Origin of the sequence: Desulfotomaculum sp. 1211_IL3151, from assembly GCF_036763075.1 — a bacterium.
GTDB lineage: Bacteria > Bacillota > Desulfotomaculia > Desulfotomaculales > Desulfotomaculaceae > Desulfotomaculum.
On the sequence record NZ_JBAIYV010000022.1, the window covers coordinates 1 to 56656 of the forward strand.

At 43.1% G+C, this 56656-nt stretch carries 66 protein-coding genes and 1 pseudogene (1 of these 67 cut by a window edge); 58 read left to right on the forward strand and 9 right to left on the reverse strand.

All coding sequences use genetic code 11. The features are described from left to right. Window positions 1-180 precede the first annotated feature (180 nt). Window positions 181-678, reverse strand: coding sequence for a DUF2935 domain-containing protein (locus V6C11_RS03700; protein WP_333529733.1), 498 nt, complete (start codon window positions 676-678; stop codon window positions 181-183). Window positions 679-810: 132 nt separating this feature from the next. On the opposite strand from V6C11_RS03700, the gene V6C11_RS03705 reads away from it, so the two are divergent. From V6C11_RS03705 to V6C11_RS03760, 12 genes and pseudogenes are all read left to right on the forward strand, one after another. Further along, entirely contained in the window at window positions 811-2964 is a 2154-nt protein-coding gene (locus V6C11_RS03705) for a Tex family protein (protein ID WP_333529734.1), read from the forward strand. 120 nt (window positions 2965-3084) lie between these two features. Beyond that, window positions 3085-3357 carry a hypothetical protein gene (locus V6C11_RS03710; RefSeq protein ID WP_333529735.1) on the forward strand — a complete coding sequence of 91 codons (273 nt, stop codon included), beginning with the start codon at window positions 3085-3087 and terminating at the stop codon, window positions 3355-3357. Between the two features lie 135 nt (window positions 3358-3492). Next, the gene (locus V6C11_RS03715; protein ID WP_333529736.1) at window positions 3493-3660 is read left to right on the forward strand and encodes a spore protein P; all 168 of its coding nucleotides are present in this window, start codon (window positions 3493-3495) and stop codon (window positions 3658-3660) included. A 255-nt stretch (window positions 3661-3915) separates the two neighbouring features. After that, window positions 3916-5259 carry a diaminopimelate decarboxylase gene (gene lysA, locus V6C11_RS03720; RefSeq protein WP_333529737.1) on the forward strand — a complete coding sequence of 448 codons (1344 nt, stop codon included), beginning with the start codon at window positions 3916-3918 and terminating at the stop codon, window positions 5257-5259. 257 nt (window positions 5260-5516) lie between these two features. Beyond that, on the forward strand, window positions 5517-8240 hold the full coding sequence (locus V6C11_RS03725; RefSeq protein ID WP_333529738.1) for a CBS domain-containing protein: 2724 nt from the start codon (window positions 5517-5519) through the stop codon (window positions 8238-8240). Then, entirely contained in the window at window positions 8233-8856 is a 624-nt protein-coding gene (locus tag V6C11_RS03730; protein WP_333529739.1) for a site-2 protease family protein, read from the forward strand. The genes V6C11_RS03725 and V6C11_RS03730 overlap by 8 nt, the downstream gene beginning before the upstream one ends. An 18-nt stretch (window positions 8857-8874) precedes the next feature. Continuing rightward, window positions 8875-9864: a tryptophan--tRNA ligase gene (gene trpS, locus V6C11_RS03735; RefSeq protein ID WP_333529740.1), complete on the forward strand. Its 990-nt coding sequence runs from the start codon at window positions 8875-8877 to the stop codon at window positions 9862-9864. 7 nt (window positions 9865-9871) lie between these two features. Further along, on the forward strand, window positions 9872-10636 hold the full coding sequence (locus V6C11_RS03740) for a segregation and condensation protein A (protein WP_333529741.1): 765 nt from the start codon (window positions 9872-9874) through the stop codon (window positions 10634-10636). A 1-nt stretch (window position 10637) separates the two neighbouring features. After that, window positions 10638-11192, forward strand: coding sequence for an SMC-Scp complex subunit ScpB (gene scpB, locus V6C11_RS03745; protein WP_333529743.1), 555 nt, complete (start codon window positions 10638-10640; stop codon window positions 11190-11192). Window positions 11193-11382: 190 nt separating this feature from the next. Continuing rightward, window positions 11383-12252, forward strand: coding sequence for a Gmad2 immunoglobulin-like domain-containing protein (locus V6C11_RS03750; RefSeq protein WP_333529744.1), 870 nt, complete (start codon window positions 11383-11385; stop codon window positions 12250-12252). A 209-nt stretch (window positions 12253-12461) separates the two neighbouring features. Continuing rightward, the gene (locus V6C11_RS03755) at window positions 12462-13097 is read left to right on the forward strand and encodes a DUF2953 domain-containing protein (RefSeq protein ID WP_333529745.1); all 636 of its coding nucleotides are present in this window, start codon (window positions 12462-12464) and stop codon (window positions 13095-13097) included. Then, window positions 13072-13185, forward strand: a pseudogene (locus V6C11_RS03760) (GerW family sporulation protein); the annotation flags it as partial. The gene V6C11_RS03755 and the pseudogene V6C11_RS03760, both read left to right, overlap by 26 nt. Window positions 13186-13289: 104 nt before the next feature. Here the strand turns inward: V6C11_RS03760 and V6C11_RS03765 are convergent. The 3 genes from V6C11_RS03765 to V6C11_RS03775 form a co-directional block, all read right to left on the reverse strand. Continuing rightward, complete coding sequence (locus V6C11_RS03765; protein WP_333529746.1) at window positions 13290-13703, reverse strand: hypothetical protein; 414 nt, start codon at window positions 13701-13703, stop codon at window positions 13290-13292. A gap of 160 nt (window positions 13704-13863) precedes the next feature. Further along, window positions 13864-14913, reverse strand: a complete 1050-nt coding sequence (locus V6C11_RS03770; protein ID WP_333529747.1) for a hypothetical protein — start codon at window positions 14911-14913, stop codon at window positions 13864-13866. Window positions 14914-15495: 582 nt separating this feature from the next. Further along, entirely contained in the window at window positions 15496-15675 is a 180-nt protein-coding gene (locus tag V6C11_RS03775; protein ID WP_333529748.1) for a hypothetical protein, read from the reverse strand. 372 nt (window positions 15676-16047) lie between these two features. Here V6C11_RS03775 and ytfJ point away from each other — a divergent pair, with 372 nt between their 5' ends. From ytfJ to V6C11_RS03815, 8 genes are all read left to right on the forward strand, one after another. Continuing rightward, the gene (ytfJ, locus tag V6C11_RS03780; protein WP_333529749.1) at window positions 16048-16485 is read left to right on the forward strand and encodes a GerW family sporulation protein; all 438 of its coding nucleotides are present in this window, start codon (window positions 16048-16050) and stop codon (window positions 16483-16485) included. A 127-nt stretch (window positions 16486-16612) separates the two neighbouring features. After that, window positions 16613-18349: an ATP-binding protein gene (locus V6C11_RS03785; RefSeq protein ID WP_333529750.1), complete on the forward strand. Its 1737-nt coding sequence runs from the start codon at window positions 16613-16615 to the stop codon at window positions 18347-18349. Between the two features lie 51 nt (window positions 18350-18400). Further along, entirely contained in the window at window positions 18401-18988 is a 588-nt protein-coding gene (locus tag V6C11_RS03790; RefSeq protein WP_333529751.1) for a nucleoside recognition domain-containing protein, read from the forward strand. A 5-nt stretch (window positions 18989-18993) separates the two neighbouring features. Further along, window positions 18994-19524: a spore maturation protein gene (locus tag V6C11_RS03795; protein WP_333529752.1), complete on the forward strand. Its 531-nt coding sequence runs from the start codon at window positions 18994-18996 to the stop codon at window positions 19522-19524. A gap of 64 nt (window positions 19525-19588) precedes the next feature. Beyond that, on the forward strand, window positions 19589-20584 hold the full coding sequence (locus V6C11_RS03800; protein WP_333529753.1) for a pseudouridine synthase: 996 nt from the start codon (window positions 19589-19591) through the stop codon (window positions 20582-20584). A 96-nt stretch (window positions 20585-20680) separates the two neighbouring features. After that, window positions 20681-20920 carry a hypothetical protein gene (locus tag V6C11_RS03805; protein WP_333529754.1) on the forward strand — a complete coding sequence of 80 codons (240 nt, stop codon included), beginning with the start codon at window positions 20681-20683 and terminating at the stop codon, window positions 20918-20920. Window positions 20921-20986: 66 nt separating this feature from the next. After that, window positions 20987-21442, forward strand: coding sequence for a hypothetical protein (locus tag V6C11_RS03810; protein ID WP_333529755.1), 456 nt, complete (start codon window positions 20987-20989; stop codon window positions 21440-21442). Window positions 21443-21710: 268 nt separating this feature from the next. Next, complete coding sequence (locus tag V6C11_RS03815; protein WP_333529756.1) at window positions 21711-22133, forward strand: HutP family protein; 423 nt, start codon at window positions 21711-21713, stop codon at window positions 22131-22133. A 677-nt stretch (window positions 22134-22810) separates the two neighbouring features. Here V6C11_RS03815 and V6C11_RS03820 read toward each other — a convergent pair. Beyond that, window positions 22811-24001, reverse strand: a complete 1191-nt coding sequence (locus V6C11_RS03820; RefSeq protein ID WP_333529757.1) for a pyridoxal phosphate-dependent aminotransferase — start codon at window positions 23999-24001, stop codon at window positions 22811-22813. Between the two features lie 151 nt (window positions 24002-24152). Here V6C11_RS03820 and aroF point away from each other — a divergent pair, with 151 nt between their 5' ends. The 12 genes from aroF to V6C11_RS03875 all read left to right on the forward strand — a co-directional run bounded on the left by aroF (window position 24153) and on the right by V6C11_RS03875 (window position 36819). Continuing rightward, window positions 24153-25169, forward strand: coding sequence for a 3-deoxy-7-phosphoheptulonate synthase (gene aroF, locus V6C11_RS03825; protein WP_333529758.1), 1017 nt, complete (start codon window positions 24153-24155; stop codon window positions 25167-25169). A gap of 158 nt (window positions 25170-25327) precedes the next feature. Then, complete coding sequence (gene cmk / locus V6C11_RS03830; RefSeq protein WP_333529759.1) at window positions 25328-25996, forward strand: (d)CMP kinase; 669 nt, start codon at window positions 25328-25330, stop codon at window positions 25994-25996. A gap of 2 nt (window positions 25997-25998) precedes the next feature. Continuing rightward, window positions 25999-26583 (forward strand): lysophospholipid acyltransferase family protein, encoded by a 585-nt coding sequence (locus V6C11_RS03835; RefSeq protein WP_333529760.1) that lies wholly within the window; start codon window positions 25999-26001, stop codon window positions 26581-26583. Window positions 26584-26599: 16 nt separating this feature from the next. After that, window positions 26600-28624 carry a bifunctional 4-hydroxy-3-methylbut-2-enyl diphosphate reductase/30S ribosomal protein S1 gene (locus tag V6C11_RS03840; RefSeq protein WP_333529761.1) on the forward strand — a complete coding sequence of 675 codons (2025 nt, stop codon included), beginning with the start codon at window positions 26600-26602 and terminating at the stop codon, window positions 28622-28624. Between the two features lie 278 nt (window positions 28625-28902). Continuing rightward, window positions 28903-29682 carry a DUF1614 domain-containing protein gene (locus tag V6C11_RS03845; protein ID WP_333529762.1) on the forward strand — a complete coding sequence of 260 codons (780 nt, stop codon included), beginning with the start codon at window positions 28903-28905 and terminating at the stop codon, window positions 29680-29682. Then, window positions 29672-30940, forward strand: coding sequence for a stage II sporulation protein P (spoIIP, locus tag V6C11_RS03850; RefSeq protein WP_333529763.1), 1269 nt, complete (start codon window positions 29672-29674; stop codon window positions 30938-30940). The genes V6C11_RS03845 and spoIIP overlap by 11 nt, the downstream gene beginning before the upstream one ends. 136 nt (window positions 30941-31076) lie before the next feature. Continuing rightward, the gene (locus V6C11_RS03855) at window positions 31077-31967 is read left to right on the forward strand and encodes a YIEGIA family protein (protein WP_333529764.1); all 891 of its coding nucleotides are present in this window, start codon (window positions 31077-31079) and stop codon (window positions 31965-31967) included. A 33-nt stretch (window positions 31968-32000) separates the two neighbouring features. After that, a complete protein-coding gene (locus V6C11_RS18640) occupies window positions 32001-32168 on the forward strand; it encodes a capping complex subunit for YIEGIA (RefSeq protein ID WP_442886028.1) in 168 nt (55 codons plus the stop codon). An 80-nt stretch (window positions 32169-32248) separates the two neighbouring features. Next, window positions 32249-33577, forward strand: a complete 1329-nt coding sequence (locus V6C11_RS03860; RefSeq protein ID WP_333529765.1) for a DUF512 domain-containing protein — start codon at window positions 32249-32251, stop codon at window positions 33575-33577. Window positions 33578-33812: 235 nt separating this feature from the next. After that, complete coding sequence (der, locus tag V6C11_RS03865; protein WP_333529766.1) at window positions 33813-35132, forward strand: ribosome biogenesis GTPase Der; 1320 nt, start codon at window positions 33813-33815, stop codon at window positions 35130-35132. Between the two features lie 39 nt (window positions 35133-35171). Further along, complete coding sequence (gene plsY, locus V6C11_RS03870) at window positions 35172-35774, forward strand: glycerol-3-phosphate 1-O-acyltransferase PlsY (protein ID WP_333529767.1); 603 nt, start codon at window positions 35172-35174, stop codon at window positions 35772-35774. 16 nt (window positions 35775-35790) lie between these two features. Next, complete coding sequence (locus V6C11_RS03875; RefSeq protein WP_333529768.1) at window positions 35791-36819, forward strand: NAD(P)H-dependent glycerol-3-phosphate dehydrogenase; 1029 nt, start codon at window positions 35791-35793, stop codon at window positions 36817-36819. A 64-nt stretch (window positions 36820-36883) separates the two neighbouring features. Here the strand turns inward: V6C11_RS03875 and V6C11_RS03880 are convergent, their stop codons facing one another. Next, window positions 36884-37060: a hypothetical protein gene (locus tag V6C11_RS03880; RefSeq protein WP_333529769.1), complete on the reverse strand. Its 177-nt coding sequence runs from the start codon at window positions 37058-37060 to the stop codon at window positions 36884-36886. A 372-nt stretch (window positions 37061-37432) separates the two neighbouring features. Here V6C11_RS03880 and spoIVA point away from each other — a divergent pair, with 372 nt between their 5' ends. Beyond that, the gene (gene spoIVA, locus V6C11_RS03885; RefSeq protein ID WP_333529770.1) at window positions 37433-38911 is read left to right on the forward strand and encodes a stage IV sporulation protein A; all 1479 of its coding nucleotides are present in this window, start codon (window positions 37433-37435) and stop codon (window positions 38909-38911) included. An 89-nt stretch (window positions 38912-39000) separates the two neighbouring features. On the opposite strand, the gene V6C11_RS03890 is transcribed toward spoIVA, so the two are convergent. After that, a complete protein-coding gene (locus V6C11_RS03890) occupies window positions 39001-40218 on the reverse strand; it encodes a tyrosine-type recombinase/integrase (RefSeq protein WP_333529771.1) in 1218 nt (405 codons plus the stop codon). A 197-nt stretch (window positions 40219-40415) separates the two neighbouring features. Here V6C11_RS03890 and recA point away from each other — a divergent pair, with 197 nt between their 5' ends. After that, on the forward strand, window positions 40416-41510 hold the full coding sequence (recA, locus tag V6C11_RS03895; RefSeq protein WP_333529772.1) for a recombinase RecA: 1095 nt from the start codon (window positions 40416-40418) through the stop codon (window positions 41508-41510). A 173-nt stretch (window positions 41511-41683) separates the two neighbouring features. Here the strand turns inward: recA and V6C11_RS03900 are convergent, their stop codons facing one another. Together V6C11_RS03900 and V6C11_RS03905 are read right to left on the reverse strand one after the other, a co-directional pair. Then, entirely contained in the window at window positions 41684-42934 is a 1251-nt protein-coding gene (locus V6C11_RS03900) for a type I restriction enzyme HsdR N-terminal domain-containing protein (protein WP_333529773.1), read from the reverse strand. A gap of 86 nt (window positions 42935-43020) precedes the next feature. Next, on the reverse strand, window positions 43021-43905 hold the full coding sequence (locus tag V6C11_RS03905) for a helix-turn-helix domain-containing protein (protein ID WP_333529774.1): 885 nt from the start codon (window positions 43903-43905) through the stop codon (window positions 43021-43023). Window positions 43906-44048: 143 nt separating this feature from the next. Between V6C11_RS03905 and V6C11_RS03910 the strand changes: the two genes are divergently transcribed. The 24 genes from V6C11_RS03910 to V6C11_RS04025 form a co-directional block, all read left to right on the forward strand. Continuing rightward, entirely contained in the window at window positions 44049-44330 is a 282-nt protein-coding gene (locus V6C11_RS03910; protein ID WP_333529775.1) for a hypothetical protein, read from the forward strand. A gap of 25 nt (window positions 44331-44355) precedes the next feature. Then, the gene (locus V6C11_RS03915) at window positions 44356-44583 is read left to right on the forward strand and encodes a helix-turn-helix domain-containing protein (protein ID WP_333529776.1); all 228 of its coding nucleotides are present in this window, start codon (window positions 44356-44358) and stop codon (window positions 44581-44583) included. A 17-nt stretch (window positions 44584-44600) separates the two neighbouring features. Beyond that, entirely contained in the window at window positions 44601-44771 is a 171-nt protein-coding gene (locus V6C11_RS03920; RefSeq protein WP_333529777.1) for a hypothetical protein, read from the forward strand. 14 nt (window positions 44772-44785) lie between these two features. Continuing rightward, complete coding sequence (locus V6C11_RS03925; protein WP_333529778.1) at window positions 44786-45088, forward strand: hypothetical protein; 303 nt, start codon at window positions 44786-44788, stop codon at window positions 45086-45088. After that, entirely contained in the window at window positions 45066-45233 is a 168-nt protein-coding gene (locus tag V6C11_RS03930; protein WP_333529779.1) for a hypothetical protein, read from the forward strand. The genes V6C11_RS03925 and V6C11_RS03930 overlap by 23 nt, the downstream gene beginning before the upstream one ends. A gap of 12 nt (window positions 45234-45245) precedes the next feature. Beyond that, window positions 45246-45560 (forward strand): hypothetical protein, encoded by a 315-nt coding sequence (locus V6C11_RS03935; RefSeq protein WP_333529780.1) that lies wholly within the window; start codon window positions 45246-45248, stop codon window positions 45558-45560. A 27-nt stretch (window positions 45561-45587) separates the two neighbouring features. Continuing rightward, window positions 45588-46124: a hypothetical protein gene (locus V6C11_RS03940; protein ID WP_333529781.1), complete on the forward strand. Its 537-nt coding sequence runs from the start codon at window positions 45588-45590 to the stop codon at window positions 46122-46124. A 34-nt stretch (window positions 46125-46158) separates the two neighbouring features. Next, window positions 46159-46407, forward strand: coding sequence for a hypothetical protein (locus V6C11_RS03945; RefSeq protein WP_333529782.1), 249 nt, complete (start codon window positions 46159-46161; stop codon window positions 46405-46407). Between the two features lie 162 nt (window positions 46408-46569). Continuing rightward, window positions 46570-47400: a hypothetical protein gene (locus V6C11_RS03950; protein WP_333529783.1), complete on the forward strand. Its 831-nt coding sequence runs from the start codon at window positions 46570-46572 to the stop codon at window positions 47398-47400. A gap of 119 nt (window positions 47401-47519) precedes the next feature. After that, complete coding sequence (locus V6C11_RS03955) at window positions 47520-48086, forward strand: host-nuclease inhibitor Gam family protein (RefSeq protein WP_333529784.1); 567 nt, start codon at window positions 47520-47522, stop codon at window positions 48084-48086. Beyond that, window positions 48086-49225, forward strand: coding sequence for an AAA family ATPase (locus tag V6C11_RS03960; protein ID WP_333529785.1), 1140 nt, complete (start codon window positions 48086-48088; stop codon window positions 49223-49225). Before V6C11_RS03955 ends, V6C11_RS03960 begins: the two co-directional genes overlap by 1 nt. A 160-nt stretch (window positions 49226-49385) precedes the next feature. Next, window positions 49386-49811: an HNH endonuclease signature motif containing protein gene (locus V6C11_RS03965; protein ID WP_333529786.1), complete on the forward strand. Its 426-nt coding sequence runs from the start codon at window positions 49386-49388 to the stop codon at window positions 49809-49811. Window positions 49812-49844: 33 nt separating this feature from the next. Beyond that, window positions 49845-50015 (forward strand): hypothetical protein, encoded by a 171-nt coding sequence (locus V6C11_RS03970; RefSeq protein WP_333529787.1) that lies wholly within the window; start codon window positions 49845-49847, stop codon window positions 50013-50015. Window positions 50016-50029: 14 nt separating this feature from the next. Beyond that, window positions 50030-50191: an aspartyl-phosphate phosphatase Spo0E family protein gene (locus tag V6C11_RS03975; RefSeq protein ID WP_333529788.1), complete on the forward strand. Its 162-nt coding sequence runs from the start codon at window positions 50030-50032 to the stop codon at window positions 50189-50191. Window positions 50192-50202: 11 nt separating this feature from the next. Further along, a complete protein-coding gene (locus V6C11_RS03980; protein ID WP_333529789.1) occupies window positions 50203-51048 on the forward strand; it encodes a hypothetical protein in 846 nt (281 codons plus the stop codon). Then, window positions 51045-51488 carry an ASCH domain-containing protein gene (locus V6C11_RS03985; RefSeq protein WP_333529790.1) on the forward strand — a complete coding sequence of 148 codons (444 nt, stop codon included), beginning with the start codon at window positions 51045-51047 and terminating at the stop codon, window positions 51486-51488. Before V6C11_RS03980 ends, V6C11_RS03985 begins: the two co-directional genes overlap by 4 nt. After that, complete coding sequence (locus tag V6C11_RS03990) at window positions 51488-52579, forward strand: DUF5131 family protein (RefSeq protein WP_333529791.1); 1092 nt, start codon at window positions 51488-51490, stop codon at window positions 52577-52579. Before V6C11_RS03985 ends, V6C11_RS03990 begins: the two co-directional genes overlap by 1 nt. After that, entirely contained in the window at window positions 52576-53058 is a 483-nt protein-coding gene (locus V6C11_RS03995) for a hypothetical protein (protein ID WP_333529792.1), read from the forward strand. Before V6C11_RS03990 ends, V6C11_RS03995 begins: the two co-directional genes overlap by 4 nt. A gap of 117 nt (window positions 53059-53175) precedes the next feature. Continuing rightward, complete coding sequence (locus tag V6C11_RS04000) at window positions 53176-53400, forward strand: hypothetical protein (RefSeq protein WP_333529793.1); 225 nt, start codon at window positions 53176-53178, stop codon at window positions 53398-53400. A 49-nt stretch (window positions 53401-53449) separates the two neighbouring features. Further along, complete coding sequence (locus V6C11_RS04005; RefSeq protein WP_333529794.1) at window positions 53450-53617, forward strand: hypothetical protein; 168 nt, start codon at window positions 53450-53452, stop codon at window positions 53615-53617. 181 nt (window positions 53618-53798) lie between these two features. Further along, entirely contained in the window at window positions 53799-54629 is an 831-nt protein-coding gene (locus V6C11_RS04010; protein ID WP_333529795.1) for a DNA adenine methylase, read from the forward strand. A gap of 12 nt (window positions 54630-54641) precedes the next feature. Beyond that, window positions 54642-55412, forward strand: a complete 771-nt coding sequence (locus V6C11_RS04015; RefSeq protein WP_333529796.1) for an HNH endonuclease — start codon at window positions 54642-54644, stop codon at window positions 55410-55412. A 17-nt stretch (window positions 55413-55429) separates the two neighbouring features. Next, on the forward strand, window positions 55430-56263 hold the full coding sequence (locus V6C11_RS04020) for a DnaD domain-containing protein (protein ID WP_333529797.1): 834 nt from the start codon (window positions 55430-55432) through the stop codon (window positions 56261-56263). Beyond that, window positions 56253-56656, forward strand: the 5' portion of a protein-coding gene (locus V6C11_RS04025; RefSeq protein WP_333529798.1) for a replicative helicase loader/inhibitor. It continues 136 nt past the right edge of the window; 404 of the gene's 540 nt are visible here — the first part of the coding sequence; it begins with the start codon at window positions 56253-56255; the stop codon falls past the right edge of the window. The genes V6C11_RS04020 and V6C11_RS04025 overlap by 11 nt, the downstream gene beginning before the upstream one ends.

The following is a 56656-nucleotide window of genomic DNA, read 5'->3' on the forward strand; positions in this document are numbered from 1 at the left end:
ATCCATCGGAATTACCAGTTGATATACATTCCCGGTTAATGTATAATCTGGTTGTAAAGTTTTGTTCACAACTATATTTTACAACAAAAGACGGCTTCTGGCATTTGCCAGTCGCCGTCTTTTGTTGTTTTCCAAGCTTGCCTGACTGCGACAGCCCCATTTCATTTTTTGCTTCCATCTTTATACATTTTCGTCCGGGGCAGGGGGAACGGAAAACATATTCGAATAGGGTGTGGGTCCCTGACAAAGCTGCTGCAGCAAGGTGGAAATTAACTGAAGCATGTAAACTTGCTCATTTTCAATATGATGTATTAAAGTCTGAAATACTGGCTGGTTCGTACCAAAATTTTTCACTTGCTGCAAGATACCAATAAACTCTTGGTCATATTGTAAAAATTGCTGCATTAAGTGGGCAGTCTGTTGAGCCAGGGTAAAGTTGTGCATTGTGTTATGCCGATGCTGGGGAGCAGAAGCCAAAAGCTGCCGTGCCTGCTGATTAATATTGGCAAAGCATTGTCTCATACGTTCCAGACCGGCAACGATAGTAGGGGGTAAGGTAATATTGAGGCATTGGGCTACGTTTGTTATAAAAATAGGGTGTTGGCAACTGATTTCAGACCACAAGATTAATTCCCTAAGACCGCATTCTACGTTGCTAAGATAAGTGTAACAAAACATAAAATACCTCCTTTTGTAATTTGTTACAGTTTATGGAATAAGAATGGTTTATGTGCATGTAATTGGAGGAAGCAGGGGGTTTGATATAGAAAGATATATTTTTTAGAATAAATAAGATAGGGGAATTAACGAATGCATAAGGAAGTAAACCTGTATCGGCTGATTGCTCAGGAAATAGCAGTCAGGGAAAGCCAAGTAGAACAGACTGCTAAATTATTGGATGATGGCAATACAGTTCCATTTATTGCCCGTTATCGTAAGGAAATGACCGGTGAATTGGATGAAGTTCAAATTAGAAAGATATTGGAACGTCTAACTTCACTGAGAAACTTAGAAAAACGCAAGGAAGAGGTTATTCATTCCATAGAGGAGCAAGGTAAGCTTACAGATGAACTTAGGAAAAAGATAACCACGGCCGAGTCATTAACAGCAGTGGAGGATTTATATCAACCATATCGGCCTAAACGAAAAACCCGGGCCAGTGTGGCCAGAGAAAAGGGGCTGGAACCTCTGGCCCTATGGTTAATGCAGGCCAAAAGTGGGGCCCAACCTCTGGAGGAGGCAGCAAACTACCTCAATCCGGAGGCTGGAGTGAACCATGCCGAGGAAGCCTTGCAGGGTGCTATGGATATCATTGCAGAAATTGTTTCGGATGATTCGGAGACCCGTGGTTGGTTACGGCAGTTTACCTCTCAACGCGGCGAATTGGTTACGGAAGTTAAGAAACAAGAGTTGGATGAACGTGGTGTTTACCGGATGTACTACGAGCATAGAGAACCAGTAAAGACCGCACCGCCCCATCGAATTCTGGCCATTAACCGGGGAGAAAAGGAAGATATTTTAAGGGTAAGAATCGATGTTGCCGAAGATGCTGTTTTGGAAAAGCTAAAAGGCCGTTGGCTGTTGCCTCAATCAGGAGCAGCAGAGGTCATGGAAGAGTCCATCAAGGACGGTTATAGAAGATTATTGGCACCGGCAGTGGAAAGAGATATCCGCAACCAACTTACGGAGGTGGCAGAGGAACAGGCCATTGCCGTATTCTCAAAAAATCTAAAGCAGCTTTTATTGCAACCCCCGGTCAAGGGTAAGGTTGTGTTAGGTTTAGACCCGGCCTATCGCACCGGCTGTAAATGGGCGGTGGTTGATAATACAGGCAAATTACTGGAAGTTGGGGTAATCTATCCTACGCCACCGCAAAAAAAGATCCAGGAGGCCAGGGCTGAAATAGACAGGCTGGTAGAGAAATATCAGGTGGATATTATTACCATAGGAAATGGAACGGCCTCGCGGGAAACGGAACAATTTGTGGCAGAACTGCTAAAGGAAAAAGGTTGGCAGAAGATACAATATATTATTGTCAATGAAGCAGGAGCCAGTGTTTATTCTGCCTCGGAGTTAGCCGCCAAGGAATTTCCCGGCCTGGATGTAGCCCAACGCAGTGCTGCCTCAATTGCCCGGAGACTGCAGGACCCTTTGGCTGAGCTGGTTAAAATTGAACCTCGGTCCATCGGGGTGGGCCAATACCAACATGATGTGGCTCCCAAGAGACTGGAAGAAAGTCTCAAGGGAGTAGTGGAATCAGCTGTCAACCTGGTGGGAATAGATTTAAACACAGCATCTACTTCCTTGCTTTCCTATGTATCGGGTATAAATTCAACGGTGGCCAAGAATATTGTCATTTACCGTGAAGAAAACGGTACGTTTATTGAAAGAACCCAGTTGAAAAAGGTACCCAGATTAGGACCCAAGGCCTTTGAACAATGTGTCGGCTTTCTTCGTATTCTTGATGGCAGCAATCCCCTTGATAAAACGGGTATTCACCCAGAATCATATGGCATAGTAAGGGGTTTGCTAAAGGAAATTGGTTGTTCGGAAAATGAAATTGGCAGTCCTGAAATAAAAGAAAAGTTAATCAACCAGGACCTAGAGAAGATGGCGGAAAAGCTGCAGACCGGAGTGCCTACCCTTAAGGACATCATTGATGGGTTGCTTCGCCCGGGGAGAGACCCCAGGGAGGATTTACCGGGCCCGCTTTTTCGGAGTGATATTTTAAAAATTGAAGACTTACAGGTCGGTATGGAGCTAAAGGGTACGGTGCGAAATGTTGTAGACTTTGGTGTTTTTGTAGACGTTGGATTAAAGAATGATGGATTGGTCCATCGCTCTGAATTGAGTGAGCGTCGTTTCCGCCATCCGCTTGATATTGTTTCGGTAGGGGATGTGGTAAATGTAAGAGTACTTTCGGTGGATTTGGAAAGGGGAAGGGTTTCCCTGTCGATGAAATAAATGCTTGGTTCATCCAATTTTTGTCTCTTAGGTCAAAAAGATATTTAAATATTAGCGAAAAAATTGTATAATATAATCATTAATATTACTATTCTTCAATAGAAGGGTAGGTTGTAAATAATGTTGGCTGACCGAAGAGAGTTATTATGGAGAATTGAGCGGGCCATGTTGTCCATGCGGGCCTTGGGTTATAATGCTGAACAAATCGAAAAAGTACTGTCCGATGCTTTTAATCATCAACCCCAGGGAAGCTATAAAGATGAAGAACTAATACCCTTGGTGGAAAAATTAGAGAAAAGGGTTCATCAGGCTAAAAGATGGATTCTTTATTTAAACAGCGGCAGTTGTGGTATTAGTCCAATTGACCAGTCTAAGTCTTCCTGCGATATTTAGAATTGCACGATAAAGTAAGGTATCGAATATTAACCAAGGTAAATAGGGCAATTGACTAATAATTACCAGTTGCCCGAACGATTTTTTTCTTATATAATTAATTGCCTAGCTAGTATATAGGGGAGGGGTGCTTTTATGTCTGATAACACCGTTCGTGATTACGTATTATCTTCCGAAGAACTTAGGGAAATTTGGGAGAAGTACGGGAAACCCGGTGAGGTTGCACCAGGTACCAAGGCTACCAAGAAGAGAAATACTAGAAGAAGCCAAAATAATGTGGAATCGGTGGATAAAACAAACTAGACTTTGAGGTTTCTTTCTGCTTATGCAGGAAGAAGCCTTTTCTTTTATTAAATAGCAAGTATACAGCATTATAAAGGTGTTTTCCTTGACGCTTATTTTTTGCCCATGATATAATTTTTGCAGTTAAAGAGGATGCTTGGACGGCCCTAAGATTATGGCCGTTTTTCTAACACTTTTAGGTTGCCAAAATAAGGAACAAACCTTTTTGTGGCAGTTTTGATCATAGATGGGTATTATATTTCAGGAGGGAAACAAATGAGATTGCAAGGAACTATGCGTATAAATAATAAGCAGCATTTGGAAATCGGTGGTTGTGATACATTGGATCTGGCAAAAGAATTTGGTACTCCTCTTTATGTTATTGATGAGGCAATGTTCAGGGAGAATTGCCGGGCCTACTACAAGGCATTTACGGAGGCTTACGGGGCCGCCGTTATTTACGCCAGTAAAACATTAAGCAACCTGGCCATTTGTACCATGGTTGAACAAGAAGGTTTGGGTTTAGATGTTGTATCCGGCGGGGAACTGTATACAGCTGCCAAAGCACGCTTTCCCATGGAAAGGGTATATTTCCATGGCAACAACAAATCCGCTGCTGAGCTTCGTATGGCATTGGAGTGTAAGGTGAACCGGATCATGGTTGACAATAAGCAGGAGTTGGCATTGCTAAATGACATAGCCGGTGAGATGGGTGTTAAAGCATCAATTATTCTTCGATTAAGTCCCGGGGTCGAGGCCCACACCCACGAATATATTAAAACCGGCCAAATTGACTCAAAGTTTGGTCTGGCCATTGAAAATGGTATGGCCATGTCCAGTGTAAAACAATGTCGGGATTTACCAAACATTCAGCTTAAGGGGTTCCATTGCCATATTGGTTCACAAATTTTTGAATTAGAATCCTATGCCCATGCCGCCGATGTGATGATGACCTTTGTCAAGGATGTCTATTTAGAAACAGGGTTTGTAACGGAGGAACTTAATCTTGGCGGTGGTTTAGGCATCTATTACTTTGCCGGGGATCAGCCCTGTTCCATCACAGAATATGCAGGTATTATGATTGGTGCAGTAAGGGAAAAAGCCGCCGAATTTGGCCTTCCCGTACCCAAGGTGATGGTAGAACCCGGTCGATCCATTGCCGGCCCCACTGGTACCACCCTTTACACCATTGGAACAATAAAAGATATTCCCCAGATTCGTAAATATGTATCAGTGGATGGCGGTATGGCCGATAATCCTCGCCCAGCTTTATATCAGGCAAAGTATGAGGCCTGTGCAGCCAACCGCATGAATGAAGAGGCAGTGGAGAAGGTTTCCATTGCCGGAAAATGCTGTGAATCAGGGGATATGCTGATATGGGATATTAAGCTGCCGGAACTTCGTGCGGGTGATATATTAGCCGTTGCTGGCACCGGTGCCTACAATTACGCCATGTCGATGAATTACAATAGACTCCCCCGCCCGGCGATGGTTTTAGTGCATGAAGGGAAGGCGGATTTGATTATCAAAAGAGAGGATTACGCGGATTTACTCCGTAATGATATGCTGCCGGAAAGACTTTGCAGTTCTGTAATTAAGTTGGCCTCTTCTTCCAGGTAAGTTTTTTATAAAGATTTGCAGGTGCTAGTTATCCCCCTGGGCTATCGGCGTCGAGTTTAGGAGCGAAGGGGGATGACGAAGCACTCTTTCGCTGATGCAATATGCCCCGCACAGACCTTTTATATTTTCACCCGTGGTTAGTTATGTAGAAAATTGACTGAAATACAGCACCCAAGTCGGGTGCTTTTTTCTTTTAGTGGGGTGTGGTATAATTTAATGTATTTACAAAAAAATACACTTTTCTAGGGGGTGTAAGGGTGGAGATCATTACAACACATGTTAATACCGATCTTGATGGTTTGGCGGCTATGGTGGCAGCGCAAAAAATATATCCTGGGGCCGAACTTATTTTCCCTGGAAAATTATCTCGTAACGTGGAAGAGTTTTTGGCACTACATAAAGATACCCTCAAGAATGTTCGAAATATCAAAGACATTAATATTAATAAAGTAAAGCGTCTGATTATGGTAGATACCAAAAGTCCCGGCCGGGTATCCAAACTTAAGGAATTGTTTAACCGACCCGGAGTGGAGGTGCACATTTATGACCACCATCCAAGGGCGGAGGGAGACGTTTGTGGTAAAGTCGAAGTGGTTGAAACCGTAGGGGCTGCCACAACGCTATTAATTGAAAAAATACGCAACAAGGGACTGGAAATTACACCCTTAGAGGCAACGATCATGGCCCTGGGGATTTATGAAGATACGGGCTGCTTGGTTTTTACGAGTACCACTCCCAGAGATATCCGAGCAGCCGCCTTTCTATTGGAACAGGGAGCAAACCTAGCTGTGGTAGCTGATTTTTTAGGCCGTCCCTTAACGGAGGAACAAAAAGCTTTGCTTAAAGAGCTTTTAGTTACAGCAGAACACCATCTGATCAACGGTACCAAAGTTCTTATTGCTAAGGGCAATGTGGATGAGTTTGTGGGAGGACTCGCTCTCCTTACTCATAAATTGTCGGAGATTGAGCGCACCGATGCTGTGTTTGCCGTGGTGGAGATGGAGGATCGAGTTCATCTGGTGGGTCGCTGTGCTCTTAAGGAAGTAAATTGCAGGGATATTATGCTTGAATTTGGCGGCGGCGGACACCCGGCTGCTGCTTCTGCTACGATAAAGGGTCAAACTGTTGATGAAGTAGCAGGGAAGTTATTGGAATTAATTAAAGGAAAGATCCAACCTCCCCTTACGGTCGAAGATATTATGTCCAGCCCGGTTAAAATGGTGTTTCCTGAAACGACCATTGAGGAAGCTGGTAAAATTATGCTGCGTTATGGTCATACCGGCTTACCGGTGATCAAGGATGATAAGCTAGTGGGAGTTATTTCCAGGCGAGATGTAGAAAAGTCTACCCACCATGGGCTGGGTCATGCGCCGGTAAAAGGTTTTATGACGGTTAATGTAGTAACTGTAACCAAAGAGATTAATATTCATGCTGTGCAAGATTTAATGATCGCAAAGGATATAGGCAGACTTCCGGTTGTAGAAGGGAACATGGTCATCGGCATAGTTTCCCGCACCGATGTACTACGAACCCTTCATGAGGGGTTTAAGGGGCGGTATTCGACAACCTATAATGATAAAAAATCCAGCTCAGGGGCCAATATTAGGCCAGATATGCAGCGGGCACTGCCTAGGCGCATTATGAATATCCTGACAAAGGCTGGCGAGGTAGCCCAAGAATTAGACTATCAGGTATACGCTGTGGGCGGCCTGGTAAGGGATGTATTACTGAAGGTAGAAAACCTGGATGTTGATCTGGTGGTGGAAGGTAACGGTATTGAAATGGCCAACCATTTGGCCCAGGTTATTGGTGGTAGGGTGCGGCCCCATGAGAAATTTGGCACGGCTGAAATTATTTTCCCCGATGGTTTCTGGGTGGATGTGGTCACCGCAAGGGTGGAGTATTATGAATATCCCGCTGCCCTGCCCCAGGTGGAGCAGTCCTCTCTTAAGCATGATCTCTACCGCAGGGATTTTACCATTAACGCCATGGCAGTGGCCCTAAATCCAGGACGTTTTGGGGAGTTAGTAGATTATTTTAACGGCAGGGATGACTTGCAAATCGGCGCCATCCGGGTTCTCCATAATATTAGTTTTATTGAAGATCCCACCCGTATTCTGAGGGCCATCCGTTTTGAACAGCGTTATGATATGATTATCGAGCCCCAGACCCTGCGATTAATAGAGGAAGCTGTGCGGGAAAAGGTTATTTCCCGTCTATCCACCGAACGAATGTGGGGAGAATTGCGCCATATCTTAGAGGAAGCGGACCCCGAGCATATGTTGGATCGGATGTCTGAATTAGGAGTTTGGGATTATCTTTTCCCGGAGATTACCTTTTGGGAAATTCAATATGTGATTAGTGAAATTCCCCAGGCCTTGATGATTTTACGCAACTGGGGCTGGTCTGAGCCTGCGGAAAAATGGCTGCCGTATTTTCTGGCTATTTTACACTTAACCACCCAGGAAAAGGCCTATAATATATGTGAACGCTACAATTTGGGTCGCAGACAAACGGATAAAGTGCTGGATACCATTGCCTATGGCAGAGTAGCCCTAAGAAAACTATCGACCACGGAGGATGTACCGCTTTCTGATTTGACCAAAATTGTGCAAACCTTACCTAGGGAAGCATACCCATTGTTCCTGGCCCTGTTGGAAGACAAAAACGCCATTCGCCGCTTCCGCCTGGTTATGGAATCGGTGCATAAAAACAAACCGATGGTCAATGGCAAGGATATTCGGGAAATGGGCTATCAACCAGGTCCCATGTACCGACGGGCCCTGGATGCTGTTTGGCGTGCCAGGCTGGACGGTTTAATTGAAACAAGGGAAGATGAGCTGGCCTACGTAAAGTCCTATTTGGAGCAAAACAATGCACCCAAAATACAGCCTAAGCAGCCCAGGCCAGCCGTTCCGGCGGCTGGGCCAAACCAGGGGAATAAAGGAAAGAAAAAGAAGGGAACGAGGCCAATTGTTTAATTTTCCAACGATACAGGAATTATTATTAATGGCACCTCCCATTTTATTTGCCTTGACCTTGCATGAGTATGCCCACGCTTTCACTGCCTATCGTTTGGGTGATAAAACCGCTTACTACGAAGGCAGGTTAACGGCAAATCCCCTCAAGCACCTGGACCCATTGGGTACGCTGCTTTTGTTTTTAGCCGGTTTCGGTTGGGCCAAACCGGTACCAGTTAATCCCTTTCACTTTGATGACAGAAAAAAGGGCATGATGCTGGTGTCACTGGCTGGACCAATGACGAATCTATTGTTGGCTTTTTTGGGTGCCATCGTACTTGGCTTGCTAAAGCCCACAGGTGGTTTAAGCTTTATGCTGGGTTATTTTATTTATATAAACGTCTTGCTGGCTGTATTTAATTTGTTGCCGATACCGCCATTGGATGGTTCCAAAATATTAGCCGGCTTATTGCCGGGACCACAGCAGTGGCTCTATCAGTTGGAACGCTACGGCACTGCCATTTTATTGGTGCTGATATTCTTCGGATTCCTTAGCCCCATCCTGAGATTCTTTATTTACCCGATTGTGAACTTATTAAGCACACTGGCAAATTTAATTGCTGGATTACCACTATAAACTAAAGGAGAATGCATAATGGCTAGCAAAGGAGTAATTTTAAGTGAAATGAGACCTACAGGCCGGCTGCATCTAGGGCACCAGAGTGTGCTCAATAATTGGGTTCGCCTGCAGGAAGAATACAATTGCTATTTTGGTGTAGCGGATTGGCATGCCCTGACCACAGGCTGGGAGGAAGCCAAAGACATACGTGCCAATACCATTGAAATGGTAGCAGACTGGTTAGCAAATGGTTTAGATCCAGAAAAATGTGCTCTTTTCAGGCAGTCCGCTGTTCAGGAACATGCAGAACTGCATTTGCTTTTATCCATGGTTACCCCGCTTTCCTGGTTGGAGAGGGTACCAACCTACAAAGATCAAATTCAAAAATTAGGTGAGTTGGGTAAGGATATTAATAGCTATGGCTTTTTGGGCTATCCTTTACTAATGGCTGCAGATATTTTGGTTTATAAAGCCAATGCAGTGCCGGTGGGTGAGGACCAAACACCCCATGTCGAGCTAACCAGAGAGGTGGCCAGACGTTTCAATCACCTGTTTAAGCCGGTCTTTCCCGAACCCCAGGCCATTATCAATAAAGATGTGGCAGTTTTGCCTGGTGTTGATGGTGCCAAAATGAGCAAAAGCTATCATAATTACATTTCCATGGGTGCCGGCACCGAGGAGATTAAAAAGCATGTCAACTTAATGGTCACAGATCCAGCCCGTATTCGTAAAACCGATCCGGGTAATCCGGATGTCTGTGTGGTTCACAAGTTCCATCGTATCTACAACTCCAGTATTCTGGAAGGGATCGAAACCGAGTGCCGGGCCGGCCAAATCGGTTGTGTGGCCTGTAAAAAACAACTAACCGGAGCCTTGGAAGAGAATTTAGGACCAATCCGGGAGCGACGGGAGCAAGTACTTGCGAAAAAAGGATATGTTGAAGAAATTTTACAAGCCGGCGAAGCAAAAGCCCGGCAGGCCACGGTAAAGACATTGGAAGAGGTTCGGGCAGCCATTTTTGGTTAGGATGTGAGTGATTTTTTTGTCCTATGCAGTTAAATTATCCGCCTTTGAGGGGCCCTTGGATTTATTGTTACACTTAATTGATAAGGATCAAATTAATATCTACGATATTCCCATTGCTCAAATTACCTCCCAGTACCTTGCCTATATCAAACAAATGCAGGCCATGGACATGGATGTGGCCAGTGAATTTTTGCTGATGTCTGCCACCTTAGTCTCGATCAAGGCAAGAATGCTCTTGCCCCGAACAAAAGCAGGACAGGAAACAGAGGAAGAAGCAGGGCCTGACCCACGGGAGGAATTGGTACAGAGACTGCTGGAATACAAAAAATTTAAAGAAGTGGCTTCTTTTTTAAAGGACCAGGAACGACAGGCTGGGAAGACATATACCAGGACCAATCATATTGATATGTACCAGCACCTATTTAGACCCCAGGACCCCTTAAGTGGAGTAACAATGGAAAAACTCCTAATCTCATTGCAGAAGGTTTTACAACGGGCCGGCGCAAAACTTTCGATACCCCTGGAGATTACCCGGGAAGAGATTCAGGTTCCTGAAAAAATGCGTCAATTGTTGGCAAAACTTATCCTCTACCCGGAAGGGGTAGACTTTACCAGGCTTTTTGACGATGATGCAACTCGTATGGAAATTGTAGTAACCTTTATGGCCCTATTAGAGTTATTAAAATTAGGTCAAATCTCCGTGGTTCAGAATGAAACCTTTGGTGAGATAACCATCTTGCGTCGAGTTCAGAAATTATCTGAGGAGGCCTAGGATGGCAGTATTATTTAAAGATCAAACAAAGGCAGCTTTGGAAGCACTCTTATTTGTGGCCAGTGACCCCCTTACGGTGCAAGCACTGGCACGAATTACTGAAATTGATGTGGCAGATGCAGTGGAATTGCTGCAAGAAATGGCCCAGGAATATGAGGCCAGACCAGGAGGCCTTAAAATTGTTGAAGTGGCCGATACCTGGCAGATGTGTACAAGACCCGAATGTGCTCCCTATGTAGAGAGATTATACCGTAAAAGTGGCACGGGTTTATCCCGGGCAGCCATCGAAACCCTGGCCATTATCGCTTACCGACAGCCCATAACAAGATCGGAAGTAGAACTGATTCGGGGTGTCAAGGTGGATTCTCCCATTAATACCTTGCTGGAAAGAGCCTTAATAGAGGAGAAAGGTAGAAGGGAAGGCCCCGGGCGGCCCGTACTTTACGGTACCACCAATGAATTTTTAAGACATTTTGACCTAAAAAAAATATCGGATCTCCCACCTTTAGAAGAATTTTTGGTGGAGGGAGAAATGCTTGATATGGAAGAGGCATAAATGCGACAGGGGAATGATTCCCACTGTCGCTTTTGTTTTGCCCTGGCCCAAGGACTTTGCTTGAAAGAGCGGTAAATGGTTGCTTATTTTTTGGCTAGTTTTAAGCCGTTTTCGTATAAAAATAGCTTAAATACGCATAAATAACCAAAAAGTGCTAAAAATATTAATAAAAACCACTGGAGGGGTCTTTATGAAAAACACTTTAAGGGCTTTATGCTTTATTTTATTAATGTTGGTGCCCTTTGGCTGCACAGCTGCTAAAAAGCCGGAGCCTCAGCCACAGCCGAAAACCATTGTTGTACCGGATGTATCCAGAGTATCCTTTGAAACAATTGATTTTGATCAATCTCCGGAAATTGTGCAAGCATTGGCAAAAAACCATCAAGAAAAGCATTTTGCTACTTGGACCAGTGTAAATGGTAAAAATTATGTTTTAGTAAGCCGCCAGAATTTACCCGTGGGTAAAGACATTGAAATAACAGAAATTGAGCGCAGAATTCCCGCCAATGATTTTGATTGGGTAAATGTTAAATTAAATTACCGTAATTCATTATTAGAAGATAAGGATCGTAAAGACAATGAAGATAGGAAACCCATCGTTGCTTCCTTTACCCTGGACAGGCCTGTGAAAGCCCTTGGATTTGAGATGACAAGAGAAAAAGAAGGACAGGGTCCTGTACCTGTTGCTCCCGCTCCCCAGACCACTCCGCAGCCAGCACCCAATAAATCCATAGAAAAGGGCTTAAAATTAGATAGTCCTAAGCCTGGTGAACAGGTTAAAGGGTCGATAAGTGTTTCTGGAACGGCTGTTGGCATGGAGGGTAACGTTAGAGTCAGAATTAAAGATTCTAGCGGGCTGACCTTAGCTGAAAAACCGATGCCAATTAACGGCAATAAATTTAGTGGTACCCTAAGTTATAGTCCCCCAGCCAATCCTGAAAAAGGCACGGTGGAAGCTTTTATTAGTGGTGAAGGCGGCGTAGAAAAAGATACGGTCTCAATTCCCGTTACCATCCTGCCAACCACCACCAATGAACCTGAACCCATTGGCGCACCCTAGGCACATATTCAACACAGGGGCCGTACGGCCAGGAGCCATGAGCTGAAGACCCTTGAGCATAACAGGCACAGAAAGCTTAATGGCCATGGCTCATGGCCATTTACTGACTAAATGCTGAAGGCTGCCGGTTAATTCGTCTTCAAAGTAACAATGAAAGGAGTGACCAAAGTCTGTTAGCATTGTATATTTTTATTGGCTTGGGACTACTAATGGCTTTGGTTCTCCTTTCTGACATGAAGGTACACCTTAAGTATTTTCGCGTCGGGGAAGATGACACCATCAGTCTTGAGTTTTTTCTTTTGGGTTTCATTAACTATAGGCTGGAGGTACCTGTGGTTATTTTCCGGCAAAAACTATCTGGGATATCCCTCACCACCAGGACAGAATTGGAGACTGGCGGGGAAAATCCCAAGGAATTAATGGGAAGACATGGGGAACACACCATTTCAAGTGTAGAGGAAGCAATGGCGCTTTATCACCGGTGGTGGCCCTACCTCAAGGACATAAAAAAAGATATTGAGCACCTGTTGGGGCATTTGAATCTGGAACGTTTTATTTGGAAGCTAAAAATAGGGACAGGTGATGCCGCTGCCACCGGTATTATAACGGGCTTGGCGTGGAGTATCATGGGCGGGTTTACGGCAGCATTTTATAAAAAAATTGCCTTGGGTAGACCAAAACCAGAGCTTCATGTGGAACCAAACTTTAAAAAAGAAGTTTTTTCGACATCACTAGATTGCATATTTAAAATTCGTGTTGGAAATATTATGATCACTGGTATTAAAATTATTTATAAAAAGGTAAAAAGACGGGGGGTGAATGATGTTGTCAGAACATCCCATTGAAGGTTTGATGAAAACGGCTATGGAAAGTATTAAGGAAATGGTTGATGTAAACACGGTGGTGGGCGACCCTGTGGAGACTCCTGACGGGTTAGATGTTCGTAAATAACACCAAAGTAAAGCTATGTTAGATATAATTTACTCTGGTTATATTGTTATATAAATTAAGATGAGGATATTTATAAAATATACTTTTTATTTAACATTTCGGATTAGATAATCAGAAATACTGACTGCCTCCTTCCTATTAATGCATGGCCCTGATATTAACCAGTTACTCGAACTGTATACACCATTCCCCTTATTCATATGTACATCAATTGTTATTTTCTTAAACATATCATTTATATAAATCATTCCATAGTGTTCATTTGCTTCTTCGATAGATGTCATTTTGTATTCATTAAATTTCATTGGAGTATTTGAATAATTGAAGACCTTATCACCAACTTTTATAGTACCTAAAAACTCATCTGTTTTACCAAATAAACTCCTATAATATTTTCCATCAACTTTAATATCAGTGTATTCTACAAGTTCTTTCTTCTCCGTGTGATACTTTATTCCTTTGTATTGATAATGTATTTCTTTAGCACCAGTATATGCCATATAAAATCTAGTCGCTAAAAGAAGTATAAACATTGCAATGCACAAAAATATTAAGTAATAAGAAAAAATTTTAAAATCACTAATTCCCCCCACCCCCAAGATTTATTTGATTCTGAAACCCCCATTAAGGAGGTTTCAGATATATTAAGAAATTTTGGTGCTAATTAATAGATGTGAATCTAGTATAATCATTAGGCGTCCAGTAGTCAAAACTCTCATCGTAGGGAATTGAATCATTCATATAAGCATAAGCCTTCTTATCTAAAGAATTATAATTTGGTGAATAGTAAGGTTTGGAAGGATCCTGTTTATAGCTAGGTGAAGACATTAGTGCCTTGTAATATACATAATGATTAAAATTAACATTGGCTCTTGAACCAATAGCCTTAACAGAGTATACATACCTACCCATGTCATAAACCTCAATGGAAGTATATTTCTTGTACTTATCCTCAATCAAACTAGCCTGCCAAAAGTCAGCTGTATTCGCAGGATAGGAACTGAAATCGCTTATATTAGGAAAGAACAATTTTGCTACTACATATTCTGTGCCATATATTCTTGCAATTGTCCCATTTAAAATGTATTGTCCTATATTTTTAATAGTACCAGTAATATAGGTTTTAGTACTTGTTCCTGATTTAACCGACTGGAAAGGAGTTCTGTTTTCAGCATAGAATATTTCATCCAAATATTTATAGTTATTGTATCCAACATAATAATATGACGACGATTTAGACCAACTAGCTGTAGCCTCCACACCAGAGTTTTCATCTATAGGTTTTTTAGGAGTATAAATTTTTAATTCTTTAGGACTTTCACTATCGGGTTCTTGAGCTTTTTCAGACATAGCCTTTATATCTGAAGCCATACATTGATTTATATCATATTGTGCGATCGTATCCTCTACTTCTGTCGAATCTAATAGGTTAACCCTAACTTCCTTTACTCTTAAAAAAGTATCTTCATTGACTCTTAATAGCTTATTATACTCTTTATCGTTTTGTAATGAATCTTTATCAGTTATTTCAAAAATATCTTCACCCTTATGTTTCTTAATCTTTAGAGCCTTTTCACCTTCGGAGCTTAATTTATATTCCCCATGCCCCTTCTCTTGAACAACCACTTCATCAGAACTTGCAAATGCAAAAGAACTAAACATGAAAAGCAGAGTTAGACTAAGTATTAGAGTTTTGAACGTTTTTCTCATAGCTTGTTTCCTCCTTAATTTATTCTTATTATAAAGATTTAATTTAACACCGAAACCTATGGTCACCCCCTCTCTAAATAAAAGATAACAGAGGGTGGGGTTTGGTTTCATAAAAAATACCCAAATAATCGACACATAACAACAAATTATACCATAACAGGGATTATTTGTTGCTTGTCAAATTCTTGATATGAATTCAACTTTCCGGGGGTAAATATGTTTAAGTTCCTTAAGAAAAAAAGTTGATCCAGAATATAGTAAGCTAATTTTTACACTATATTATAAGTCTGCCTATAATGGCTGAATATTTCGGCGTAAAAGAGCTACTTTATCGGAAAAAGAGAGCCACCTTCACGGAGTAGAGAGCCATACTGCCCCCTGATGACTCTTTGGGTTTGTCGACAATTTGTTTTGAACTGATCACTTTTTCTGGTATCACCTCCAATGGTGGTGGATACTGTGGGTATTGTGGATAACCTTTTGTTGTAAAGATGTTGGTATGAAGATATTTTAGAAGGTTAGTTTTCCAGCAGATCATGCCGTAGCAATAGCATGACCTGCTGGGTAGCCTAAATTAATTTCCTAGAAATCCGCATATTTGGTTGGTATTTCAATACCGTACTTTTTCAGAATGCCCATGAGAATTTCGTTTTCTGCTCGTAGTTCACCCAGGCTTTTAAGAACTTGTCTATGATCAGACAATAGCTCTTGAAAAATATTGTATAACTCTTCATAGCGTTCTTTGTAATTTTTCCTGATCATTCGTTTGCACCTCCGGACTTATTGGCGTTTAAGCCGTGGCGCTCACGCATGGATATTCTGTAATTTATCACCGTCATTGGCGTGAAATGGTTACTGCCAAAGCGTGGTTCACTACACTTATGGGGTTAAATTTTATACATTAATCAAATTCCTTTTTACACCTAATATTTCGGAATATTTAAAGCTAATTTTAGAAATGATAGAAATACCAACGTGCATGAGTAGTTCTTCAAAATACACGAAAATAAGTAGCAGTTTTAAAGTCAGAGTAAAGCATTTTTAGTATTTCCCCGGTGTATAATTAATTTGTTCTTGGGAATATTATGCTAAAAGAAGTCAATTTATTGAACGTTAAGGAAGAGGTGGTCGATTTTGTCAGAGCATCCAATAGAAGGATTAATGAAGACTGCCATGGAGAGCATCAAGGAAATGGTTGATGTAAACACGGTGGTGGGCGACCCTGTGGAGACTCCTGACGGCAGTGTAATAATTCCTGTCTCTAGGGTGGCATGTGGTTTTGCTGCTGGCGGTGGGGAATATTCAACAGGGATCAATAGTAAGGCAAACGGTAATGGGGACTCAATAGGCTCACCCTTTGGTGGTGGTAGTGGTGCAGGTGTATCCGTACAGCCAATGGGTTTCCTGGTAGTTGGGAATGGTCAAATTCGTCTGTTACCAGTAGATGATAGCCATGCATTGTTTGATCGCCTAATTGATGCAGCACCTCAAATGTTAAACCAAATACAGAGTATGTTTAACAAAGGTGGCAAAAATACTGCAGAAAGCTGCAATACACAACCTGTTGTATAGAAAAGTGGGGGCTTCCCCACTTTTTTGCTTTTTAAAATGGGACATATGTCCCAACGATTTTTCGCAGGAACCAAGGTCTAGTCTGTCGAAAATAGGTAAAACTCCAAATGAAATGGAGGTTGCTTGGGTGATTGACCGCTTGATTTCTGTACCACACCTTAATCAGTCAGCGATGTATTCAATTTGGGAAAGGTTTATTGCAGGAGAAAATGTTGATGCAACCGATATTTTCCCAAAGACTTATGATGCTTGGTTGCGGTGTGTAGCGTATAATATTAACCCTCATCAAATAAACATAAAAAAATTGACGGATGAAGAACTATATTATAGAAGATCCCACCTAAAAAGTGTACTAGATCTACTTGAGCCCCACATTCAAACCATCAAAACTACCCTTAGCACGCAAAACCAAACCTTCCTAATTCTCATAGCTGATTCCGAAGGAATTATCCTAAAGTCATTTACAGGCAAAGATACCACAAGTAATTTTATAAATATTCCCTATGAGTCCGGTGTCAGTTTTGCCGAGCCAGTGATGGGAAACAATGGGGTTGGCTCTGTTTTGGCTAATGGCATACCACTGGCAGTTATTGGAGCGGAGCATTATGTAAAGGATTTTCACCGGTGGTCCTTTGTGGGTTCACCCATTATCGGTGAAGAAGGGGATACCATAGCGGTTTTGTCCGTTGCCATGCCTTGTGGCTTGGAAAGTCCTTACACCTTAAGTTTAACCGTAGCGGCAACAAAGGCAGTTGAAGCGGCCATAAAACAAAACCAAATGGAAAAAAAGCTATTCGATGCAGGGAAGGCCCTGCGTGTCTTGATGCAGCAAAGTGATATCATTTTTAATGCGATGTCCCAGGGGGTAATTATTCTAAACAGGGAAGGAATTGTCACCTTTTTTAACAGGGCGGCCGAAAAGATCTGGCATAAAGAAGCAAACGAAATAATCGGGAAACCTTTCGAGAGTTTTCATTTCTGTCAACGGGGTTACCATCTTTTAATTCAGACCATTGAGGAGGCAAGATCCTTTACCAATATTGAATGCAAATGTTGCAACCTACAAACGGAAAAATTCCTTTTGGTCAACACCAGCTTATTACGGGATGAAAAAAACTCTGTTTCCGGAGCCATCGGGATTTATACAGATGTTACAGATTTACGCCGTCAAGAGGCACGCATTAAAGAGCAGCAAAAGCTTGCGGTGGTTGGCCAAATGGCCGCAGGTATGGCCCATGAAATCAGAAATCCTTTAACTTCTGTCAGGGGCTTTGCCCAACTGATGAGCGAAAAAATGGCAGGACAAAATAGTGTTTTTAAAGAATTTATGGAAATTATGATTCAAGAAATTGATCAGGCAGATACCTTTATTAATAATTTTCTTCAGCTGGCTAAACCAAAACAACCGGAAAGACAACCCTGTTCATTAAATCAATTAATTACTGATTTCATAAAGATATTTGAAACCCAGGCCTTCCTCCAGGGAGTAAAAATAATTACCGATTTAACGGAATTACCGAAAGTTATTGTTGATCAGGACCAAATCAAACAAGTACTGCTAAATCTTTGTCAAAATTCCCTTCAGGCTATGAATATGCAAGGAACCATTATAATCGCCACGGATTATCATCCGACAGAAAATGAGGTTAGTCTTTCGGTGCAGGATAATGGACCTGGAATTAATCCGGATGACCTGGAAAAACTGGGAACCCCCTTTTTTACCACCAAGGACAAAGGAACAGGACTGGGGTTATCCATTTCCTATACCATTGTTGACAAACATCGGGGTCGTATTGAGGTAGTCAGCCAACTGGGTGAAGGGACTTGCTTTACCGTTTACTTACCATTGGACGAACAGTTCTAATTGGCCAACCCCCCTCATAAATATCTCCTAGGAGGACAAGGGGGGAGATGTATGGTAAATTATGTATGGCTGTTTATGGTTGTTTTTGGTATTCTGGTAGCAGGTGCCCAGGGACAGATAGAAGTGGTTACCAAGGCAGCTTTAGATGGAGCACAGGTGGCAGTAAAAACGTCCATTAGTTTAATTGCCATCATAACCTTTTGGCTAGGCATTATGAAGCTCGCTGAAGCAGCAGGTCTCGTTCAGGGACTAGCTAAGTTAGTACGGCCTGTAACTGGCTTTTTATTTCCCAGTGTGCCAAAGGACCACCCTGCCATGGGTGCCATCGTGATGAATCTTAGTGCCAATATTTTGGGACTGGGAAATGCAGCAACCCCCATGGGTTTGATCGCTATGCAGGAATTGCAAAAGCTAAACAAAAAATCGGATACCGCATCCGAAGCCATGTGCACATTTCTAGCCATCAATACTGGTTGTATAACGATTATTCCCACCACCATCATTGGCATTCGAGTGTTGTATGGCAGTCAAGATCCTACGGAAATAGTAGGGACGACGATATTTGCAACCCTATGTGGCATGACGGTAGCCATCCTGGCAGATAGAATGCTCCGAAGTATCTACAGGAACAGGTGGTGAAGCTGATGTATGAGGTTATCAATCAGATTTCACGCTGGGCCATACCACTCATCCTCTTAATTATTCCTCTGTTGGCCTTTATAAAAAAAGTTCCTGTCTTTGAAACCTTTGTGGAAGGTGCTGAGTCTGGTTTTTCTACTGCCATCAAAACGATCCCCTTTCTCACCGCTATGCTGGTGGCAGTAAGTATATTTAGGGCTTCCGGGGCCATGGAACTTCTGGCCTCTTGGTTGGCGCCAATTTTAGGAGTACTGGGAGTGCCTGCCGACATTTTACCCCACGCTGTCATGCGCCCCTTATCAGGGGGAGCAGCCCTGGGCATTGCCACAGAGGTAATCAAGACCCATGGGCCGGATAGTTTTGTAGGAAGACTGATATCGACCATGCAGGGCAGCAGCGATACAACCTTCTATGTGCTTACCCTTTACTTTGGTTCCGTAGGAATTCGTAAATATCGTTACGCGGTGGCATCTGGCTTAGCAGCGGATGTTACCACGCTGATTGCTTCCATTATGATTTGTAATATGATGTTTTAGCAATAATCAGCCTGGGTATGATACAATTATCAGTACTTTACTTTTTAAGGAGATTTAGCACCAGATGATGGAAAGGTTACAAAAAATACTGGCTCAGGCAGGAGTGGCTTCCCGCCGCCACTCGGAAGAGTTAATTATTAATGGTCAGGTAAAGGTTAATGGGACAGTCGTTACAGAGCTAGGTACCAGGGTAGACCCCATGCGGGATAAAATTGAAGTCAAGGGACGTCCCATACCTCCCCCGGAAAAAAAGGTTTATTTACTGATGAACAAGCCCAGAGGGTATGTAACTACCCTTCGTGATGATCGGGGCCGTAAGACAATTGCTGATTTACTGGAGGGGGTCAGCCAAAGGGTCTACCCAGTTGGACGTCTGGACTATGATTCGGAAGGACTCCTATTGTTAACCAATGATGGGGAACTTACCCAAGCCATTAGCCACCCTAAGCATAAAGTAAAAAAAACTTATCTGGTTAAGGTGGCTGGAGTTCCAGAAACTGAACAACTTAAAGAAATGGCCCAAGGGCTGGTTCTGGAGGATGGGCCAACTGCACCGGCAGGTGTAAGGCTAGCTGGTGTCGGTGATAACCGGGCTTTACTGGAAATCATCATTCATGAGGGCCGCAACAGACAGGTGCGGCGAATGTGTGAACATATTGGCTACAAGGTTCTCCGATTAAGAAGAACCGGTATTGGGAATCTGGAACTGGGTAATTTAAAATCAGGGGAAGTTAGGGAGTTAACGAAAAAGGAATTAAGGGAATTAGCCCTGTTGGTAGGGGTTAAAATTAATTATTCCGATACACTAAAAACAGATGGAGTTAAGAAAAAAGGGCCAATCCATAAAGGTAAGTTTAACGCCACCAGGGACAAGGTCACTGGGGAAGGAAGTACGATAGCCAGAAAATCAAAACCCGGCGGAAAATTTAATTCCATCAAGGCCAAGGGTTCGGATGAAAGAACGACTAAGCCTAGAAGGGCTGGTACCAGCGGCTATCAGGAAAAGGGAACCCCAAGGGGAAATAGAAAAAATCATGGCAGAAAAATAGGTGGCAAATAACGGTGTGACACGGCAAAGGCCGTGTCTTCCCTATTTAGGCATAAATCCGTCCTGGAGTTGGGAAGAATAGGACTGACAGCTAATGGGGGGTTAAACATGCCTTATTGCAGAAGATGCGGTAATTGCGAAAGCCTTGCCAGTTCCCGTTTTTTACCTGGTTCACCAACAGCAGCGGCACCACCCTATGGGTTGGTGGGGAACTTTAGTCAAGCAGGTAATCTAAAAACAATGGAATGCCAGGGTGCTAGTTTGGACGATGCCCAGGAGGCCTTTGAGCAGCCGGAAATTTATTTTGATACCTGCCCAAATTGTGGCAGCCAGGACATCCAATGGTAAAACCTAGCAGGATTTTTCCCGCCTAAATCGAATTTTTTTAAGGAGGTTTGGCGAGGAGGTATTTTTTTGAACCTACAAAAGGATGATATTGCTCAGCGGCCCTTGAGGGTTAGAGTTCGCTTAGATTTTAAAGGTATTGGAAAACCTGGACGTTTTTTATTTGGTGGCAAACCGGGTGATAAGGCTGCAGAGGATTTAAGGGAACAACAGGTGGCAGTTTTTCGAAACGTGCCCATTCAAGGCATACAGGTTGAAGAAATTGATATGGGCACTGAAGTCTATATCGTACAGGATGAGATCACCAATAATGAAGTAGCCTATGCACCTGTGATCATTCAATTACGGGCAGAAACCTTAGAAGATGTTGTAAGGTTCATTGCCAGGGATGACTTTAGAAAAATTGAAATCATCGATCCACCCAACTTGTCACTTTCAAGGTATGATGTAGAGAGATTATTATTCAGGGTAGCCGAGGAGATGAGACTTTATCGCTCCATACTGGAACGAAAATATAACCGCTAGGTATTAGCTGTTAGCCGGTTAGCTGCTAACTGTCAGTTAGTCTCAAGATTCTTTGTTGTTGTTCTGGATAACATTAAATTTTTATTCTTTGATGGTGCAGTTAAAGGCATGGGGGTCTGCTGCCTTTGGTCTATAAATAACGGCTAAAAGCTAAAAACGAAAGGCGATGGGAAGTTGCAATTAAGTAACAGCTATAATATAATCTAGGCAGTTAACAGGTAAAAAAAGGAATAGTACCGAGGAGCTTTAATTTTTTGGAGGTGTTTGCTTGAGTCTCCATGGTAGTAGAAAAGTGGCCAAGGCTGCCATAGAAATGTCCATGACTGAATCAAGGGATCAGGAAAAAGAATACAAACAAAGGTTTTTACAGGATGGTATTCGAACTGTTGCGGTAGATTTTGGTGGTGATTTTATCTCTTCGGTAAGTCGTATTATCGAAAGGGCTGTGGTTGCTGCTAAACGGGAAGGAGTTATCAAGGAAATCCATGCAGATGAAGGAGCGGTGGCTGGTGCAACCCGTGAAGCTCTTTCGATTGTTATGCCTAAGGCAATCGGATTAAACGTAGGTGGTAAAATAGGGATCGCCAAGCAGGCAGATCATATTAGCGTGGCGGTATTTTTAGGTGTAGGGCTTTTACACCTCGATGAGGTGGCCCTAGGTTTAGGCCATCGGGCTGTATCAAGCCCCTAGCTTAGAAGGAGGCAGCATGGTCTGGATTAGGGGAATAAAAGGAGCTATTACAAGTCGAACAGAATGATAAAGAAAAAGTATTAAAGGCAACCAGTGAAATGCTAAAGGTAATTATGCAGCAAAATGACATTAAACACGTGTATCTTCGAAGGCCATCAGTTTAAGGCCAGACCTTGTGAAATAAAAATAGGCCGGAGCAGCTCCGGCCTATTTTTGTAGTTTTACATATTATTTTTCCACACCGTAGCTGCCATAACCAAAACCGCCAAAGAATAGTAAAATTAAAACCAAGAAAATGATAAAGGAACTATTATTGTAACCACCCATTTTAACACCCTCCTATAATAATATTTTTATGGTGAACCACTGTTCACTTAATTAGTTCTCTACCTCATAGGTTCCGTAACCGGGACCACCTAGAAGTAAAAGAATAAGGATGAGGAACACGATAAAACTGGAATTTCCGTAACCGTAACCGCCCATATAAACGCCCCCCCTAAAATTTAATGATTAGGTAACCCATGCTACATAATAAGTAAAAGGTGCGAAAAGTGTTACACCCCACAAGAAAAAATCCTAAGTTGGAAATGCATTCGAAAGTTTGGCTCGATTTCTGATCAAGTAAAAAAGGAACCAGTCAATAAAATGACTTGGTTCCTTTAATAATAAAACACCTATTATTTTTTCATACCTAGATCCTCAGCTAACTTTGTCCAGGCTGGTAGGGATCTCTTGATGATATCCATGTCTATACAGTAGGATAAACGAAAATAACCTGGGGTACCAAAGCCGCCGCCGGGAACCAGCAAAATATTGTACGCAGAGGCTTTTTGATTAAATTCGAGATCATCAGCCAAGGGTGTCTTAGGAAATAGGTAAAAGGCCCCTTGGGGTTTCTTTATCTCAAAGCCCAGTGAAGTCAGATGGTTATATAGAATATCGCGCTTTTCTTGGTACTCTTGAATGTTTACAGATTCACGCTGTAAATCTGTAACTAGATGTTGCATCAGGGCAGGTGCATTGACAAAGCCCAGGGTGCGGTTGCAAAAAACAAGGCCTTCTATCAACCGATCACTATCATTGAGATTAGGGTTAACGGCGATATAACCAATACGCTCGCCGGGCAACGCCAGATCCTTACTATAGGAGGTAACCATAATTGCATTTTTGATTTGCGCAAAGACAGAAGGAACAGTTACACCGTCGTATACGATTTTAGCATAGGGTTCATCTGAGAGAATAAAAATGGGGCGGCCAAATTGTTGAGATTTTTCTTCTATTAACTCACCCAGGGAAGCTAAGGTTTCGGCAGAATAGACGACACCGGTTGGATTGTTGGGGGAGTTAATAATGATTGCCCGAGTACGATTATTGATAGCAGCATCAATGGCCTTTAAATCGGGGAGGAAGTCTTCGTTGGTAGGAACAACCTTTAAAACCCCGCCGTGATTATCAACATAAAAACCATACTCTACAAAATAAGGGGATAGGGCGATAACCTCATCTCCGGCATTAAGTATGGTTTTAAGCACAACATTAAGACCACCGCCTGCTCCTACGGTCATGACAATATCCTTGGCTGCAAAGGGTAAACCAGATTGTTCTTTGAGAACCTCAGCCACTGCTGTCCGGGTTTCCGGATAACCTGCATTGCTCATGTAACGATGCATACCTGGTATGGGATTGAGTGCCAATTCTTTTAACTTTTCCTTAAATTTAGCCGGTGGTTCTACCGAAGGGTTGCCGAGCGTAAAATCATAGACATTTTCTGGGCCATGAATTTTTCTTAAACGATCACCTTCTTCAAACATTTTACGAATGAATGAGCCCTTACTCAAGGAGGATGCAATTTTATCAGAAATAACCATATAATAACTCCTTTCAGAAAATAATTACCAATATTTTATCATTAGTATCGTGTTTTTCCAAAAAATATTTTACTAAATTGATATAATTGTTTTATGGTTATATTAAGGAAAGGTAGCAGTCCGGAAGTTTTACGACGGAAGGAGAAGTACGGTGATTGTCGTAATGAATCAAAAAGCGAATCATAAACATATAAATGCTGTTTCCCAAAGACTGCAAAGGGCCGGCTTGCAAGTTCATCTTTCCCAGGGAGTGGAGCGAACCATCATTGGTGCCATTGGAGATAAGACAAGAAAAGGTGATTTTGCCTTAGAAGCGATGCCTGGGGTCGATCATGTAGTAACTATTCTCAAGCCCTATACACTGGTTAGCAGAGCCTTTAAGGAAGAAGACACGGTAATTAAGGTGGGGGATCTTGAGATTGGTGGACAAAAGATTCACACAATGGCTGGGCCCTGTGCCGTGGAAAGCAGGGAACAGCTTTTTGAGGCTGCAGAATTAGTGAAAAAAGCTGGAGCAACGATATTAAGGGGAGGTGCCTATAAACCCCGCACCTCTCCCTATGCCTTTCAGGGTTTAGAAGAAGAAGGACTACAATACTTGGCAGAAGCCAGGGCAAGAACCGGCCTGAAAATTGTTACGGAGGTAATGGATGCCAGTACCTTGCCCATGGTAGCTGAATATGCCGATATTTTACAAATAGGTGCCAGAAACATGCAAAATTACTTTCTTTTGCGGGCAGTGGCAAAGGTAAACAAGCCTGTTTTATTAAAGAGGGGTGTATCTGCCACCATCGAGGAGTGGTTAATGTCCGCAGAATACATTATGGCTGGTGGTAATTATAATGTGATTCTCTGTGAACGGGGGATCAGAACCTATGAAAACGCCACCCGAAACACGTTAGATTTATCTGCGGTACCGGTAATAAAAAGTTTATCTCACCTGCCTATTATCGTAGATCCCAGTCATGCCCTTGGCCAATGGAAGTATGTATCCCCAATGGCCAAAGCCGCAGTGGCGGCAGGGGCTGACGGATTATTAATCGAGGTTCATCCCAACCCCGCCGAAGCACTCTGTGACGGTCAACAGTCCTTGACCCCGGAGAACTTCCGTTCTTTAATGGAGGAGATACAGAGGGTGGCTGTCGCAGTCGGTAGGTCGATTATTTAGAGCAGCCATGCATTAAAACAACTCATGGTAGAATAATAGTGCTGGAAGAATTTATCCTCTTCTGGCATTTTTCTTAAAAAAAAGGAGTTTTTTGCTAAACGTCGAAATTTCTAAGTGTATATGCAGGTTTTTTTGTATAGTTATTGGGGGTCTATCACTTGACTGAACATGTGTGCATTGCCATTGATGGTCCTGCTGGCGCAGGGAAGAGTACGGTAGCCAAACAAGTGGCACAAAGGCTAAATTTACTTTATATTGATACAGGTGCTATGTATAGGGCCATTACCTTAAAAGCATTAAAAAAAGGGATGGATCTAAATAATAATAGAGATATGGAACAACTTGCCAGGAATACGACCATCACTTTATTAGCCGGTCCTAAGCAATCGGTTCTGCTGGACGATTTGGATGTAACAGATGAGATTCGCTCCCCTGAAGTAACCCAGCATGTTTCAACCATTGCCAAAATACCGGGTGTCAGGCAAGTACTTGTCGAACGTCAGCAGGAAATTGCCAGGGAAACCGGAGTAGTTATGGATGGCAGGGATATTGGCACAGTGGTTTTACCCAAGGCAAAAGCAAAGTTTTTTTTGACAGCCTCGGCTGAGGAGAGAGCAAAACGTCGGGCCAAAGAGATGGTTGACCGTGGCTATAGGATAGATCTCGACGAATTAATAAAAGAAATTGAAAAAAGAGATTCGATCGATAGTACGCGTGCCATTTCGCCGCTGATTCCCGCAAAAGATGCAGTTTTGATTGATAATTCCGGGATGACCATCGATGAGGTTGTGGATTCCATTATCACCTGGGTTGAGAAAGGAAATTAGTTATGTTTTATTGGACGCTCAGGTTTATAATTCGCAATATCCTTTTATTATGGAGAAGATGGGAAATTGTTGGTTTGGAAAACCTTCCCGTTAATGGGGGACTTTTGATTGTTTCGAACCATGCAAGTAATTTAGACCCGCTGGTAGTAGGCTGTGCTATAACCAGGAAAGTCCACTTTATGGCTAAGGTTGAATTATTTAAGGTTCCTCTTTTAAAGACGATTATTACTTTACTGGGTGCCTTTCCGATTAATCGCGAAAAGTCTGACCGTAATGCCATTCGCAAAGCCTTAGAAATATTGAGAAGCGGCCAGGTGGTGGGAATATTTCCTGAGGGAACGAGGAGTAAAACCGGAGCATTGCAGAAAGCTCATATTGGTGCAGCCATGCTGGCAGTAAAGGGTGATGTACCCATTTTACCCATTGCTCTAATTGGCACCAGGGGTTTCTTTAATAAAATTACTGTTAAGATAGGGAAGCCTGTGTACCTGCCGGAAATCTGGGCAGGTCGTCCGGGTAAGGCAGAGTTGGAGGCATTGAGTGACACAGTAATGGGGAAAATCGAGCAGTTAATCATAGATAAGTAGGCATTGGGGTGATTTTTTGCAGATCAAAATGGCCAAAAAGGCGGGTTTTTGTTATGGAGTAAAAAGAGCCATCGATTTGGCCTTAACCAAGGCGAAGGAAAAAGAAAATGGGAAGAATATTTATACCCTTGGCCCCTTAATTCATAACCCCCAGGTGGTGCAAAATTTAGCTCGGCAAGGTATTCAGGAAGCAACCGGCCTAGACCAGATAGAGGAGGGAACAGTAATTATTCGCTCCCATGGGGTAGGGCCGGAAATAATAAAAAATGCCCAGGAAAAGGGTTTGGAAGTATTCGATGCTACCTGTCCCTTTGTGGCAAAGGCCCAGAAATATGCGCAGGAGATGGCAGCACAGGGACTTCCTGTATATATTCTAGGTGACCGAGGGCATCCTGAGGTTCAGGGTATTTTAGGCTGGACGGATGGCAAAGGGGTCGTTATAGAAAATCCAGATGAAATTAGTCGGGTTGAACACCCTAAGGTTGGTATTGTGGCACAAACAACACAACCATTAAAAAATTTTCAGGCCTTGGTTGAAAAGCTTCAACAACAAGGAGTGGCTGTGGATGCGCGTAATACCATCTGCCATGCCACTGGGGAGCGCCAAAGGTCCGCCGTGGAATTAGCCGGGGAAGTGGATGTGATGGTTGTGGTAGGTGGCAAGAATAGTGCCAATACAAAAAAACTGGCCAGACTATGTCAAGAAACTGGGACACCAACTTATCATGTAGAGTCCCCAGAGGAACTACGTGAGGAATGGTTCGGAGGTTATGATACATTTGGTCTGACCGCGGGCGCTTCAACACCTGACGCAAGTATAGAGGAGGTTAAAAAGAGGATGAATGAACTGAATCAGATGCCCAATGAGGAAGAAGGTATGAGTGAAGCCATGGAGGTAAAATCTCCACAAACAGGTGAACTGGTCAAGGGTATTGTTGTACAAGTGGGTATGGACGAGGTATTGGTTGATATTGGAGCAAAATCCGAAGGAGTCATACCTCGCAAGGAAATGTCCTTTTATGGTGTAAACAGTCTCCAGGAACTGGTTAAAGTTGGAGATGAAATAGAATGTGTTGTAATAAAAGCGGAGGACAATGAAGGTAAAATTATTTTATCCAAAGAACGTGCTGCAGCAGAAAAGGCCTGGGATGGCTTAGCAGAGGCAATGGAACAGGGCAGCATCATTAAAGGCGTTATTCGCGAAGTTGTCAAAGGCGGCATGCTGGTTGATGTTGGGGTTCGTGCTTTCTTGCCCGCTTCCCTGGTAGAACGGGGTTATGTGGAAGACCTTTCTAACTACCTAAACCAAGAAATTGAAGTACGTGTTATTGAAATGAACAAAGCCCGTAAAAAGGTAGTTGTATCAAGAAAAGCTGTCCTGGAAGAACAAGCAACCCGTATGCGGGAAGAACTTTTAACTTCCTTACAAGAGGGACAAGTAGTTAAAGGAACAGTCCGTCGTCTCACCAACTTTGGTGCCTTTGTTGATCTTGGCGGGTTAGATGGGCTATTGCATATCTCTGAGATGAGCTGGCATCGTATTAATCATCCCGAGGAAGTTGTCAAGGTTGGGGATGAATTGGAGGTTATGGTTCTAAAAATTGATCGGGATAATGAAAAAATTTCCTTGGGGCTTAAACAAGTTTTACCTAATCCCTGGGATAATATTGAAGAGAAATATCCGGTGGCTGGCGTATTTAATGCCAAGGTGGTGCGCTTGGCTCCCTTTGGTGCATTTATAAAGTTAGAGCCTGGCATCGAAGGCCTTGTTCATATTTCTCATTTAGCAGATCATCATGTTGAAAAGCCTGGTGATGTTGTTAAGGAAGGGGAAGAGGTTCAAGTAAAAGTACTTAGTATAGACCCCACTGAAAAACGTATCCGTCTTTCCATCCGAGAAGTGAACAGCGAAGGACGCCCCCCTCGGGAAGCACGCCCCCGGAGGCAGGAGGATACTTTGGAGCAGCCTGTCATTCAGGAAGCCCCCGAAGAGAAAATAACCCTGGGTGATGTATTTGGTGATATGTTTAAGGAAAAATAAAAGATAAATAAAACGGAGTGTCGCAAAACTACTTTTGTAGTAGGCGACACTTTTTTTATTGGCTCTGTTAAAGGTTAATGCCAGCAACCTACCCAGGTAGGGAACGGTCTGGACCATTCCCTACAGCTATGTCGGAATAAGATGTTATGGTAATAGGATGTCAACAATCAATAACAAACATTACCAGAGACGCTGTACCGGTTTAATGAGTTGCATAATTTCACCTCCAAAGGGAAATCTATTTTTCAGATGCAATAAAATATAAAGGAGGAAAGGTTATGACTCGTTTTCCCCTGGGACTTATTGTGCTTATTGTAGTATCCCTGCTAATCTTTTTTGGTATGGCCCAACGGGCCCTTGACCGTATGAGGTTGACTGACAAAGGTGCCTTAGCGGTTATTGTAGCCCTGATTGTGGGTAGTTTTATTAACATTCCCATACCTGGTATGAGGGTACCCTTAGAGATTAATGTTGGGGGTGCTCTGATTCCTGTGGCCTTGGCAGTTTATCTGTTAGCTAAAGCTGGTACAGGCAAAGAGGTAACAAGGGCGTTAATTTCGGCGGCTTTAACAGGTGTGGTCATTTATTTTATCAGTACCCGTATGATGAGTGGTCTTGGGGAACCATCCGGAGGTGCCTTAGGCTTTATTGATCCTCTTTATGTTTTTCCAATTATAGCAGCAGTCATTGCCTATGTGGCCGGACGTTCTCGCCGCAGTGCCTTTATTGGCGCAACATTGGGAATTATTTTATGGGATGCAGCAAATTACTTCTACATGTTGCAAAATAATGCTACCAATGCCTTGAAAAGCATTGGTGGTGCAGGGGCCTTTGATGTTATTGTAATTTCAGGTATCTTGGCGGTATTAATAGCAGATTTAATTGGGGAAACCAGGGAAAGGTTACAAGGGGGACCCAGCTCCGAAGGAAAGCCGGATGCCTTATTGGCAGGTTTACGCAAACCGGAATTTGATAAAAAGGATAGGAAAAAATCCTTGGCAGATAAGGAAAGACCGGATGGTTTAGATCAAGAGGAGGTAGATCGTCTTGAAAACTAAGCAATTCCACATTATTGTAGGCCTTTGTTGTATTCTAATGGGTCTAGGTATCATTGGCAGGCTAAGCTTTGCGGAGAGGACGCTACCTGCCTGGAATCCGGCCTCCATCCTAGCCGGAGAAGAAGTGGATCACTCTGTAGGTAAATGTATAAACATTGTTGATGAAACTGGAAACATGATTAGTCAGGCCTGCCGCGGTGTTGCCACTGGGGATGAGATAATTAATGCAGAGGGAAAACACTATCGTGTGGTTAAGGTTGACAAGGATAAGGCCATTGTGAAATCCCTAGGTGTGGATAAACGACTGCTTGCCTGGAATGAATTTTATACAGATGAAAGACTGGCTATGGCTGCAGCAGCACCTAAGAAAGGTGCCGTAGGGGTTTATCATACCCATAGCGCGGAAGCCTATGTTCCCACGGATGGGACGGAGAGTATCCCCTTTAAGGGCGGTATTTACGATGTAGGACAAGCCTTTGTTGAGCGGCTTAAGGAAAAGAGCGGGGGTGAAATCATTTATGATAAAACACCCCATGACCCCCATGATAATGCTGCCTACCAGCGTTCCAGAAGAACAGCAACCAAAATTATGCAGCAAAACCCCATTGCCATGATCGATGTACACCGGGATGGTATTCCTGACCCCAATTACTATTCAGCAAAAGTGGCTGATATGGATGTTAGTATGCTCAGACTAGTGGTGGGACGGCAAAATCCTCATATGCAGGCCAACCTTGATTTTGCCAGAAGGATGATGTCTTACTCCAATAAGGTTCACCCTAAAATTGTTAAAGAAATTTTTATGGCCAAGGGCAATTACAACCAGGATTTAATGCCAACCGCTCTGCTTATAGAAGCGGGTACCCATACCAATACCAAACAGCAAGCAGAAAATGGCGTAGCTTTATTTGCCGATGCAGTACCCGTAGTATTAGGTATTGAGGGTGGACCGGCGACACAAGCTCCTGGTCAGGGTACGGGTGGCGGTGCAACAGGCGATGGCGGCTCCGGAGGTTGGAAGGCGGTGGGATGGATACTTGGCCTAACCCTGCTCCTTGGCGGAGGATACATATTAATCAGCACGGGTAGTTTAAAGGGGCTTTCTGATTTAGGTAAGGAATTTACAAACTATCTTGGTCCCTTGAAAAAAATCGGCACGAAGAAGAGTGCAACCAAAACCAAGGATCAACCCGAAAAGACCGCCGGCAATGCAGATAGGGCGGTAATTGATCAGCGGGACGATGTAACAGAGGATTAAACACAGAGGCTGCCGACTTCCCAGGGAGGCGGCAGCCCTATTTAGCCATTCGTCGTTAGCCCTCAGCTTTTTGTGCATCATGGGTTATAGCCATTTAGCGGATGGCTGACGGCTGATGACGAATAGGGGGGATGATATGGAAAAATATTTATTGGTTATTGTTATCGGGATTGCTGCCGGTGCTTTGTCCCGGTTGGCTCTCCTAAGGGTGGATTATCGGCAGTATCCAGGTTATCCCCATGGGTTTGTTACACATATTTCCTTGGGTTTTATTGCTGCGGCACTGGGGGCCATTGCGGTGCCTGCATTGATCGAACCAGATTATGCAGCCTTTACTTTTTTAGCACTGGCAGCCCAGCAATTTAGGGAGATTCGGAGTATGGAAAGACAAACTTTGGAGAGCCTGGAAGAAAGTGAGCTTATCCAGCGTGGGAAGGATTATATTGAGGGGATAGCTCGGACCTTTGAGGCTCGCAATTATTTAGTTATGGCAACGGCCTTTTTAACCTCCTTGATTGTACAGTTTTTGGGAACGATTCCTGGTATAGCTGCGGGTTTTGTTTTGGTATTAATCAGCCTGCTGTTTAAATCCGGGGAGACCATTGGCAATATCTGTGAAGTGGTACCTGCCAAATTGTATTTTAAAGATACGATTCTATATGTAGATCATATTAATATCATGTCTGTGGGGCTAAAGGGCCGCCGGGAGCAGATCCTGAGAGATGGGCTGGCCGTATTAATAAAGCCTAAAAATGATGATGCCAGGGCTACCATTCATGATATTGGCCAAAGGCTGGCCATCGCTCATACTGCCGGAACGATTTTGGGAACGAAGAAGGATGTCGATTTACCGGAATATACACCGATGTTAAGGAAGGATCCTGATACCGGGCGAATAGGATTTTATATTGTTCCTAACGAACCGGATATGAAGGCACTAATTGAGGCAGTTAAACAGACGCCGGTACTGGAAAGTGCAGCTTCCAGACCCCTTAAATCGAAGGCTGGCAGGTATGCTGCAGATTAACTTTGGGGAGGAATAAATCTGTCTAAGGGAAGTATTGTAGCAGCCGTTACCATTGCGCCAGATACCATTCAGGGTGATGTCCCAATTTTAGTAGCTAGGGATGAGGCTGAAAGAGAAAAACTAGCCATTCACGTTTCCAATGTTTTACAAAGCACAGTACATGACTTGGGAAATGGAACCTACCTAATCGTGCAACACTAAACTTGACTAACACTGGAAGATGGTGGATAATTGATGAAGTACGTCATCCATTGGGGAGCTTTGTATTGGGGAGTTTTGTAATGAAGAATAACGGATTGCTTATAACAGATATTGATAAAGATAGTATTGCTGAGGAAATAGGTATTCAACCAGGTGACCGGCTTATTGCTATTAACGATAGGCCCCTGCAAGATATATTGGATTATCGATTCCTTTGTGCCAATGAAGAACTGATAGCAAAGATCATCACAGTCAATAACGAAGAATGGGAAATAGAAATTGAGAAGGACTATGATGAAGACTTGGGGTTGGACTTTGGCGAGAACTCCTTTGGTCCAACCAGGAGATGTCATAACCGTTGCCTGTTTTGCTTTGTTGACCAAATGGCTCCCAGTATGCGAGAAACACTGTATATTAAAGACGATGATTATCGTCTTTCTTTTTGGCAGGGCAACTTTGTTTCTTTAACCAATGTAAAAGATGATGAACTGCATCGTATTGTTGAACAAAGATTAGGACCCTTATACATATCCGTTCATACAACAAACCCTGAACTAAGGTCCCGCATGTTAAACAATCGACATGCAGGTAAAATAATGGAGCAACTAAAGCGACTGGCAGAGGGTGGCATTGAAATGCACACCCAGATCGTGCTCTGCCCAGAAATCAATGATGGAAAGGAATTAGACAGATCCATACAGGATCTGGCTAAACTATGGCCACAGCTTCACTCACTGGCGGTGGTTCCCGTTGGTCTGACCAAATATAGGGAAAGCCTTCATAATTTGAGGACCTTTAATCAGGCAGAGGCACAGCGGGTAATTGATAGCATTGAGGAATATCAGAAAGAGTTTTTAGGCAACAGGGATTACCCCTTTGTCTATGCCTCGGATGAATTTTACGTTATGGCAGGAAAACCGATTCCACCTAGGGAAAATTATGCTGATTTTCCACAAACAGAAAATGGGGTTGGCCTGGCCAGATTGTTTTTAGATGAGTGGCAAGAAGTAGAGGAAACCTTACCTGATAAAATCCCAGGTAGACTTTCAGCAACTCTCGTTACGGGTATCTCCGGTGAAACGTTTTTACAACCGGTGGCAGATCGGTTAAACCTGATTCATGGTTTAAGTGTACAGCTAGAGGTAGTTTCAAATCATTTCTTTGGTGAAAGCGTTACCGTGGCCGGTCTCTTGACAGCCGGAGATATCATCAAGGCCTTAAAGGGCAAAGATATTGGGGATCGGTTAGTCGTACCTACCGTTATGCTTAGGGACGGAGAAGAAGTTTTTTTGGATGACCTGACAGTAACCGATGTATCGGAACAACTGGGTGTACCTGTTCGTGTAGTGGAGGGACCACAGGACCTGGTTGAACTAGCCTTGGAGATTAAAGCGGTAATGAATTGGTAAGAATGGAAAGAAAAATAATTTAATCATTGAATATAATGGTATGCGGGTTGTTAACACTTTTGAAATGGGCCATGAACCATGGGCCATGAGTAAAATAACCCGAAATAAAGACATGCCAATAAAGCTCGCGGCCATGACCAGCGAAAAAGGTAACCAATCGGTTTTATCTGAAAGGTTATGAACGATTATCTGCGCTGCATGGTTATATTAAATTTTGAGAAAAGGGGGAAAACCCTTGCCCAAACCCATAGTAGCCATTGTTGGGCGACCCAATGTAGGGAAATCGACTCTCTTTAACCGTATTGTTGGTGAACGTATTGCGATTGTAGAGGATATGCCTGGGGTAACCAGGGATCGATTATATCAAGATGCCGAATGGCAGGGTCGAGAATTTACCCTGGTTGATACAGGCGGCTTGGACTTTGCAGAGGATGTTATAACCGCCCAAATTAGAAAACAGGCTGAATTGGCAATCAATGAAGCAGATGTTATCCTGTTCGCGGTGGATGCCAGAGAAGGGCTCACAGCCATCGATGAGGAAGTGGCACGGACTCTCAGGAGGGCAGATAAACCAGTTATTTTGGTGGCCAATAAAGTTGAACATTTTGATAAAATACCCTACTATGATTTTTACCAACTGGGACTCGGTGAACCGATACCTGTATCCGCCGCTGAAGGTTTAAATACAGGTGATATGTTAGATGAATTGGTAAGTAAACTACCAGACCAAGAGGAGGATGCCTATCCGCCGGATACCATTCGTATTGCGGTTATCGGCAGGCCAAATGTTGGTAAATCTTCCTTAGTAAATGCTATTCTAGGGGAAGAACGGGTTATCGTAAGTGACATTCCTGGAACCACAAGGGATGCCATCGACTCGACCTTTGAACGAAACGGCAAAAACTATGTCCTGGTGGATACGGCGGGCATGAGACGCCGCAGAAAAATAGACCTACCCGCTGAAAGATACAGTGTGCTTCGTGCCCTGAGAGCAGTTGATCGTTGTGATGTGGCTTTAATGATTTTTGATGCCACGGAAGAAATAGCGGAACAGGATAAAAGAATCGTTGGCTATGCCCATGATAAGGGTAAAGCCATTATCTTAGTATATAACAAGTGGGATTTAATAGAAAAAGATGACAAGACCATGAATAAATTTGAAAAGAAAATGCGAGGGGAATTGACCTTCCTCAGCTATGCCCCCACTTTGTATATTTCAGCCTTAACCAAACAACGTTTGCCTAAAGTGATAGAAACAGTGGATTTTGTAGCTGAAGAAGCAAGTAAGCGCGTAGCCACCTCTGATCTAAATAATTTGATCCGCGAAGCGACCCAACATAATCCGCCCCCTGCGGATAAACATCGTAGACTTAAAATTTTCTATGCCACCCAGGGTGGTGTAAAACCACCGACATTTATTTTATTTGTTAATGAACCGGAAATCATGCATTTTTCATATCAACGTTATTTAGAGAATAAAATAAGAGATACCTACGGTTTTGAGGGAACCCCCATTCGAATTTTCCTCAGGAAAAGAGAAGGAAATGATATTTAACCCGGTTTATTAGTTTTAACAGATTCGGAGGAATAAACATTGGTTACTGCAACCACACTGATGATCACTGCTGGGGCATACTTGATCGGATCCATTCCCTTCGGATTTTTGTTGGCACGATTTTGGAAGGGGATTGATATCCGTCAGCATGGGAGCGGTAACATTGGTACAACCAATGTATGGCGCACGTTAGGTAAGGTTCCCGGCATAATTGTGCTAATTTTTGATATGTTGAAGGGTATCTCAGCGGTGTTGCTTGCTAAACAGCTAGAAAATACGGATATTCATGTAATGGCTGCTGCCCTTGCAGTTATGGCAGGCCATAGTTGGCCGTTATGGCTTAAATTTAAGGGGGGCAAGATTATTGCTACCGGAGCGGGTGCAATCTTAGCGCTAGCACCGATCCCCTTACTACTAGCGTTTTTAGTTTGGTTGACTACGGTAGCTATTAGTCGGTATGTTTCACTTGGCTCCATACTGGGGGCAATTTCACTGCCCATTTGGGTGGCCTTATTTAACCAAAATAAAAACTATTTAATTTTTTCTATAGTCGTTGCATGCTTTGCTGTTTGGAAACATTCAGCGAATATAGGTCGCATTCTAAAGGGTACGGAGTTTAAAATCGAACGCAAAAAAATATAGGATTGGGGGACCGGGAATGACCAAGGTAGCCATGATTGGGGCTGGCAGTTGGGCAACAGCTCTGGCCCAAGTGCTAGCCCAAAACAACAATTATGTGGTACTTTGGGCCAGAAGGCCCGAACTGGCTCAGCAAATAAACCAGGGGGAAAACAAAAGATACCTGCCGGGGATTAAACTAAATCCTTCCATTGCGGCGGGTACTGACCTGGAAGAAGTTCTTCATCAGGCTGAAGCAGTGGTTTTTGGGGTACCATCCCATGGTTTTCGGGACTTATTGAAGGTATCCTTTCCCTATATGAGAAAGGATGCAGTAATTATTAATGTCGCTAAGGGATTGGAAGAAAGTACCCTTTCGAGATTATCGGAGGTATGTGTCAGTGAGTTGGGGCAAGAAGTATTAAACCGCTATGTCGTTCTTTCGGGACCAAGCCACGCGGAAGAAGTGGGGCTAAATATTCCAACTGCCGTGGTCGCAGCAGCCCAGGAAATAAAAATGGCAGAATATGTCCAAGACCTTTTTATGTCTCAGGATTTTCGGGTTTATACGAACCCGGATCTCATAGGTGTTGAATTAGGCGGGGCTTTAAAAAATATTATTGCCTTGGGTACCGGTATTGCTGACGGGTTGGGCTTTGGTGATAACACGAAAGCAGCCATGATGACCAGGGGGCTGGCAGAAATAACGAGGCTGGGTTACAGCATGGGAGCAAATTTGATTACCTTTGCTGGATTAGCCGGGGTAGGAGATTTAATCGTTACCTGTACCAGTATGCACAGCAGAAACCGCAGGTGCGGCATTGCCATCGGTCAAGGCAAAAGCATCCAGGGAGCTGTGGGTAGTGTAAATATGGTAGTGGAAGGTATACGTACCACTGGGGTAGCCCATCAGTTGGCCCAAAAGCAGGGAGTGGAAATGCCCATCACGGACCAGACCTATAAGGTATTATTTGAAGGACTATCCCCCAGGGATGCGGTGCTTAATTTAATGGGTAGAGGTAAAAAGAATGAAGTTGAGGAAATTCTTCTAACCAATAAAGCCGAATAAATAAAAAGAAAGCTGGCGAGCCTAGCTTTCTTTTTTTATGCATCAATCGTATAAAATTAGTTATTTACCTGTGCCACTTGTTGCCAAAAAGTTTGCTAAGATCAAAGGGAAACTGAGGTGCAACCGGTTTTTTCGGTTGTTGAGTAATCGGTTTTTTCTGAGTTGGTGGTTTTACCATAGGTTGATCATGAATCGGTTTCTTGCCAGGTTTATTCATCCCCGGGCCTAATCCATATCCCATTTAGATAACCTCCTTTTATAGTCAATATATGGTATTAATATAAATTGGTTACAATTTGTTGTTAGCAAAAATTTTATAATCCGATTTGTTAACAGTCATAAAGGTAAAGTTATGAAATATCTTTTAAACAATGGAAGTTTAATGGCAAGTAAAGTAAAGAGGGCATAAATTTATGTCATAAACTACCTCGCGGTACATATATATATAATGTTAATGTATGCCAATGGAAAATAATTCAGGAAGAGGGGACTACCTTTATCCTCCAAGAGAAGCTTTTCCGGTCTCTACGGTCCATTTCGCGGAGGAGGGATGCAGTATTTCAATATAAATTTCCCTATAATTTTTTGAATTTTTAAGGAGGGATAGACTTATATGGAAAAGATGGATATCTTCCGCGATATAGCGGAGAGGACCGGGGGAGATATCTACCTCGGTGTAGTCGGCGGGGTGCGGACCGGTAAATCCACTTTTATTAAAAGGTTTATGGAATTAGTGGTAATTCCCAATATTAAAAATGTCTATGATAAAGAACGGGCTAAGGATGAGCTTCCTCAAAGCGGAGCAGGAAGAACAATCATGACCACGGAGCCTAAGTTTGTCCCCAATGAGGCAATTGAAATTACCGTTAATCCTAGCCTCAAGGTAAACATGAGGTTAGTGGATTGTGTTGGTTATCGTGTTCTGGGTGCCCTTGGCTATGAGGAAGAGGAAGGCCCCCGCATGGTAACAACACCCTGGTATGAGGAACCGATTCCCTTTCAGGAAGCGGCCGAAATCGGTACGAGGAAAGTTATTTCCGAACATTCTACCATTGGTGTTGTGGTTACCACCGATGGAACAATAACGGATATTCCAAGGGAAAATTATATTGATGCCGAAGAGAGAGTTGTCGAAGAACTAAGGGATATCAATAAACCCTTTGTCATCGTGCTCAACACCATCAAACCCCAGGCCAGTGAAACCCAGCAAATAGTAGCTGAGCTGGAAGAAAAATATGATGTTCCTGTGCTGCCCATAGACTGTGCCGAGTTAACGCAGCAAGATGTTATGCAAATATTACAACAAGTTCTCTTTGAATTCCCCGTTAATGAAGTTAATATCAGTTTGCCCCTGTGGATTGAGGAACTGGATAGCAAGCATTGGCTCAGACAGAGTTTTGAAGATGCCGTCCGGGATACGGTACGTCATGTACGTCGATTGAGGGATATTGAGACTGCTGTAAGCAACCTGGATGGTTATGATTTTGTTAATCAGGTGAACTTGAAGCAGATGAATATGGGTACAGGGTCAGCTTCCATTGAGATGGTAGCCAAATCAGACCTTTACTATAGGGTATTAACGGAGGAAACTGGTTTTGAAATTGAAGGGGAACATCATCTGTTTAGGCTGATGAAGGAATTGTCTGTGGCCAAGCGGGAGTATGATAAGGTATCCACTGCCCTATCCGAAGTCCGTGATACCGGCTATGGGGTTGTTACACCGAGACTGGATGAAATGAATTTGGAAGAACCAGAATTAATTCGACAAGGGAATCGCTTTGGGGTAAAATTAAAAGCCAGTGCCCCTTCCTTGCATGTTATTCGGGCTGATATTACTACGGAAATTACTCCGATTATTGGTACCGAAAAGCAGTGTGAAGAACTGGTGCAATACATGTTGGCTGGTTTTGATGAGAACCCGCAAAAAATCTGGGAATCTGAAATCTTTGGTAAAACCCTGCATGATCTAGTACGGGAAGGGATTCAAAATAAACTGCACAGAATGCCAGAGAATGCCCAGGTTAAGCTTCAAGAGACCCTGCAAAGAATTGTTAACGAAGGTAGTGGCGGACTAATCTGTATAATTATATAACTTTAGGCTGAAAGCCCATGAATACTGGGGTTTTTCTTGATGATAATGCCCAGAAGGTAACGAAAAGGTAACATTGGGTACTAAAAAAATCAGAGGCCATTCATAAGTTCGCTGAACTTTTGGGAGGTCTCTTTTTTCACTGCCTTGGTAACGTGCAAATAGATATTCCTCGTGGTGGCGTTATCTTTATGCCCTAATCGTTCCATAATTGCATCCAGACTTGCACCAGCTTCCGCCAATAATGAGGTGTGAGTGTGCCGGAGGGAATGCGGTGTTAATTTTTGATTTAGTTTTGCCAGTTTAAGCAAGCGCGTCATTCTTTTTTCAAAAATCTTTAATATCCTGGGATAACCATAGTTTCTTTCCATATTTACAAAAACAAAACCCTCATTATGGTAACTGTCGGCATGTTTAATCCTAAATTCAGATTGCTTGGCTTTGAGTCTTTTTAAGTCTTCCATGACAGATTTGTCCATGTCAATTGTGCGGATCGATGTTTTTGTTTTCGGGGTCAATAACTTGTAGTCCAACATATTGTTGGTTGGATTAAAATAGGTTTTTGTTATCCTAATTGTGTTATCCTCAAAGTTGAGGTCAGACCATTTTAAGACACAGAGTTCGCCAAGTCTCATGCCACTAAACGCAAGCAACCTAAAGACTTCGTAATCTTGTGGCAATCCCTTTTCTTTAGCTGCCTTTAGAAGTAAGGCTAATTCTTCTTTTTCAAGATATTTTGGTAGTTCAACTCCCTTTTCAATATCTTGAACAGTAACTGCTGTCTTTGGAAGTATCGCTAATTCCGTCGGGTTTTCAAAAACAACCCTGCTTTTCTTGGCCTTTTTGAAAATCATGACCCCAACAGAGTGTATTCCAGATATAGTATTGTCGCTGTATTCTTTAGCTTTTAAATCATTGAGCATATCCTGGTATTCAAGCCCAGAAATGTCCCTCATTTTTAGATGTTCAAAGTACGGCATTAAATTTTTTAGTTGATACTCTCTTGTTATGATTGTACTTACTTTTTTGTTTTTAGTGCTTTTGTAAGTGTCTAGCCAAATCTTTGAGAAATCCTTAAATGTAATATTAGACTCCTGGACATAGGATTTCCCTTTCGCCATGCCTACAACAATCTTCGCGACTTCCTGTTCCGCTTCCTTTTTAGTTTTAAAGCCACCTTTCTTTTTTTGCTTGCGTCTGCCATTTTTGGGGTTAATACCAACATCTACTATATAGGACCACGTGGCTCCACAGGTACATTTTTTTGCATCTTTTGGACATTTGCAATTTGGTTTGTAATAATGGGCCATTAATTTTCCCCCTTTTTAGCATTATCTACGCACTGGCACTTGTTGGACGACTCGCGTTTTAAACGCACCTTAAATTTAAATTTATAGGAACGTGTGTTTTGTTTATTAGAAAAATTCTAGCACAACCCATTGACCAGAACAAGTGTTTGCATTTATAATTTAACAAATATTAAAACAAATGTTTGGGGGCGGGGTAAATGGCTATACAAAAACTCAAAAAGAATGATGAGGCTATGGGTAGAGATGAATCTCTGCAGAATTGTCTGAATGATCTGCATAAAAGGTTTGGCGCGGGATCTATTATGAAGCTTGGCGAGTCAACAAAGTTTGCTGTTGAAGCTATTTCGACGGGTATACTCACTCTCGATGTTGCAACAGGAGTAGGCGGTCTTCCAAGGGGACGGGTTGTTGAAATCTACGGACCGGAGTCGTCAGGGAAAACTACCGTTGCACTACATACTATTGCCGAAGCACAAAAGCAAGGCGGGATGGCCGCCTTTATCGATGCGGAGCATGCTCTGGATCCTTCTTACGCAAAGAAATTAGGGGTTAATTTGGTGGATTTATTAGTCTCACAGCCAGACTACGGGGAACAGGCCCTAGAGATATGCGAATATTTGGTAAAAAGTAGTGCTATAGATGTAATAGTGGTTGACTCCGTGGCGGCTCTGGTGCCACGGGCTGAAATCGAAGGGGATATGGGTGCTCTTAATGTCGGACTACAGGCCCGGTTGATGTCCCAAGCCCTACGTAAATTAACGGCCTTAGTTGCCAAGAGCAGAACTATTGTTATATTTATCAACCAACTTAGGGAGAAGATTGGTAATAATTACGGCAACCCCGAAGTCACTACAGGTGGCCGGGCGTTGAAATTCTATTCTTCGATGCAATTGGATGTAAGGAAAAGAGATGATCTAAAGAACGGGGATGAACGGATAGGATATCGATCTAAGATCAAGGTAGTTAAAAACAAGGTTGCACCTCCCTTCAGAGAAGCAGAGTGCGAGTGTTATTACAATGAAGGCTTCTCCAGGGAAATTGCTATTTTGAATCTAGCAGAAGCTTACAAAATTATTAATAAGTCGGGATCATGGTACAGTTATGGAGAGGAGCGACTTGGCCAAGGGCGGGACAATGTAAGGCTTTTTCTTAGGGATACTCCAAATATTGCCAGTGAAATTGAAGGAAAGATAAAAGAGGCTGTAAATAAAAATGAACCAAAACTGAAAGTCATAGAGGGTGGAGAGGGAAACGTAGATGAAGGTCAGGGGGATAATTCTAATTCTGATTAATATGACCAATAAGGAGTATGGTGTTATTGCCCTCAACTACGATGTTCTTGCTAAAACAGACCAGCACCACTGCCGATCTATTTTAGCAAGAACCTAACTGCTACTCATTCAGATACCGCGAAACTATAAGGATGTTCGATAAAAAAAGAAAAGGACCCAGAGGTACTAGCCGATCAAATACCCGTGTTGATGGCCTGTAACACCTTAACTCTTTGAATAATTAATCTGGCCAATTTATATATATCCTGCACATTATCAATGTGTATTTTTGTGGAGTTAGGATTTGAAGCTTGTTCGTATCGCAAGAGATTCCCAATTCGTTTAGCTATATCGTCAATAGGAAGTGGGATAACTATATAACTGGGCGACTCTGCAAAGTAGAGTTTCAAAATTGAAGCGGCAACATTGTTATAATATATATTAAAGCAATCTGATGTAGCATGGAATCCTAATTCAGCGGTATCAAATTTTTCTAATGACAGGATATTTTTAACGCACTGGTAAATCTCCATATCTGTTTCACTTGGTTCAATGCTAGATTGTTCAATGGTTTGTTCTTCAACTGTTACTGCGACTTCATTAATCGCCGATTCTGTAGGCTTGACTGTTTTTATACAATCTGGTGAAATAATTTCTTCATCAGTAATCTGGGCAACCGTAGGTTTCTTGTTTCGGTTTCTAGTTAATGAAGCAGGCGTTTTTGGATCGCTGATCTGTTTTGACGCTTCTTCATTTTTTTCATGGTAAATCATTTCTATGGAATCTAAGATTGATTTTTTTACCATAGGTCTAAATTTGTCAATAACTGTCGCTGTAATACGAGTAGGAAAAACATCCTTTATAACAAAGCGGATAAAATCATTGTTTGGGTCTTTTAGAAGCCGATAAATAGCAGCATCCAAATCTTTCTTGTAAACTAATTCTTCGGCTAGAGCAGATATTAGTTTAGTATTGAAGTTTTGTTTCCGTATTTGCTCTAAAATTTTTAAGCACTCATCTGTTATAGAGAGAATATTGAACCGGAGAAAAGGGCTTTCATCCATTACGTTTGTAACATTTAAATCGGTAAAAAAGTAATACTCTACTCCGTTCGTTAAGATCGCAAGTTTTAGCTGATGAGTGGCATTAAAGTAATAAGCTAATTGTGAATTATACTTTTCTAGGCTTTCATTTACTGTTTTAGCTTCGATAAAGATCGAAGCATCATTTTCATTAAAAATCGCATAATCAACACGAGCACCTTTCTTTTTGGCAAAATCCGCAGAATATTCAGGTCGAACTTCTAATGGATTAAAAATGTCATATCCAAGAAGTTGTATGAAAGGTATAATCAAAGACTGTTTAGTCATTTCTTCATTTACTATGTGACTTTTCCGTTCAGCGACTTGTTGCGATAGTTGTTCTAATTGTTCTTTAAAATTCATCCTTGCACCTTCTTTAAGTTATTATCCACCTTCCTTAAAACAAAGAGATGACACCATTACGGTCATCCCTTGATGTCAAATTCCAATTAGTTGCCCTTCATTATCTGATGCATTGTCTCAATCATACTCATTACCTGCTCTGGCTTAATCCCCAATTGGCTAGCCCTCTCAAATACTGGGTCCCACTTTTCCTCATTGATATCCCTTGCCGCCAGGTAACTATTGTATACCCGGTAAGCAGGAGAGCCTTTACGAAGGATGCCTACTAGGACGCCTCCTATGTACCAATCTTCGTCCATGACAATATCTTCATAGTTTGGATTAGCAGCCCTTAGAACCCGTCTATCTTTTTCTTTGAAGTAGAACTTCAATGTAGCATCGCTGGTTTCAGAGGAAGTTCTTTGGAGTCCAACCACGATGTTCCCAGAGTGGGCAGTCTGTGCCTCTCTACAGATGGCATAATCACCATCAAGCAGTCCAACACCTAGCATGGAGTCTCCATGGGTCTCCAGGGCGAAGTCCGCCCGGATGTCAGAGGGAATTTCTAGCTTTCTGTCCCACCCTTGGGCTAGAATTGGTATGCCCATTCTCACTTCTCCAATTAGAGGGATGGCTTGTGATTTCAGAGCAGAAGGATTGTCCAGAACTTGAAAGAGGTTTAGGCGTTGGCTTTGGGAGATTGGTTGACCAGCCACTAGTAACTTGTTTTTTCCTTCTAACACATCCAATAGATCTATTTCGTCGGCTTCACCTTCTATTAAATAACCAGCAGCCGCCATTAAGGTTTCCAGTGAAACCCTGAGATGAGGGGCGAGTTTTTTTAGTGTTTCTGGATTTGGTTTTTGAATATTATTTTCTATTCTAGAAAGAGTTGCAACACTTACACCTGAAACTTTGTAAAGTTGACCCATGCTATCAAAGCCAGCTTTTTCACGTAATTCTGTTAGCAACTGTCCAATTTGGTTTGCCATTATTTATCACCTAGTCCCATTATAAACAATAAATTACGTTGACGTAATTATTACGAGGCCGTAAATTTTTCTTAAAAATCTATTGCGCCGACGTAACGAACGTGCTATTATATGATTACGAGGACGTAAGGAGGGCAGGAGTGATGGCTGTAATCAAATTAAAGGTGACGGAGTTTAACAAAGTTGCTAAATCTAAATATAAAAACGATTTGGAACTTGCAGCGGCAATGGGAATTTCTACAACTCAGCTATGGAGGGCCAGGCTTCCTGATAATGATCCACGCCACAATGATCCAGGCAAAGAGTTTGTTGCTGGTACATTAAAGGCATTGCCATGTATGAAGTTTGAGGACTTATTTTTTTTAGCCGATCCGTTACGAGGACGTAACGGAGAAGTCATAAAAGTACCAACCGGCACCGGCTAACCCCACAGAAAGGCAGGTGAAGGAGATGAAAAAACAATACACCGTAGAAACGCTGCCGGATGTTTTGACAGCCCAACATATAGCGGACTTCCTTATAATCTCCCGTCGCCGGGTGTATGAGCTGTTTGACATTAAGCCGGAAGCTGGCGGCATTCCAAACTTTGAAATAGGGCAGTCAAGAAGGGTAGAAAAACAAGATCTTATTAGCTGGATAAAAGCTCGCAAACGGGAGAGGGAGCAAAAAGTCGGCTAGAAAGGAGGCACTACTAAATGACAAAGCGGGAAATCAAAATCATTGTTGGTGCTATCGACGAATACAAAAAAGCAGTAGAGCATTATCATGCAGCGCGTGATCATAAAAGCCATGAAGTTGTTAGCGAAGGGCTTAGGGCTCTTAAGGGCCTTGCGGAAAGATTGGGGTTAAGAAGGTACTTGGGCTAGAAAGGAGGCACCCCATGGAAAAGATCACACCTAGCTACAGCTTGCCGGATAAGGATGTAACCTTCGAGGCGTACAAGTTTGAGTCACTGGACAGGTTTATCATGCGTTCTGCCACTGGTTGGGCAGAAGCAAAGGAATCTCGTTTTGGTGATGAGCAACGCGCCGAGGCAAGCGCTTACCTCCTTGCTCTAACACTAATTCTTGCAGGCACCATGCCCGAGGATGAATACAACGGTATCTGCAATGAATACTGGTCAATGATCCGCGGAAAAAGACCAAGCAGGGAGGTGAGCCATGCAAACAAAGATCAACGATGAAGCCATCCGCTTAGGTGGCAGCCGCCAGTGGAACACGGCGAAGTGCAAACCACTCCTAGCATTGCAGGAGGCGTTGGCTTGGGCGGTGGGTGGACTGGTTGTATTTATCCTGAGCTTTTGGATAATGTGCGAATTGACGAAGTAGGAGGGTGGAAAGGTGTCGTTATTAGATATTGATGCCCAAATAGGCCCAGCAAAGTTTTGTTACCACTATGGTCACTACAGCGCTGAAGATCAAGCAAGGCATGGTTTAGGACCTGAATACGAAAGCCTGGGTATTTTAGTCGTAGTTCATGAAAATAGCTACAAAAACAAAACAAAAGCAGCCGATATTATGACATCATTATGGCTTAGTGATGGGCAGGTAGATAAGTTTATTGAATTCGCCGAAAGGTTGAAGAAAGCGAGGAAGAGGCGTACCCGGCCAGTACCGGTGACCAACCGGGTGGGGGAAGGATTGGGGTTAAGTTAATTACACCACAAGGTGAGGTGAAAATAAATGTCTATACTTGCAGATCGCCTGCCCCAGCAATGCAAAAACGTGTACATGCTAGCAAGGATAGGTGCAGGGTTTAAAAGCAGGGCAGATGCTAGTGAATTTTTACCGATTGGAGAACGTACACTGGCTAAAATAGAAACCGGAGAGAAGGTTCCATCCCCAGAAGAAATTAGTGTCATGGCAGATACTTACAACCGCCAAAAGTTACTTTATGAGTATTGTTCTGAATTGTGCCCAGTAGGGAAACAGATTGCGGTTAAACCGGAAGAAAAAGATCTTAGCGGATCAACGATTGGGCTTCTGAGATGGATAAAAGAGGTTCAGGGAGATTTAGAAAGGTTGGTCGAAATAGCGGAGGATAACCGAATTACCCCGGATGAGGTGCCGGACCTAGTTATCACGATGGATAAAATATCGGCACTTTGGAAGTCGATCGTGACTTACAAATTTTATGTAGATTGTGTAGCTAGGATCAATACAAAAGAAAAACAGCCCACGCTCGTGGCAGAGCGACAGGCTGCATACAACATTCTCTAACTTAAATATTAACACCTGAAGGGTGGACAAGTCAATGGCATGGCCTAATGGTACTAAGGTGGAACACGAATTCCTCGGCACCTACATAATCGCAGGTCCACCTTTTACAAATGACATAGGCCGCATCATGGTGCCAGTTACTACGGAGAAAGGCAATGAAACTTATTTTAATCCGCAGAATTTGAAGGATTCGGGCAAAGGAGGCAAGAGTCGTGACGAAACAAACGGTGAGCGTAGACAGACGAAGGGTAACTTGCCCAAAGTGCAAGCAACACTTTTTTGAGTTCTACGATCAAGAGGTATTTAGGTGCCCTCGTTGTAGTGGAAACTGCCGCCACGTAGACGATACTCAATGTGAGAATAAGGAAGTAATTCTTCGCATGGACCAGTTAACCGGGCAGATAAGTGTGGAAGTAGCTTAAGTTTATTTTTAGGAGGATACCAAATGAGTCATTTTACCGTTGCGGTTTTTACTAAAGAGGGGGGCAAAACAGTAGAAGAATTGTTATCCCCTTACCAAGAAAACAACATGGATGATTGTCCCAAGGAATTCCTTGCATTTAATGATACCACCTTGGAACATCAAAAAGAGTATGAAGAAGAACATATGGATCAGGTTCGTTTGGCTGATGGTACTACTTTCGGCAAATATGACAATCGGTTCTGGCAGCCGAAGCCAGATGATAAATCGCCTTTCCCCAGTACGGTTTTTACTCTACCCGAGGGCGCTGAAGTGATTAAGCTACCTCATAAGGAAATCTACCCTTCCTTTGAAGATTTCATGAAAAAATATCATGAGCAAGAACCGGACAAAGAAACAGGTCGGTATGGATACTGGGAAAACCCAAACAAGAAATGGGATTGGTGGCAGGAAGGCGGCAGATGGTCAGGCGGACTGCTAACTAAAGATGGCAAAAGGGTAGATAGCGCCAAGCTTAAGGATATTGATTGGGATTGCATGAAGAAAGAGGATATAGATAGAGCGCGTAAAAACTGGCAGGAAGCTCACGAGAAAAACGATGCTCTAAAATACTTAATTTATGGTGTGCAGAAAGACGATACCGAAGAATCATATGTTCAACGACAAGCTGAGTTCGGTACTTTCGCGGTTTTAACTCCTGATGGAAAGTGGCACGAGAAAGGTGAAATGGGATGGTTCGGTATTCACTCTACAACACCGGATGATGAACAAAAATGGTCCAACAGCTACATGGAAAACTTTATTAATAACGCTGATCCTGAACTGACTATCACTATTGTAGATTGTCACATCTAAGGAAAGCTTGCAGTCACACGGACGGCTGCAGGGTGGAACCTCCAGGACCCCGGTTAAGGCAATACACCCCTTAGCCGGGGAAAGCCTGGGGAGTAGATGAAAATAACGGAGGTTCAAATATGAACGCATTGTTAGCTAATGAAACTGAAAATATACTGCAGGATGCTGCTGGAGTCTTAGAGCAAGATCAGGAACAAAAGTTTCGCATTACTAACCTTGAACAAGCAACATGGGCCATGCGAAAACTGCGCGCTCTATCTGCAAAGGAAGATGACATTAAAAAAGTTGCTCAAGCAGAACTAAGTCGCATCCAAGGGTGGATGGAAGCGGAAATTCGCGATATTGACTCTTCTAGGCAATTTTTTATAGGGATACTGGAGGCTTATCACAGAGGTTTATTCCAGAATGACCCCAAGGTAAAGACTATCAAGACGCCTTATGGCAGGTTGAAATTAACTAAGCAGCAACTAGAGCTTCAACGTAATGAGACAGCTATAAAAGATTGGGCAAAGGATAATAAGCCAGATGTGCTTATCCCACAGGAACCTAAGCTGGATTGGTCGGGATTAAAGAAACAGCTTAAAATCAACGATGATAAAGCCATTGACCCTGCTACAGGTGAGGTTATTCCTGGTATTACGGTTATTAATCGGGAGCCAAAATTCACAGTGGAGGTTGATGTGTAATGGCAGGAATGATGCGCAAAGCCCAACGGCGAAAGGCCAAACTTCGCCTTGGGATAAGCGGACCTTCTGGTGCTGGTAAAACACTGGGATCGCTCTTGATGGCTTATGGCATTACTGGTAACTGGGAAGACATTTGTTTGATTGATAGCGAGAACTTCAGTGGTGATCTGTATGCCAACTGCAATAAAGGCGGCATTGAAATAGGCGAATATAACATAATTTCACTGACCGCCCCTTATTCCCCGGATAAATATGTAGCAGCCATTAAAGAGTGCGAACAAGCTGATATTAAGGTAATTATTATAGACTCCCTAACACATGCATGGGACGGCGAGGGTGGCCTCCTAGATAAGAAAGGCCAAATCGAAAAAAGTAACAAACCCGGCGTGAACTCCTGGACGGCGTGGAGAGACATTACCCCGATGCATAACCGTCTGGTCGAAGCTATCCTCTCCAGCAAGTGCCATATCATAACCACTCTTAGGGCTAAGATGGAACACGTTCAGGAGAAAGACCCATCCACTGGTAGAACTGTAATTCGCAAGATTGGCATGAAACCAATCCAAAGGGATGGTATGGAATACGAATTTACCACTTTCGTAGACGTAGACCAAGACCACCAATGCACCTCCAGTAAGGATCGTACTTCTATTGTTGACGGTAGAGTATTTCAGTTAAATCCATCATTAGGCAAACAGTTCTTAGAATGGCTAGAAAGCGGGGTAGATGTACCTGCGCCACCACCTGTACCAGACCAACAATCAACAGTTCAGCAAAAGCCACAACAAACAAAGCAACAAGGTAAAAACAATACATCGTTAGTAGACCCCGATAAGGCTCGGAAAGCTTTCTTTGCTGCTGTTAATAATCTGGCCGATAAGACTGGTGTTGATAGTGAGTTTGCACAGGAAAAAGCCAAGGCGATTGTTTATCATGCGTACAGCGTTAAATCTTTGAGTGAATTAAACGAACAACAGTGGGATCTGCTGTATAAAAAACTTGATGAGCTAATTGTCGGTACAGAGCGAGTTATTGAAAGGTCAATTGCACCTCCGCCCGATACAGAGCAAGGCAGTATGTTCTCAGATAACTCGGAATTACAAGACGTTCCAGAAATTCCGTTACCTCCAAAGCATTAATATGTACGTAATGCATAACCACCCTCGGCGGCCACAACCGCCGGGGATAAATTATACCAAATCTATAGCCCGGTGGAGTTCCGAGTTCCGTCAGTCAAAAGGACTGTTTTTTATGCCAATAAAATTTTCCATTATATTCCTATGGGTGGAGGATAAGGATATGAGTAAAAGTACAAAACCTAACTCTTCTGACAAAGAAACAATCCTTTCGAAACGTGGTGGTTATTACCTTTTTGAATGCCCTGTATGTAAAAATGTTGTACTTAGAACCAAGAGCGTCGGAAAGGCCGCTAAATATTGCAGTAGAGACTGTTATAACAGTGCAAGGACTGGCGTTAAGAGAGGCAAGCAAAAAAGAGTGGTAATTAGGAATGGTTATATTTATGTGCACAAGCCAGACCATCCAAGGGCGATATTAGGCACATATGTGTCTGAGCATAGGCTGGTGGCCGAAAAAATATTAGGCAGATATTTACTTGATGATGAAGTTGTTCATCATATAAACGGCAATAAAGCGGACAATAGGCCGGAGAATCTTCAAGTTATGACTATGACTGAACATATAAAATTGCATAAAAGAAAATAAAAATAGTTTTTTGGGGAGACGGGAGTGATCAAGATGTCTGATAAAAAAATTGATTATATGAGCGAATTAGAATCGGTAACCAAGTGCTTATTTTGTAAAGTTCCGGGCGAAGAGATCGGCCGTGACGGTATCTTTGTAAATTACACTTGCCCTAAATGTAAGGCAACATGGCAGATAATTCGAATCCCTGCCAGGGTAGCGTAAGGAGAGTGAATTTGATGCATGAGTTAAACCTTTTGATTGCGATAAATAAGGAGCGGCTAGAGGATCTAGCTGAACAGTATGGACGGACGCATCCTCGGGTGCTAAGGCAGAATCGCAAGTTGGACAAACTTATCGTGCAGTGGCATAAGCTGCAGAAAATGTTGGTGGCGGCATGAGGGAGCGGGATTTGAAAGCTGACCTAGATAAGTACCATAAATTATGTGCTCAGCCAGTACCTAAAGCAACGCTTGAACTGTCAGGATTTGCATTGGAGGTTATACCTTACTATATCAAGCGTGTGCAGGAGTTGGAAGCCAAATACCAAACTCTGTTAGACCTCCAGCACGGTCGGAACTGGGATGACGATGAGGCAGAGAGAAAACTTCGGATGCTATCAGAACAGTACAGGGAACTCGAACACAAAAACCGTCTCCTTAACCATGCACTATACGTCGCTAACGACACGAACGATTATTACACCTATCATCCCAGTGAGGAAAATAACCTTGGCACATTAGCCAGTGATAGGCCGGTAAGGATATCCTCCACATGGTTAATGGAGCTGCTGGAAGAAGCCAAAGAAGAGGGGCGGAAAGAACTACAGGCCGAAGTTGACCGCCTAACCGCCCTCAATGCCCATACCGTGGACGAGCTTAACAAGACGGAGGCTAATCTTGAATCCAAGAGGCAGGATTATCGGACATTGCGTGCAGAGGCGGTATACCTTCGGGTTGCTCTTAGAGAGGCTATGGCATATCTACCAGGCGCAATAGGCACCTCTGATATGGGACGATGCCAAAAGTGCGGGGCTATGACCACCAGCGGCTCAATTAGGTACTGCAAGAAGTGCATTTGGGAAGTCGCAAAGGGAGCTCTCTCCACTGACGCCGGGAAAGATTTGCTGGAACGGTTAAGGAAACTTGAGGCAGTGGCGGAGGCTGCAAAATTAGTGCTAACCCGCGCGGATGGTTTAGAACATTACTTTGCGGAGTTGGACAATGCCCTGGCCGCCATGGACGGTGACAGCCAATGAAAACTATAACCCTGTGGCAGCCATGGGCAAGCCTTGTGGCGATCGGAGCCAAGAAGATAGAGACTAGGTCATGGGCTACTAAGCACCGAGGGCCTTTGGCGATACATGCGGCCAAAAAAGTTGATACTAACGTATGTGTTAAGCGTGAATTTGTTATTCCCCTAAACGAACATGGCATGGTAATGATAAAGGATTTGCCTGTTGGTGCTGTAATAGCAACCTGTAATCTAGTTGATTGTGTAGAAATAGAGTCGGCGAGCCTTCTGCGAAGAGTTGCCCGATTAAAAAATGGGGTTGAAATAAGCGGTAACGAGTTCGTAGTTGGGTTTTATGCTCCTGGCAGATACGCCTGGATTCTGGAGGATGTAAAGCAACTGGACAAGCCGGTACCTGCTGTTGGTAAACAGAGGTTGTGGGAGTGGGACGGGAGGTTGTTGTAATGGCTAACACAAAAATAGAGTGGGCCGAGGCAGTATGGAACCCAATCACAGGCTGCAGTAAAATCTCCCCCGGTTGTGCTAACTGCTATGCAGAGCGGATGTCAAAGCGTCTGGTTGGCAGGTGCGGATATCCGGCAGATGAACCTTTTAAGGTTACTGTTCACCCAGACAAATTTGTAGAACCCTTAAGATGGCGAAAGCCAAAACGAGTATTTGTTTGTTCAATGGGTGACTTGTTTCACCCAGATGTAAAAGATGAATGGATATTAGCTTCATTAGTGGCAATGGGACTTACTTACGAACATACTGGGAAAATGAAAGAAGTATCACCAGGACATCACACTGGGATATATAAACCAAAACACACCTTTATGATACTCACAAAGAGACCTGAACGGATGAAGGAGTTTTTTAATCGTCTTTACTCAAAAAGCTCTGATAAAGAATGGGAAAATAAGGCCCATAATTTTGCAACACAATTGGCTTCTGGTATTGGATCTCCTTTCCCTATGAATGCAATATTTGGATTTTATAAATGGCTTGAAGATGGTTTTCCTGGTCTTTGGTTAGGGGTAACTGCAGAAAACCAAGAGCAGGCCGATAAGCGTATTCCTATCCTGTTGGAAATACCGGCGGCAGTGAGATTTGTTAGTGTGGAGCCAATGCTAGGGCCAGTGGATTTAACCAGCCTCTCATTAGGATCCAACCGTTACGGTTTAGACTTTAAACTTAACTCATTAACGAGCTGGGAAACTGGTTACAACGACAAAGGAAATCAACGGATTAACCGTAATGATGAATTTGAAAGCCTGGACTGGGTTATTTGTGGCGGTGAGACAGGTCCTGGAGCAAGACCCATGCACCCGGATTGGGTGCGCAGCCTGCGTGATCAGTGTCAGGGGGCCGGAATGCCTTTCTTTTTTAAGCAGTGGGGAGACTGGATACACACAAGCCTTGAAGAATCTCAACCTTTTATTGATGTAGAAAAAGAGTATGATGATAGCGATTATTTTATCCGTGTCGGCAAAAAGAAAGCCGGCCGCATACTAGATGGCCGGACATGGGAGGAGTTTCCGGAGGTGATGCCATGAGATCAATAATAAGCCAACTATCCGATATTTCCACTAAACTCCACAAGGCTGGCGCGGACAATACGGAATTAGATAAATTCATTGAAGGCTTCTATGACTACGAGAAAACCAAAGATGGCTGCCGATGCCAACTCAAAGAGCGCGGCATATGCTTGCACCTTATGAACGAGGATGCAGATTGTTACGACAACTTCGATGACTGTTATATCAAAAAATCTGGACTTTACTACTGCGGTGAAATTTGTGAAGTAGTTGACCAGGAAGGATGCGAGGATTGCAACGATAATCAAGATTGTGGTTGCTGTGAGTATGTCCAAAATGGATCTGCACCTTATAACTGTCAAGTTTGTGCGCGTATCCAAATTGACATTGAGGGAATTGGCCATTACTGCGTTACCCCCGATACCAGCCCGGAGGAAATTGAGCGGATTAAGCGGGAGGCTAAGGAGAACCCAGGTGATTTCTTTAGTTGTTACTAAAGGTGGTGGTCCTAATGTATAGTCACCCATTATGCGCCATAGATATGCCCAGCAGAAAGGAACGGCCATCGTTCATTCCTCCGCCAGGAGTGTGTATGAATTATCCAAGGAGAGAGAATGAGTGTGAAGGGTGCGGGTATTGGGAGGATTGCACTAACCATAAACGAAACCCCCACCAATTTGGGGGCATCAGATCGGGGGTTAGATGATGGCAGCAAATGGGTTATCCCCAAGAAACTAATTATTGCCCTAAATGCGGATCGTCGAATATCAAGTCAAGGGATATGTGGCATCAGGACGGTCTACTGGTTTGTAAAGAGTGCGGATGCTGCTGTTATGTGATCGAGGCAGAGGACGGGGATTAGTTTACAATCTTGGAAGGAGAAGCGATATGCGTCTAATCGAAAAGTTAATGCAGTTAAACGGCAAAACAGAGGAACAGTCTTGGTACGATTGTCCTTTTAACTACGAGCAAATAAAAGTTGATTCTTTTGTAGCTTATTGCGACGAAGGTGGTAGTGGTTGCGAATGGTGTCACAATCAGGAGATTGACGATTAGTTCGCATGTCAATCATATCAATAACCAACTAAATAAGGAGGTATTAAATTGAGTAAGAAAAAGTCTCAATTTAGCCCAATGGCGAAAAAACCGAAAGGCAAGTAGCCAGCACCGACACGGGTGGGTACGTGATGCCATAAGGCATTGTGTGCCCATTTTTTGTTTTAAGCGAGGTGATCTAGTGAGGATAGCACCAGTGTTAAAGTATCCCGGAGCAAAGTGGTCACTGGCAGATTGGATAGTGGGTCATTTACCAAAACATATTACCTATTTGGAGCCGTTCTTCGGATCCGGAGCGATATTTTTCAACAAGCACCCATCGAAGGTTGAGACCATAAATGACTTGGATAGCAATGTTACAAACCTATTTCAAGTTATTAGGGATCACCCGGAGGAATTGGCTAGGACCATTGAATTTACACCTTGGTCAAGGGAAGAGTATGACATCCTACTACTGCCGGCCGGAGATACAGAAATTATCCCAAGGACCGGGGATATGGTAGAGGATGCAAGGCGGTTCTTGGTTCGCTGCTGGCAAGCTTTCGGTTCTAAAACCAGTGATAAGGTTGGTTGGAAAAACGAGGTCCAAGGTAAGCAGGGTAAGAATGCGGTAAGAATTTGGAATCAACTCCCACAGCGGATTTTGAAGGTGACCGACAGATTAAAAACGGTACAGATCGAGAACCGTCCAGCGTTAGAGGTTATTGAAAGGCATAGATACCCTGGGGTACTGATATATGCCGACCCCCCCTATCCGATATCGACTAGGCACGGGAGGATTTACAAGCACGAAATGACTGACCAAGACCACATAGAGTTGCTTGATGCTTTAGATCAGCACCCAGGATCTGTGCTGCTTAGTGGCTATGCCTGTACCTTGTACGACGACCGTCTGAAACATTGGGGCAGGAGAACAGCAAAGGCACTGGCAGAGGGCGGCCGGGCGAGGGAGGAAGTATTATGGTTGAATCCCAAGGCGGCGGAGGAAATGTTGAGTTTGAGGTTGTTTTAGGGGGTGGTAGTGATGGCTAAACGTAAAGCTATTTCAAATAAAGTGCGGTTTGAGGTATTCAAAAGGGATTCTTTTAAGTGTCAATATTGTGGGGCATCCGCACCAGATGTACTATTGCAGGTTGATCATATAAAACCTGTCAAAGAAGGTGGAACTAACGACCTTTCAAACCTTATAACATCTTGCTTTACCTGCAATAGCGGCAAAGGTGCTAGGGCGCTAAGCGATAAATCCGAGGTTGAAAAACAACGAAAGCAACTAGAGGAGCTAAATGAACGCCGGGAACAACTTAAGATGATGATGCACTGGCGGGAAGAATTACTGAAGCTTGAGGATGAAAAGGTTAATTACATCAAAGAAAGATTTGAGCAATTAGCTAGTTGTACAATCACGGAATTTGGAGCCAAGTCATTAGCAAAGATTATTAAGAAATATCCTATAAACGTAGTATTAGATGCTGTTGAAGTTTCCGCATCTCAATACCTTAGGCAAGATCCTAAGGGTGGATATACCACCGAATCAAGAAATAAGGCATTCGATTATATTAGTAGGATTTGCGCTATTAAACTAAGGGAACAACAAAACCCTGATTTGGGCGAACTTTATTATATACGCGGGATTCTGCGCAATAGACTGCATTACGTAGATGATCGCAAATCTATTCAATGGTTAAAAGAAGCATATCAATTAGGCAAAACTATCGAGGAATTAAAAGATATTGCTCTTAGCGTTAACAACTGGACTGAATTTAGAGAAATAATGGAACAGATTGTTCGTTATTAGTGATCGGGGGTTAGGGAATGGCTAGGGCTAGGAATATAAAACCAGGATTCTTTCTAAATGATGAATTGGCAGAGATAGAACCACTAGGGAGGATTTTATTTGCAGGGTTATGGACTATTGCTGACAGGGAAGGACGTATGGAGGACAGGCCTAAAAAGATAAAGGCATCTGTTCTTCCTTATGATAACTGCGATATTGATAACCTTCTTAACCAACTAGCAAACAAAGGCTTTATTTTTCGTTATGAGGTAGACGGGTGTAAATACATTCAAATTATCAATTTTAGCAAGCACCAGAACCCTCATAAAAATGAAGCTCCTAGTTCTATTCCTGCACCATACTTGCACAGTACAAGTACAGTACAAGTACAGGAGGAGAACACAACTAATCCTGCTGATTCCCTTAACCTGATTCCTGATTCCCTTAACCCTATAAATATTGATAATGATGATGATAACGCGCGTGCGCGCGAAGCTCAACTTGAAGAAGCCCAACGGCAAATTGTAAACACCTACAATCAAGAAATGGGTAGGCTTATCTCCCAAAATGAAGCTGAACAGTTAACATCCTTCCTTGACGATGGAATGGATGCGGAAGTGGTATGCGAGGCAGTTAAAAGAACCCGCCTTAATGGCAAAACCAGTGTTAAATATGCCATTACCATACTCCGCAATTGGAGAGACGAAGGCGTTATCAACATGGTTGGTGTGGAACGTGCAGATATAGAATTTGAAAAGCGCAAACAACAAAAAGGTAATAAAACATCAATCCGAAGCCCCGATAAGCGAATGCCGCGTGGCTTTGCTGGATTGCTTGAACTGAAAAAGGAGGCCAATGGGCATGAATCTTGAACAGGCAATAAACCTTGTAGGCTTAGCATTAGCCAATTTCCCCAACATGCAGGAAAGGGATATGGCCCCAACCGCTGTGTTATGGGAGAAACTTTTATCGGATATTCCTTACCATGTAGCTGAAAAGGCATTGGTGAAGGTGCTGGCCACTGCCAAGTTTTTTCCTGCAGTTGCCGAAATTCGGGAAGCAGCAATACAACTAACACAGCCAGTAGTACCAACCGCATTGGAAGCCTGGGGAGAGGTAACAAGAGCTATGAGACTGTATGGTTATTACCGACCAGAGGAAGCACTTGCTTCACTATCCCCTATTACAGCAGAGGTCGTAAGACGCTTTGGGTGGCGTGATATGTGTGCATGCGAGGAACCGGAGGTATTGCGAGGACAGTTCCG

What these genes read in the sequence shown, in the direction of transcription:
- V6C11_RS03700 (WP_333529733.1), bottom strand. Translation starts at nt 678, where the DNA reads ATGTTTTGTTACACTTATCTTAGCAACGTAGAATGCGGTCTTAGGGAA.
- V6C11_RS03705 (WP_333529734.1), top strand. Translation starts at nt 811, where the DNA reads ATGCATAAGGAAGTAAACCTGTATCGGCTGATTGCTCAGGAAATAGCA.
- V6C11_RS03710 (WP_333529735.1), top strand. Translation starts at nt 3,085, where the DNA reads ATGTTGGCTGACCGAAGAGAGTTATTATGGAGAATTGAGCGGGCCATG.
- V6C11_RS03715 (WP_333529736.1), top strand. Translation starts at nt 3,493, where the DNA reads ATGTCTGATAACACCGTTCGTGATTACGTATTATCTTCCGAAGAACTT.
- lysA (WP_333529737.1), top strand. Translation starts at nt 3,916, where the DNA reads ATGAGATTGCAAGGAACTATGCGTATAAATAATAAGCAGCATTTGGAA.
- trpS (WP_333529740.1), top strand. Translation starts at nt 8,875, where the DNA reads ATGGCTAGCAAAGGAGTAATTTTAAGTGAAATGAGACCTACAGGCCGG.
- scpB (WP_333529743.1), top strand. Translation starts at nt 10,638, where the DNA reads ATGGCAGTATTATTTAAAGATCAAACAAAGGCAGCTTTGGAAGCACTC.
- V6C11_RS03750 (WP_333529744.1), top strand. Translation starts at nt 11,383, where the DNA reads ATGAAAAACACTTTAAGGGCTTTATGCTTTATTTTATTAATGTTGGTG.
- V6C11_RS03755 (WP_333529745.1), top strand. Translation starts at nt 12,462, where the DNA reads ATGGCTTTGGTTCTCCTTTCTGACATGAAGGTACACCTTAAGTATTTT.
- V6C11_RS03765 (WP_333529746.1), bottom strand. Translation starts at nt 13,703, where the DNA reads ATGGCATATACTGGTGCTAAAGAAATACATTATCAATACAAAGGAATA.
- V6C11_RS03770 (WP_333529747.1), bottom strand. Translation starts at nt 14,913, where the DNA reads ATGAGAAAAACGTTCAAAACTCTAATACTTAGTCTAACTCTGCTTTTC.
- V6C11_RS03775 (WP_333529748.1), bottom strand. Translation starts at nt 15,675, where the DNA reads ATGATCAGGAAAAATTACAAAGAACGCTATGAAGAGTTATACAATATT.
- V6C11_RS03790 (WP_333529751.1), top strand. Translation starts at nt 18,401, where the DNA reads ATGGTAAATTATGTATGGCTGTTTATGGTTGTTTTTGGTATTCTGGTA.
- V6C11_RS03795 (WP_333529752.1), top strand. Translation starts at nt 18,994, where the DNA reads ATGTATGAGGTTATCAATCAGATTTCACGCTGGGCCATACCACTCATC.
- V6C11_RS03800 (WP_333529753.1), top strand. Translation starts at nt 19,589, where the DNA reads ATGATGGAAAGGTTACAAAAAATACTGGCTCAGGCAGGAGTGGCTTCC.
- V6C11_RS03805 (WP_333529754.1), top strand. Translation starts at nt 20,681, where the DNA reads ATGCCTTATTGCAGAAGATGCGGTAATTGCGAAAGCCTTGCCAGTTCC.
- V6C11_RS03820 (WP_333529757.1), bottom strand. Translation starts at nt 24,001, where the DNA reads ATGGTTATTTCTGATAAAATTGCATCCTCCTTGAGTAAGGGCTCATTC.
- V6C11_RS03835 (WP_333529760.1), top strand. Translation starts at nt 25,999, where the DNA reads ATGTTTTATTGGACGCTCAGGTTTATAATTCGCAATATCCTTTTATTA.
- V6C11_RS03845 (WP_333529762.1), top strand. Translation starts at nt 28,903, where the DNA reads ATGACTCGTTTTCCCCTGGGACTTATTGTGCTTATTGTAGTATCCCTG.
- V6C11_RS03855 (WP_333529764.1), top strand. Translation starts at nt 31,077, where the DNA reads ATGGAAAAATATTTATTGGTTATTGTTATCGGGATTGCTGCCGGTGCT.
- V6C11_RS03860 (WP_333529765.1), top strand. Translation starts at nt 32,249, where the DNA reads ATGAAGAATAACGGATTGCTTATAACAGATATTGATAAAGATAGTATT.
- V6C11_RS03875 (WP_333529768.1), top strand. Translation starts at nt 35,791, where the DNA reads ATGACCAAGGTAGCCATGATTGGGGCTGGCAGTTGGGCAACAGCTCTG.
- V6C11_RS03880 (WP_333529769.1), bottom strand. Translation starts at nt 37,060, where the DNA reads ATGGGATATGGATTAGGCCCGGGGATGAATAAACCTGGCAAGAAACCG.
- spoIVA (WP_333529770.1), top strand. Translation starts at nt 37,433, where the DNA reads ATGGAAAAGATGGATATCTTCCGCGATATAGCGGAGAGGACCGGGGGA.
- V6C11_RS03890 (WP_333529771.1), bottom strand. Translation starts at nt 40,218, where the DNA reads ATGGCCCATTATTACAAACCAAATTGCAAATGTCCAAAAGATGCAAAA.
- recA (WP_333529772.1), top strand. Translation starts at nt 40,416, where the DNA reads ATGGCTATACAAAAACTCAAAAAGAATGATGAGGCTATGGGTAGAGAT.
- V6C11_RS03900 (WP_333529773.1), bottom strand. Translation starts at nt 42,934, where the DNA reads ATGAATTTTAAAGAACAATTAGAACAACTATCGCAACAAGTCGCTGAA.
- V6C11_RS03905 (WP_333529774.1), bottom strand. Translation starts at nt 43,905, where the DNA reads ATGGCAAACCAAATTGGACAGTTGCTAACAGAATTACGTGAAAAAGCT.
- V6C11_RS03910 (WP_333529775.1), top strand. Translation starts at nt 44,049, where the DNA reads ATGGCTGTAATCAAATTAAAGGTGACGGAGTTTAACAAAGTTGCTAAA.
- V6C11_RS03915 (WP_333529776.1), top strand. Translation starts at nt 44,356, where the DNA reads ATGAAAAAACAATACACCGTAGAAACGCTGCCGGATGTTTTGACAGCC.
- V6C11_RS03920 (WP_333529777.1), top strand. Translation starts at nt 44,601, where the DNA reads ATGACAAAGCGGGAAATCAAAATCATTGTTGGTGCTATCGACGAATAC.
- V6C11_RS03925 (WP_333529778.1), top strand. Translation starts at nt 44,786, where the DNA reads ATGGAAAAGATCACACCTAGCTACAGCTTGCCGGATAAGGATGTAACC.
- V6C11_RS03930 (WP_333529779.1), top strand. Translation starts at nt 45,066, where the DNA reads ATGCAAACAAAGATCAACGATGAAGCCATCCGCTTAGGTGGCAGCCGC.
- V6C11_RS03940 (WP_333529781.1), top strand. Translation starts at nt 45,588, where the DNA reads ATGTCTATACTTGCAGATCGCCTGCCCCAGCAATGCAAAAACGTGTAC.
- V6C11_RS03945 (WP_333529782.1), top strand. Translation starts at nt 46,159, where the DNA reads ATGGCATGGCCTAATGGTACTAAGGTGGAACACGAATTCCTCGGCACC.
- V6C11_RS03950 (WP_333529783.1), top strand. Translation starts at nt 46,570, where the DNA reads ATGAGTCATTTTACCGTTGCGGTTTTTACTAAAGAGGGGGGCAAAACA.
- V6C11_RS03955 (WP_333529784.1), top strand. Translation starts at nt 47,520, where the DNA reads ATGAACGCATTGTTAGCTAATGAAACTGAAAATATACTGCAGGATGCT.
- V6C11_RS03960 (WP_333529785.1), top strand. Translation starts at nt 48,086, where the DNA reads ATGGCAGGAATGATGCGCAAAGCCCAACGGCGAAAGGCCAAACTTCGC.
- V6C11_RS03965 (WP_333529786.1), top strand. Translation starts at nt 49,386, where the DNA reads ATGAGTAAAAGTACAAAACCTAACTCTTCTGACAAAGAAACAATCCTT.
- V6C11_RS03970 (WP_333529787.1), top strand. Translation starts at nt 49,845, where the DNA reads ATGTCTGATAAAAAAATTGATTATATGAGCGAATTAGAATCGGTAACC.
- V6C11_RS03975 (WP_333529788.1), top strand. Translation starts at nt 50,030, where the DNA reads ATGCATGAGTTAAACCTTTTGATTGCGATAAATAAGGAGCGGCTAGAG.
- V6C11_RS03985 (WP_333529790.1), top strand. Translation starts at nt 51,045, where the DNA reads ATGAAAACTATAACCCTGTGGCAGCCATGGGCAAGCCTTGTGGCGATC.
- V6C11_RS03990 (WP_333529791.1), top strand. Translation starts at nt 51,488, where the DNA reads ATGGCTAACACAAAAATAGAGTGGGCCGAGGCAGTATGGAACCCAATC.
- V6C11_RS03995 (WP_333529792.1), top strand. Translation starts at nt 52,576, where the DNA reads ATGAGATCAATAATAAGCCAACTATCCGATATTTCCACTAAACTCCAC.
- V6C11_RS04000 (WP_333529793.1), top strand. Translation starts at nt 53,176, where the DNA reads ATGAGTGTGAAGGGTGCGGGTATTGGGAGGATTGCACTAACCATAAAC.
- V6C11_RS04005 (WP_333529794.1), top strand. Translation starts at nt 53,450, where the DNA reads ATGCGTCTAATCGAAAAGTTAATGCAGTTAAACGGCAAAACAGAGGAA.
- V6C11_RS04015 (WP_333529796.1), top strand. Translation starts at nt 54,642, where the DNA reads ATGGCTAAACGTAAAGCTATTTCAAATAAAGTGCGGTTTGAGGTATTC.
- V6C11_RS04020 (WP_333529797.1), top strand. Translation starts at nt 55,430, where the DNA reads ATGGCTAGGGCTAGGAATATAAAACCAGGATTCTTTCTAAATGATGAA.